The organism is Novosphingobium gossypii, assembly GCF_050433305.1.
Classification (GTDB): domain Bacteria; phylum Pseudomonadota; class Alphaproteobacteria; order Sphingomonadales; family Sphingomonadaceae; genus Novosphingobium; species Novosphingobium gossypii.
On sequence record NZ_JBNPXM010000003.1, the window covers coordinates 226,766 to 281,365 of the forward strand.

Annotated in this window: 56 protein-coding genes and 1 tRNA gene (1 of these 57 running past the window's edge); 34 read left to right on the forward strand and 23 right to left on the reverse strand. The window is 65.2% G+C overall.

The window, feature by feature from the left end:
• Nucleotides 1–17: 17 nt before the first annotated feature.
• The gene (locus GGR40_RS08575; protein ID WP_429275808.1) at nucleotides 18–485 is read right to left on the reverse strand and encodes a DUF3576 domain-containing protein; all 468 of its coding nucleotides are present in this window, start codon (nucleotides 483–485) and stop codon (nucleotides 18–20) included.
• Between the two features lie 243 nt (nucleotides 486–728).
• Between GGR40_RS08575 and GGR40_RS08580 the strand changes: the two genes are divergently transcribed.
• Nucleotides 729–1,505: a hypothetical protein gene (locus tag GGR40_RS08580; protein WP_429275809.1), complete on the forward strand. Its 777-nt coding sequence runs from the start codon at nucleotides 729–731 to the stop codon at nucleotides 1,503–1,505.
• A 129-nt stretch (nucleotides 1,506–1,634) separates the two neighbouring features.
• Complete coding sequence (gene phbB, locus GGR40_RS08585; RefSeq protein ID WP_429275810.1) at nucleotides 1,635–2,357, forward strand: acetoacetyl-CoA reductase; 723 nt, start codon at nucleotides 1,635–1,637, stop codon at nucleotides 2,355–2,357.
• A gap of 208 nt (nucleotides 2,358–2,565) precedes the next feature.
• On the opposite strand, the gene GGR40_RS08590 is transcribed toward phbB, so the two are convergent.
• Together GGR40_RS08590 and GGR40_RS08595 are read right to left on the reverse strand one after the other, a co-directional pair.
• Nucleotides 2,566–2,709 (reverse strand): hypothetical protein, encoded by a 144-nt coding sequence (locus GGR40_RS08590; protein WP_429275811.1) that lies wholly within the window; start codon nucleotides 2,707–2,709, stop codon nucleotides 2,566–2,568.
• Between the two features lie 43 nt (nucleotides 2,710–2,752).
• The gene (locus GGR40_RS08595; RefSeq protein WP_429275812.1) at nucleotides 2,753–3,871 is read right to left on the reverse strand and encodes an NADH:flavin oxidoreductase; all 1,119 of its coding nucleotides are present in this window, start codon (nucleotides 3,869–3,871) and stop codon (nucleotides 2,753–2,755) included.
• A gap of 104 nt (nucleotides 3,872–3,975) precedes the next feature.
• Here GGR40_RS08595 and GGR40_RS08600 point away from each other — a divergent pair, with 104 nt between their 5' ends.
• Nucleotides 3,976–4,341: a winged helix-turn-helix transcriptional regulator gene (locus GGR40_RS08600; protein ID WP_429275813.1), complete on the forward strand. Its 366-nt coding sequence runs from the start codon at nucleotides 3,976–3,978 to the stop codon at nucleotides 4,339–4,341.
• Between the two features lie 198 nt (nucleotides 4,342–4,539).
• Here GGR40_RS08600 and GGR40_RS08605 read toward each other — a convergent pair whose 3' ends face one another.
• From GGR40_RS08605 to GGR40_RS08620, 4 genes are all read right to left on the reverse strand, one after another.
• The gene (locus GGR40_RS08605) at nucleotides 4,540–5,076 is read right to left on the reverse strand and encodes an AAA family ATPase (RefSeq protein WP_429275814.1); all 537 of its coding nucleotides are present in this window, start codon (nucleotides 5,074–5,076) and stop codon (nucleotides 4,540–4,542) included.
• 396 nt (nucleotides 5,077–5,472) lie between these two features.
• Nucleotides 5,473–5,991 (reverse strand): 30S ribosomal protein S9, encoded by a 519-nt coding sequence (gene rpsI / locus GGR40_RS08610; protein ID WP_429275815.1) that lies wholly within the window; start codon nucleotides 5,989–5,991, stop codon nucleotides 5,473–5,475.
• Entirely contained in the window at nucleotides 5,991–6,470 is a 480-nt protein-coding gene (gene rplM, locus GGR40_RS08615; protein ID WP_103099462.1) for a 50S ribosomal protein L13, read from the reverse strand. The genes rpsI and rplM overlap by 1 nt, the downstream gene beginning before the upstream one ends.
• A 141-nt stretch (nucleotides 6,471–6,611) precedes the next feature.
• Entirely contained in the window at nucleotides 6,612–7,682 is a 1,071-nt protein-coding gene (locus tag GGR40_RS08620) for a COX15/CtaA family protein (RefSeq protein ID WP_429275816.1), read from the reverse strand.
• 167 nt (nucleotides 7,683–7,849) lie between these two features.
• Between GGR40_RS08620 and GGR40_RS08625 the strand changes: the two genes are divergently transcribed.
• From GGR40_RS08625 to GGR40_RS08640, 4 genes are all read left to right on the forward strand, one after another.
• Nucleotides 7,850–8,221, forward strand: coding sequence for a MerC domain-containing protein (locus tag GGR40_RS08625; protein ID WP_429275817.1), 372 nt, complete (start codon nucleotides 7,850–7,852; stop codon nucleotides 8,219–8,221).
• Nucleotides 8,222–8,238: 17 nt separating this feature from the next.
• Nucleotides 8,239–8,451, forward strand: a complete 213-nt coding sequence (gene thiS / locus GGR40_RS08630; RefSeq protein WP_429275818.1) for a sulfur carrier protein ThiS — start codon at nucleotides 8,239–8,241, stop codon at nucleotides 8,449–8,451.
• Between the two features lie 52 nt (nucleotides 8,452–8,503).
• Nucleotides 8,504–9,301 carry a thiazole synthase gene (locus GGR40_RS08635; RefSeq protein ID WP_429275819.1) on the forward strand — a complete coding sequence of 266 codons (798 nt, stop codon included), beginning with the start codon at nucleotides 8,504–8,506 and terminating at the stop codon, nucleotides 9,299–9,301.
• 138 nt (nucleotides 9,302–9,439) lie between these two features.
• Nucleotides 9,440–9,967: a hypothetical protein gene (locus GGR40_RS08640; protein WP_429275820.1), complete on the forward strand. Its 528-nt coding sequence runs from the start codon at nucleotides 9,440–9,442 to the stop codon at nucleotides 9,965–9,967.
• A 43-nt stretch (nucleotides 9,968–10,010) separates the two neighbouring features.
• Here the strand turns inward: GGR40_RS08640 and GGR40_RS08645 are convergent, their stop codons facing one another.
• From GGR40_RS08645 to GGR40_RS08655, 3 genes are all read right to left on the reverse strand, one after another.
• Entirely contained in the window at nucleotides 10,011–11,111 is a 1,101-nt protein-coding gene (locus tag GGR40_RS08645; protein WP_429275821.1) for a zinc-binding metallopeptidase family protein, read from the reverse strand.
• A gap of 76 nt (nucleotides 11,112–11,187) precedes the next feature.
• Nucleotides 11,188–13,005: an AMP-dependent synthetase/ligase gene (locus GGR40_RS08650; RefSeq protein WP_429275977.1), complete on the reverse strand. Its 1,818-nt coding sequence runs from the start codon at nucleotides 13,003–13,005 to the stop codon at nucleotides 11,188–11,190.
• A gap of 113 nt (nucleotides 13,006–13,118) precedes the next feature.
• On the reverse strand, nucleotides 13,119–14,165 hold the full coding sequence (locus GGR40_RS08655) for a quinone-dependent dihydroorotate dehydrogenase (protein ID WP_429275822.1): 1,047 nt from the start codon (nucleotides 14,163–14,165) through the stop codon (nucleotides 13,119–13,121).
• 461 nt (nucleotides 14,166–14,626) lie between these two features.
• Here GGR40_RS08655 and GGR40_RS08660 point away from each other — a divergent pair, with 461 nt between their 5' ends.
• The 10 genes from GGR40_RS08660 to GGR40_RS08705 all read left to right on the forward strand — a co-directional run bounded on the left by GGR40_RS08660 (nucleotide 14,627) and on the right by GGR40_RS08705 (nucleotide 21,698).
• Nucleotides 14,627–15,082: an RrF2 family transcriptional regulator gene (locus tag GGR40_RS08660; protein ID WP_429275823.1), complete on the forward strand. Its 456-nt coding sequence runs from the start codon at nucleotides 14,627–14,629 to the stop codon at nucleotides 15,080–15,082.
• Nucleotide 15,083: 1 nt separating this feature from the next.
• A complete protein-coding gene (gene sufB, locus GGR40_RS08665) occupies nucleotides 15,084–16,592 on the forward strand; it encodes a Fe-S cluster assembly protein SufB (RefSeq protein WP_429275824.1) in 1,509 nt (502 codons plus the stop codon).
• Between the two features lie 190 nt (nucleotides 16,593–16,782).
• The gene (locus GGR40_RS08670; RefSeq protein WP_429275825.1) at nucleotides 16,783–17,259 is read left to right on the forward strand and encodes an endonuclease domain-containing protein; all 477 of its coding nucleotides are present in this window, start codon (nucleotides 16,783–16,785) and stop codon (nucleotides 17,257–17,259) included.
• On the forward strand, nucleotides 17,256–17,684 hold the full coding sequence (locus tag GGR40_RS08675; RefSeq protein WP_429275826.1) for a hypothetical protein: 429 nt from the start codon (nucleotides 17,256–17,258) through the stop codon (nucleotides 17,682–17,684). The genes GGR40_RS08670 and GGR40_RS08675 overlap by 4 nt, the downstream gene beginning before the upstream one ends.
• A gap of 2 nt (nucleotides 17,685–17,686) precedes the next feature.
• Nucleotides 17,687–18,439: a Fe-S cluster assembly ATPase SufC gene (sufC, locus tag GGR40_RS08680; RefSeq protein ID WP_429275978.1), complete on the forward strand. Its 753-nt coding sequence runs from the start codon at nucleotides 17,687–17,689 to the stop codon at nucleotides 18,437–18,439.
• Nucleotides 18,436–19,173, forward strand: coding sequence for a SufD family Fe-S cluster assembly protein (locus tag GGR40_RS08685; protein WP_429275827.1), 738 nt, complete (start codon nucleotides 18,436–18,438; stop codon nucleotides 19,171–19,173). The genes sufC and GGR40_RS08685 overlap by 4 nt, the downstream gene beginning before the upstream one ends.
• The gene (locus tag GGR40_RS08690; RefSeq protein ID WP_429275828.1) at nucleotides 19,170–20,369 is read left to right on the forward strand and encodes an aminotransferase class V-fold PLP-dependent enzyme; all 1,200 of its coding nucleotides are present in this window, start codon (nucleotides 19,170–19,172) and stop codon (nucleotides 20,367–20,369) included. Before GGR40_RS08685 ends, GGR40_RS08690 begins: the two co-directional genes overlap by 4 nt.
• Nucleotides 20,366–20,836: an SUF system Fe-S cluster assembly protein gene (locus tag GGR40_RS08695; RefSeq protein ID WP_429275829.1), complete on the forward strand. Its 471-nt coding sequence runs from the start codon at nucleotides 20,366–20,368 to the stop codon at nucleotides 20,834–20,836. Before GGR40_RS08690 ends, GGR40_RS08695 begins: the two co-directional genes overlap by 4 nt.
• The gene (locus GGR40_RS08700) at nucleotides 20,833–21,336 is read left to right on the forward strand and encodes a GNAT family N-acetyltransferase (RefSeq protein ID WP_429275830.1); all 504 of its coding nucleotides are present in this window, start codon (nucleotides 20,833–20,835) and stop codon (nucleotides 21,334–21,336) included. The genes GGR40_RS08695 and GGR40_RS08700 overlap by 4 nt, the downstream gene beginning before the upstream one ends.
• Complete coding sequence (locus GGR40_RS08705; RefSeq protein WP_429275831.1) at nucleotides 21,333–21,698, forward strand: HesB/IscA family protein; 366 nt, start codon at nucleotides 21,333–21,335, stop codon at nucleotides 21,696–21,698. Before GGR40_RS08700 ends, GGR40_RS08705 begins: the two co-directional genes overlap by 4 nt.
• A 38-nt stretch (nucleotides 21,699–21,736) precedes the next feature.
• Here GGR40_RS08705 and GGR40_RS08710 read toward each other — a convergent pair whose 3' ends face one another.
• Nucleotides 21,737–22,882 (reverse strand): serine hydrolase domain-containing protein, encoded by a 1,146-nt coding sequence (locus GGR40_RS08710; RefSeq protein WP_429275979.1) that lies wholly within the window; start codon nucleotides 22,880–22,882, stop codon nucleotides 21,737–21,739.
• A gap of 32 nt (nucleotides 22,883–22,914) precedes the next feature.
• Here GGR40_RS08710 and GGR40_RS08715 point away from each other — a divergent pair, with 32 nt between their 5' ends.
• Complete coding sequence (locus tag GGR40_RS08715) at nucleotides 22,915–23,316, forward strand: hypothetical protein (protein WP_429275832.1); 402 nt, start codon at nucleotides 22,915–22,917, stop codon at nucleotides 23,314–23,316.
• 170 nt (nucleotides 23,317–23,486) lie between these two features.
• Here the strand turns inward: GGR40_RS08715 and GGR40_RS08720 are convergent, their stop codons facing one another.
• The 4 genes from GGR40_RS08720 to GGR40_RS08735 all read right to left on the reverse strand — a co-directional run bounded on the left by GGR40_RS08720 (nucleotide 23,487) and on the right by GGR40_RS08735 (nucleotide 28,394).
• Nucleotides 23,487–24,122, reverse strand: coding sequence for a lytic transglycosylase domain-containing protein (locus tag GGR40_RS08720; protein WP_429275833.1), 636 nt, complete (start codon nucleotides 24,120–24,122; stop codon nucleotides 23,487–23,489).
• Between the two features lie 72 nt (nucleotides 24,123–24,194).
• Entirely contained in the window at nucleotides 24,195–25,334 is a 1,140-nt protein-coding gene (locus tag GGR40_RS08725; RefSeq protein WP_429275834.1) for a phytase, read from the reverse strand.
• On the reverse strand, nucleotides 25,334–28,141 hold the full coding sequence (locus GGR40_RS08730) for a TonB-dependent receptor (protein ID WP_429275835.1): 2,808 nt from the start codon (nucleotides 28,139–28,141) through the stop codon (nucleotides 25,334–25,336). Before GGR40_RS08730 ends, GGR40_RS08725 begins: the two co-directional genes overlap by 1 nt.
• 178 nt (nucleotides 28,142–28,319) lie before the next feature.
• Nucleotides 28,320–28,394, reverse strand: a tRNA-Thr gene (locus GGR40_RS08735).
• Nucleotides 28,395–28,535: 141 nt separating this feature from the next.
• Here GGR40_RS08735 and GGR40_RS08740 point away from each other — a divergent pair.
• The 9 genes from GGR40_RS08740 to GGR40_RS08780 all read left to right on the forward strand — a co-directional run bounded on the left by GGR40_RS08740 (nucleotide 28,536) and on the right by GGR40_RS08780 (nucleotide 36,389).
• Nucleotides 28,536–28,751: a hypothetical protein gene (locus GGR40_RS08740; protein ID WP_429275836.1), complete on the forward strand. Its 216-nt coding sequence runs from the start codon at nucleotides 28,536–28,538 to the stop codon at nucleotides 28,749–28,751.
• A 53-nt stretch (nucleotides 28,752–28,804) separates the two neighbouring features.
• The gene (gpmA, locus tag GGR40_RS08745; RefSeq protein ID WP_429275837.1) at nucleotides 28,805–29,491 is read left to right on the forward strand and encodes a 2,3-diphosphoglycerate-dependent phosphoglycerate mutase; all 687 of its coding nucleotides are present in this window, start codon (nucleotides 28,805–28,807) and stop codon (nucleotides 29,489–29,491) included.
• Nucleotides 29,492–29,518: 27 nt separating this feature from the next.
• On the forward strand, nucleotides 29,519–29,974 hold the full coding sequence (purE, locus tag GGR40_RS08750; protein WP_429275980.1) for a 5-(carboxyamino)imidazole ribonucleotide mutase: 456 nt from the start codon (nucleotides 29,519–29,521) through the stop codon (nucleotides 29,972–29,974).
• Between the two features lie 79 nt (nucleotides 29,975–30,053).
• The gene (locus tag GGR40_RS08755) at nucleotides 30,054–31,112 is read left to right on the forward strand and encodes a 5-(carboxyamino)imidazole ribonucleotide synthase (protein WP_429275838.1); all 1,059 of its coding nucleotides are present in this window, start codon (nucleotides 30,054–30,056) and stop codon (nucleotides 31,110–31,112) included.
• On the forward strand, nucleotides 31,112–31,609 hold the full coding sequence (locus GGR40_RS08760) for a dihydrofolate reductase (RefSeq protein WP_429275839.1): 498 nt from the start codon (nucleotides 31,112–31,114) through the stop codon (nucleotides 31,607–31,609). Before GGR40_RS08755 ends, GGR40_RS08760 begins: the two co-directional genes overlap by 1 nt.
• A gap of 10 nt (nucleotides 31,610–31,619) precedes the next feature.
• On the forward strand, nucleotides 31,620–32,549 hold the full coding sequence (locus tag GGR40_RS08765; RefSeq protein WP_429275840.1) for a bifunctional riboflavin kinase/FAD synthetase: 930 nt from the start codon (nucleotides 31,620–31,622) through the stop codon (nucleotides 32,547–32,549).
• Between the two features lie 45 nt (nucleotides 32,550–32,594).
• Complete coding sequence (gene ileS / locus GGR40_RS08770; RefSeq protein WP_429275841.1) at nucleotides 32,595–35,438, forward strand: isoleucine--tRNA ligase; 2,844 nt, start codon at nucleotides 32,595–32,597, stop codon at nucleotides 35,436–35,438.
• A complete protein-coding gene (gene lspA, locus GGR40_RS08775) occupies nucleotides 35,435–35,956 on the forward strand; it encodes a signal peptidase II (protein WP_429275842.1) in 522 nt (173 codons plus the stop codon). The genes ileS and lspA overlap by 4 nt, the downstream gene beginning before the upstream one ends.
• Before the next feature lie 16 nt (nucleotides 35,957–35,972).
• Nucleotides 35,973–36,389 carry a DUF3035 domain-containing protein gene (locus GGR40_RS08780; RefSeq protein ID WP_429275843.1) on the forward strand — a complete coding sequence of 139 codons (417 nt, stop codon included), beginning with the start codon at nucleotides 35,973–35,975 and terminating at the stop codon, nucleotides 36,387–36,389.
• A 348-nt stretch (nucleotides 36,390–36,737) separates the two neighbouring features.
• Here GGR40_RS08780 and GGR40_RS08785 read toward each other — a convergent pair whose 3' ends face one another.
• A complete protein-coding gene (locus GGR40_RS08785) occupies nucleotides 36,738–38,069 on the reverse strand; it encodes a hemolysin family protein (RefSeq protein ID WP_429275844.1) in 1,332 nt (443 codons plus the stop codon).
• A gap of 252 nt (nucleotides 38,070–38,321) precedes the next feature.
• On the opposite strand from GGR40_RS08785, the gene GGR40_RS08790 reads away from it, so the two are divergent.
• Nucleotides 38,322–38,996, forward strand: coding sequence for an OmpA family protein (locus GGR40_RS08790; protein WP_429275845.1), 675 nt, complete (start codon nucleotides 38,322–38,324; stop codon nucleotides 38,994–38,996).
• Nucleotides 38,997–39,145: 149 nt separating this feature from the next.
• Entirely contained in the window at nucleotides 39,146–40,729 is a 1,584-nt protein-coding gene (locus GGR40_RS08795) for a DUF1570 domain-containing protein (protein WP_429275846.1), read from the forward strand.
• Here GGR40_RS08795 and GGR40_RS08800 read toward each other — a convergent pair.
• A complete protein-coding gene (locus GGR40_RS08800; RefSeq protein ID WP_429275847.1) occupies nucleotides 40,717–41,511 on the reverse strand; it encodes a 3'(2'),5'-bisphosphate nucleotidase CysQ in 795 nt (264 codons plus the stop codon). The genes GGR40_RS08795 and GGR40_RS08800 overlap by 13 nt on opposite strands.
• Nucleotides 41,512–41,699: 188 nt before the next feature.
• Between GGR40_RS08800 and sucC the strand changes: the two genes are divergently transcribed.
• From sucC to GGR40_RS08820, 4 genes are all read left to right on the forward strand, one after another.
• A complete protein-coding gene (gene sucC / locus GGR40_RS08805; protein ID WP_429275848.1) occupies nucleotides 41,700–42,914 on the forward strand; it encodes an ADP-forming succinate--CoA ligase subunit beta in 1,215 nt (404 codons plus the stop codon).
• 231 nt (nucleotides 42,915–43,145) lie between these two features.
• Nucleotides 43,146–43,892 (forward strand): electron transfer flavoprotein subunit beta/FixA family protein, encoded by a 747-nt coding sequence (locus tag GGR40_RS08810; RefSeq protein ID WP_429275849.1) that lies wholly within the window; start codon nucleotides 43,146–43,148, stop codon nucleotides 43,890–43,892.
• On the forward strand, nucleotides 43,892–44,824 hold the full coding sequence (locus GGR40_RS08815) for an electron transfer flavoprotein subunit alpha/FixB family protein (RefSeq protein ID WP_429275850.1): 933 nt from the start codon (nucleotides 43,892–43,894) through the stop codon (nucleotides 44,822–44,824). The genes GGR40_RS08810 and GGR40_RS08815 overlap by 1 nt, the downstream gene beginning before the upstream one ends.
• Nucleotides 44,825–44,944: 120 nt before the next feature.
• Nucleotides 44,945–45,883 carry an energy transducer TonB gene (locus GGR40_RS08820; protein ID WP_429275851.1) on the forward strand — a complete coding sequence of 313 codons (939 nt, stop codon included), beginning with the start codon at nucleotides 44,945–44,947 and terminating at the stop codon, nucleotides 45,881–45,883.
• Here the strand turns inward: GGR40_RS08820 and GGR40_RS08825 are convergent.
• The 6 genes from GGR40_RS08825 to GGR40_RS08850 all read right to left on the reverse strand — a co-directional run bounded on the left by GGR40_RS08825 (nucleotide 45,856) and on the right by GGR40_RS08850 (nucleotide 53,345).
• Entirely contained in the window at nucleotides 45,856–46,404 is a 549-nt protein-coding gene (locus GGR40_RS08825) for a GNAT family N-acetyltransferase (RefSeq protein ID WP_429275852.1), read from the reverse strand. The two genes, GGR40_RS08820 and GGR40_RS08825, sit on opposite strands and share 28 nt — an antisense overlap.
• Nucleotides 46,405–46,414: 10 nt before the next feature.
• On the reverse strand, nucleotides 46,415–47,635 hold the full coding sequence (locus GGR40_RS08830) for a DUF445 domain-containing protein (RefSeq protein WP_429275853.1): 1,221 nt from the start codon (nucleotides 47,633–47,635) through the stop codon (nucleotides 46,415–46,417).
• An 82-nt stretch (nucleotides 47,636–47,717) separates the two neighbouring features.
• A complete protein-coding gene (locus GGR40_RS08835; RefSeq protein WP_429275854.1) occupies nucleotides 47,718–51,137 on the reverse strand; it encodes an efflux RND transporter permease subunit in 3,420 nt (1,139 codons plus the stop codon).
• Nucleotides 51,138–51,153: 16 nt separating this feature from the next.
• On the reverse strand, nucleotides 51,154–52,377 hold the full coding sequence (locus GGR40_RS08840; RefSeq protein ID WP_429275981.1) for an efflux RND transporter periplasmic adaptor subunit: 1,224 nt from the start codon (nucleotides 52,375–52,377) through the stop codon (nucleotides 51,154–51,156).
• A 288-nt stretch (nucleotides 52,378–52,665) separates the two neighbouring features.
• The gene (sciP, locus tag GGR40_RS08845) at nucleotides 52,666–52,965 is read right to left on the reverse strand and encodes a CtrA inhibitor SciP (RefSeq protein WP_429275855.1); all 300 of its coding nucleotides are present in this window, start codon (nucleotides 52,963–52,965) and stop codon (nucleotides 52,666–52,668) included.
• A gap of 2 nt (nucleotides 52,966–52,967) precedes the next feature.
• Entirely contained in the window at nucleotides 52,968–53,345 is a 378-nt protein-coding gene (locus GGR40_RS08850) for a hypothetical protein (RefSeq protein WP_429275856.1), read from the reverse strand.
• Between the two features lie 143 nt (nucleotides 53,346–53,488).
• Here GGR40_RS08850 and mnmA point away from each other — a divergent pair, with 143 nt between their 5' ends.
• On the forward strand, nucleotides 53,489–54,600 hold the 5' portion of the coding sequence (gene mnmA, locus GGR40_RS08855) for a tRNA 2-thiouridine(34) synthase MnmA (protein WP_429275982.1). The gene runs 55 nt beyond the window's last position; only the first 1,112 of its 1,167 coding nucleotides appear in the window; its start codon is at nucleotides 53,489–53,491; its stop codon lies off the right edge, out of view.

Here is a 54,600-nt window from a genome sequence, read left to right on the forward strand (position 1 = left end):
CGGCCGCCCGGTGAATCTTAGCCGCCGATCGAATCGCGACGCAGGTCGCGCGCGCGGGTGAGGATGATGTCCTCAAGCTTCTGCACGGTGGCGGCCTGGACCGGTGCGGCAACCCAGCCGCCGCCCTGCTGCACTTCGCGCACGGCGGTGACGCGCAGGGCGTCGGCGCGCAGGTCCTGGTCGAGGATCGCGATCGACACCTTCACCCGCTCGGTCGGAGTCTTGGGGTTCACGTACCAGTCGGTGATGATGACGCCGCCAGCGCTGTCCGACTGGAGCAGCGGCATGAACGAGACCGAATCGAGGCTGGCGCGCCACAGGTAGCTGTTCACGCCGATGGTGGTGACCTGCGAAGGGGCAAGCTTGGCCTGCTCCTTCTTCCTGCCGCCGCCGCATCCGGCCAGGGCGAGCGCCGCTGCGGCACAGATGCCCGCAGTCGTCAGCGTGCGCACGGTGAAGAGGCCGTTGTCGGTGCTGCCTGTCATGTTCGTTCCCAAATCCGGTGTCAGAAGCTCCAGGTGCGACCCATGCCGAACCTGTCGTCAAAACGCCTCTATACCCGCCGTTTGCGCAGCGGCAAGAGCGCCATTTGCCGAAGCATCGCCCAAGCACGGCCTTGCTGAGCCTGCCGTGAACGCGGGACGATGCTTTCCCACCGGCTCAGCGCATGTTAATCGTGCCCGTCGCAAAACGAAATCCACGCGCAAGACGGACAAGGTCCATTGGAAATGCACAGTGACACCGGCTTGCCCGAACGGGAGGCCGCCGCGAAGGGAAGCATGACGAGCAGCCTGCTGCTTGGCTGCTGCGTGGCCCTGCTGGCACTGCCAAGCGCCGTCCTTGCCTTTTCAGCCGACTATCGTGGCAGGTCCGAAGGTTCGGATGCCGACCGGATCGACGCGCTCACTCCGGAGGCGACGCAGGAAAGCCTTGCCCGCGCCATTTCTCTGCGCTCGCTGACCAAGGGGCAACTCTTCCCGTTCACGCCTGCCGGAACCCCCAGCCAGGGGGATCGCGCCGTTACCGTCGCCGTGCGCGCCGATCCCGAAGCAGCGCAGGCGATCATCGTGCGCGGGCGCGTCCCGCTGGCACAGGCGAACCAGGATCCGGGCCAGCTGCGCATCGCGCCCACCGCCTTCAACCTGGGCGTGTCGCGCGGATACCAGAACTTCTCGCAGAACCTTGTTCCGCAGGCACCCGCCAGACCCATGGCCGAACTGCCCGACCTGAAGCGATTCAGCCTTTCACCGGGCGCGTCAAAACGGGAAGAGTCCCGCTTCACCCCCCGCATCTCGCTGGACGAGAAGAAGCCGTCGGGACGGGCCCCGCGCACGTTCGCGGTCGATGGCAGCGAGGTGGACCTTGGCGGCGCCTACCGCGTCACCGACCACATCGATGTCACTGCGGGCGTGCGCTACTCGCAGGATCGCGAACGGCTGGTGCCGCTGACCGACGGCAAGCAGGACAGCCAGGCGGTCTACGTAGGCACGCAGTTCAAGTTCTGAAACGAGCAATCATGGTTGCGAAATCCGCAACAAAAAATCACGCGTTTTAGTCAATGGTCGGCCTTGCAGCCGTCATATTCCTTCCATAGCCTTGGCGTCGGTGGATGCTCACGAAGAAAGGCTAAATACATGGCGCGCGTTGCAATTGTAACCGGCGGTACCCGCGGTATCGGCGAAGCGGTTTCGCTGGCTCTGAAGGAACGCGGTCATACCGTCGTTGCGAATTATGCAGGCAATGACGAAAAGGCTGCGGCCTTCACCGAACGCACCGGCATCCCCGCCTACAAGTGGGACGTGGGCGATTTCGAAGCGACGCAGGAAAGCTGTAACCGTATCGCCGCCGAAATCGGCGCGATCGACATCGTCATCAACAATGCCGGCATCACGCGCGACGGCGTGCTCCACAAGATGAGCTTCGACGACTGGAACGACGTCATGCGCGTCAACCTCGGCGGCTGCTTCAACACCGCCAAGGCGACGTTCTCCGGCATGCGCGAACGCGGCTGGGGTCGCATCGTCAACATCGGCTCGATCAACGGACAGGCCGGCCAGTACGGACAGGTCAACTACGCCGCCGCGAAGAGCGGCATCCACGGCTTCACCAAGGCACTTGCCCAGGAAGGCGCGAAGTACGGCGTCACCGTCAATGCCATCGCTCCCGGCTACATCGATACCGACATGGTTGCCGCCGTGCCCGCGCCGGTGCTGGAAAAGATCGTCGCCAAGATCCCGGTCGGACGCCTTGGCAACGCATACGAAATCGCCCGCGGCTGCGCATTCCTGTGCTCGGACAATGCCGGCTTCGTCACCGGATCGACGTTGAGCATCAACGGCGGCCAGCACATGTACTGACGCTGGCGGGCGCGGCAGGCAGGTCCTGCCGCGTCCACCTTGAATTTCATGGCCGAAACGCGTAAAAGCTAACGCAGCAAACGACACTGGCCGCCAATCATCCGGCACCTTCATGTCGATCAGACCCCCGCCGCTGCAACGGTGGGGGTTTTTGCTGTCCGGTTGCCGCGTTTGGGGGACACGCTGCAACGCGTCCCCCATCCGTCACCTACTTCCGGCCCTTCACTTCCACCACCTTCAGGATGAGGGTGGCAAAGGCGAACAGGGCCCCAAGGAAGAGGCACAAGTCAGCAAACGACACTGGCTTTTCCTCCATGGGATCGACGGCGCGAATGCCGCCGCCGACTCTCATAAAGGAAAAATCCTACATGTTCCACATTTGTTCTAGCTAAACGTCAGACCAGTTCGCCCAGCGCGGAGGCATCGAAACCCTTGAGGCCATCAGCGTCGCCACTGCGCACCTTGGCCACCCAGTCGGCATCGCTGATCAGCGCTCGACCGACCGCGACAAGGTCGAACTCGTCACGCTCCATGCGCGCCACCAACTGCTCCAGCCCGACGCTGGACGAGCCTTCGCCGCCGAACGCCGCAAGAAACTCGCCCGACAGGCCGACCGAGCCGACGCTGATCGTGGTCGCCCCGGTCAGCTTCTTGGCCCAGCCTGCGAAGTTGAGGCCGTGTTCGCCGTCGATCTCGGGGAATTCAGGCTCCCAGAAGCGGCGCTGCGAACAATGCAGCACGTCCACGCCCGCATCGACCAGCGGCTGGAGCCAGTCGGCCATCAGATCGGGCGTCTCGGCCAGCCGCGCGGCATAGTCCTGCTGCTTCCACTGGCTGACGCGCAGGATCAGCGGGAAGCCGGGGCCAACCGCATCGCGCACGGCCTTCACCACTTCGGCGGCGAAGCGCGAACGCTCGGCGATGGTGGCGCCGCCAAACCGGTCGGTGCGCTGGTTGGTGCCTGCCCAGAAGAACTGGTCGATGAGGTAGCCATGCGCGCCATGCAGTTCGACCACGTCGAAACCCAGGCGCTTCGCATCGGCGGCGGCGCTGGCAAAGGCGGCGACGGTATCGGCAATGGCTTCCTCGCTCATCGCCTCACCACGCGCTTCTCCGGGCGCGTTGTAACCGGACGGGCTTTCGACCGGAGCCTCAGGCTGCCAGCCGTTAGGGCCGTTCCGGGTCGCGCCGGTGTGCCAGATCTGCGGTCCCATGCGGCCACCCGCGGCGTGGACTTCGTCGATCACCTGCTTCCATCCGGCCAGCGCCGGTTCGCCGTGGAAGAACGGGATGCCCGGATCGTTGCGCGACGCCGGGCGGTCGATCACGGTTCCTTCGGACAGGATCAGGCCGACGCCGCCCTCCGCCCGGCGGCGGTAGTACGCCGCCTGCGCCGCGCCCGGTACACCTTCCGCAGCGAAGGCGCGGGTCATCGGCGCCATGACGATGCGGTTGGGCAGGTCGAGCGAACCGATGCGGAACGGGCGGAACAGGACGTCGGGATCGGTGGTCATGCGGCAGGGGCCTTCCTTGCTAGGGGGAGCCGCTTAGGTATATATTGGATACCTGACGTCAATGAGGCACCTTGCGGTGCGCAAGTATATTCAGGGATACCTTGATGCGCGAATGCCAGCATTTCTCCGTCGATTGCCCCAGCCGGCTGCTTTTCGACCAGATCGCCGACAAGTGGTCGATGATGGTTCTGACCGTGCTGGACGCGGGGCCCATGCGCTTCAACGGCATCAAGCGTCATCTGGAAGGCGTGACGCAGAAGGCGCTCACCCAATGCCTGCGCCGGCTGGAACGCAACGGCCTGCTGGAACGCCGGATCATCCCCGTCTCCCCCATCGGCGTCGAGTACGAGATCACCCCGCTGGGCCGCTCGCTGCAGACGCCGTTCAAGGCGCTCTACACATGGACCAGGGTCAACATGGACGAAGTTGAACAGGCACGGGCGGAATACGACAGGCGTGCGGCGGCGTAGGGCATTGCGAGGCATCCACGCAAGGCGGGTGGGGCCGGCAGGAAAGACGACCGTCCTGCAAGTCTGATCCCGTGATTCCGACACAGGCACCAGTTCCCGCTTGCCCGGGAACGATGGTTCAGGGTGGGGAGGCGAAAGGCAGGAACCGGGAACGAGCAAGCGATAGCTGCCGTCTCGAAACGATCGCGAAGCCGGAGTTTAGATAATATGCTCGCGAATGAAGTCTGTCCGTTCCGCAACTGATGCGAGCGGTAGCGTGACAAGCTCGTAGCCCAAGCCCGAATAGGCATCGATCATCGCGTGGAAAGTGGCTTCGGCCTCCGCCAGCGTCTGCTTTCGCTGAGCGTCATTTTCAAAAATTTCCGGCCAAGGCGGAGCAATGAAGACTCGGCTCGAGTACCGCCGCACTTCGGCCGCGCGAAGCGCGGTCGTCGGCACCGGCAACCCGCATAACCTTAAGTAGCCGATCACGTCGGGGATGCCGCGATCAAAAATGATGGGGCCGGGGCTTCTGAAAGCCTCTCGATAAGACCGCATCTCCCATGCCAGCATCAATGCCGCGAACGCTTCACGATCAGCCCAAGGCAAGGCGGTGCCGCCAACATCCACCTGATCTTGAATAATTGCCCGACCGGCTTCCGGCATGTGGTGTATGCCTTCGGCGGCCAAAGCCTCAATCAGGCTTGTCTTCCCTGATCCGGGACCGCCGGTGATGACGTGAAGATGGTCAGCCATGCTCTATCTCGTCCGGTATTTCAATCGCGGCATCCATGTTGTTCTGGTGCTCGAATAGCGCCAGAGTCTGGATGGCCGCAACGGGGGCGTAACCTGCCGTTCAATCGCCTGACGACAGACAGTAGATGAACAATTCGCAGCGCCGGTGGACGTCCCGCGCCAGCACCTGGCGCGCGCTCCCGTGTTCGCTCGGCCCCTCAGGTCAAAGCATCCCAGCGCCATTTTCCTACATCGCCGCCGCACGGTATGTTCGTGCAGGGTCTTTCACATCGTCGATTCGCGCATGGGCATAGAGCATCGTCGCGCATGCACTTCGTCAACAAGCGCGCGTCAGGCACAAAAAAAGGGCCGCGGTTTCCCGCGACCCGTTTTTTGTAGCCGAAGCTCTGAAAGCGATCAGCGCTTCGAGAACTGGAAGCTGCGGCGTGCCTTGGCACGGCCGTACTTCTTACGCTCGACCACGCGGCTGTCGCGGGTGAGGAAGCCGGCAGCCTTGACCGCGCTGCGCAGGGCAGGCTCGTACTTGGCGAGTGCCTGGGCGATGCCGTGCTTCACGGCGCCGGCCTGGCCCGACAGACCACCACCCTTGACGGTGGCGACGACGTCGTACTGATCTTCGCGACCGGCGACCTGGAAGGTCTGGTTGATCACCAGACGCAGGGTCGGACGGGCGAAGTAGACTTCCTGGTCGCGGCCGTTGACGGTGATCTTGCCCGAGCCGGGCTTGATCCACACGCGGGCGACGGCGTCCTTGCGGCGACCGGTGGCGTAAGCGCGGCCCTGCGCGTCGATCTGCTGTTCGCGCAGCGGCGCGTTCGAGACGGGAGCGGCTGCAACGGTTTCGTCAGCAACGGTCACGTTGCCGGCGATCTCGCCCAGGTCGGACAGGCTCTGCACGGTTTCGTTGTCGGACATTATGCGCCCACCTTGTTCTTGCGGTTCATCGAAGCGACGTCGAGCGCTTCGGGCTGGGTGCCACCGTGCGGGTGCTCGGTGCCGGCGTAGACGTGCAGGGCGCGCATCTGGTCACGGCCGAGCGGGCCACGGGGGATCATGCGCTCGACAGCCTTTTCAAGCACGCGCTCGGGGAAGCGACCGGCGAGAACCTTGTCCGCGGTGACTTCCTTGATGCCGCCGGCGTAACCGGTGTGCTTGTAGTAGGTCTGCTGCTTGAGCTTGTTGCCCGTGAAGCGCACCTTTTCCGCGTTGATGACGACGACGTGGTCGCCGCAATCGACGTGCGGGGTGAAGCTGGGCTTGTGCTTGCCGCGCAGCAGGTCGGCGATGATGACGGCCAGACGGCCTACCACCAGGTTTTCGGCATCGATCAGATGCCACTTCTTCTCCACCTCGGCCGGCTTGATCGACCGGGTGACCTTCGTGAGCGCCTTCATGGCTGGTCATTCCCTATAATTCGAGCGCCAGCCACGGGAGCGAATCCCCTGATAGCGCGGAAGGCGGCCAAATCGTCGAAACAGGCCGCCAAGTCAAGCGGAGCGCGGGTTTTAAGAGAGGTAAAATAATACCGCCTAGATTTACCCCCGTCGCCCCAACGTGTGCGCGCCCCATACGGTAGCCGCTACCAGCAGCGCACCGCAGAGCTGGTGCGCCACCGCGATCCACAGTGTCACGCCCGACCAGACCGTCGCGATGCCCAGCAGAACCTGCGCCCCGAATGCGCAGTGGACCGCCACGGCCACCAGCCGCTCATGCCTGGCCTTCAGCTGCCGCGCCATCACGACCAGCACCGCGACGACGGCCCAAGCCCACCAGCGGTGGATGAAGTGCGTCAGGTACGGATCGTTGACCAGCGCAGAGAAGAGCCCGCGCGCCCATTCGACGCCTTCGGGGAAGAACGTGCCCTGCATCAGCGGCCAGGCGTCCCAGCTCCACCAGCCCGCGCCCGCGACGTAGCCGGCGCGCAGGCCTGCCACCATGGCACCCATGAACAGCTGCAGCGTCAGCATGCCCAGCGCCGCCATGCCGATCCCCGTCAGCCGTGCGCGCTGCTCTCCGCGGCCAAGTGCCCGCAGATCAAGCGCGGTCCAGACCAGTCCGCCCAGCGTGAACAGCGCCACCAACAGGTGCGCGGCAAGGCGAAAATGGCTGACGCGGTCCAGCGCTTCTGCGCTGAGGCCCGAGGAGACCATCCACCAGCCGACCACGCCCTGCAGCCCGCCCAGCGCCAGCAGCGCCACCAGCCGGTGCTTGTAGCCGCCGGGGATCGTGCGCCGCAGCCAGAACCACACCAGCGGCAGCGCAAAGACCAGCCCGATGGTCCGCGCCAGCAGGCGGTGGAACCATTCCCAGAAATAGATGAACTTGTACTGCGCCAGCGTCATCCCCGCCGGGCCGTTGACGTCGAGGTACTGCGGGATTTGCTTGTAGCGGTCGAACTCGGCCTGCCACTGCGCGTCCGTCAGCGGCGGGATGGCGCCGGTCAGCGGTTTCCACTGCGTGATGGACAGCCCCGATTCGGTCAGGCGGGTGATGCCGCCCACCGCCACGATCAGGACCACCAGAACCGCTACGATCAGCAGCCATCGCACCATCGGTGCAATATCGTCGCTCGTCCCGATGATCGGGCGGCCGTCGTTCACTCTCATGCCTGTGCTTCTTCCGTCATGGCCGCATTCCCTGCGATTTCATGGCAGTTAACGCAAGAGCAACATCGACGGCCCGTGCCCTGCGGGAGTCCTGAAAAGCAGCAGCGAGACAATTTGTCATATCACAGACCTTGATATATGATACAACGTTACATAATTGGCGTGTCATGCGTACTGCCCTCCTTGCGATTCGTAACCGCCTCGACCGTGCCGGCATCATCCTGAGCGGTCTGTGCGCGGTGCATTGCATCCTCGGCGTGGTGCTGGTCGGCGTGCTGGGCATCGGCGGTGAAGCGTTGCTTTCCCCCAGTATCCACCGCATCGGGCTGGCACTGGCACTGGTGGTGGGCATTGTCTCGCTGGGCTTCGGTGTGCTGCGCCATGGCCGGGTGGCGCCGCTGGCGATCGGCGCTTCTGGCCTCACACTGATGGGCGTGGCGCTGCTGGTCGATCACGGCATCGAAGAGACGGTGCTGACGATTGCGGGCGTCGCCCTTGTCGCCATCGCGCACATTCGGAACTTGCACGGCGCCTGTTGAGCGCTATTTCGCAGCGCATGGCTGCCGAAATCCTGCTTACCGTAAACGGCGAACCGCGCCGCATTGCCGCCGGTTCCAGCATCGCCGACCTTGTCGCGCAGATCGGGCTCGATCCCAAAAAGGTCGCGGTCGAACACAATGCCGAGATCGCGCCGCGCTCCACACTGGCTGCAGTCTTGCTGGCCGAGGGTGACGTTCTGGAGATCGTGCACTTCGTCGGCGGCGGCTGAACTGGCTACGCTACTCGCCCTATCCTGAATTTCGCTCCCGAAAGGACGCGCTTTGACCGATCTTCCTGCCGATACCTGGACCCCGGACACCTGGACCGTAGCTGGCCGCACGTTCACTTCGCGCCTGATCGTGGGCACCGGGAAGTACAAGGACTTCGCGCAGAATGCCGCCGCCGTCGCAGCGTCAGGCGCGGAAATCGTCACGGTGGCGGTGCGCCGGGTCAACGTGTCGGACCCCAAGGCGCCGATGCTGACCGACTTCATCGACCCGAAGAAGATCACCTACCTGCCCAACACCGCCGGCTGCTTCACTGCCGAGGATGCCATCCGCACGCTGCGGCTGGCGCGCGAGGCGGGCGGCTGGGATCTGGTGAAGCTGGAAGTGCTCGGCGAGGCCCGCACCCTTTACCCCGACATGCGTGAGACACTGAAGGCGACAGAAATTCTGGCGAACGAAGGCTTCCTGCCGATGGTCTACTGCGTGGACGATCCTATCGCGGCGAAGCAGCTGGAAGATGCGGGCGCCGTCGCGGTGATGCCGCTGGGCGCGCCGATCGGCTCAGGCCTGGGTATCCAGAACAAGGTGACGGTGCGGCTGATCGTCGAAGGCGCCAAGGTGCCGGTGCTGGTCGATGCGGGCGTAGGCACCGCTTCGGAAGCTGCCGTGGCGATGGAATTGGGCTGCGACGGCGTGCTGATGAACACCGCCATCGCAGAAGCCAAAAATCCGGTGCGCATGGCCCGCGCCATGAAGCTGGCGGTGGAGGGCGGACGCCATGCCTACCTTTCCGGTCGCATGGGCCAGCGCCGCTACGCCGACCCGTCCAGCCCGCTTGCAGGGCTGATCTGAATCAAGCTCAGGCCTTTACCCAAAACCTGCAGGAAACTGCGCATACAAACCTTTGCAACGTAAACCGTCCAGAAAGGATGGATGTGGTTATCTGCGACTCGTGACGGGGATCATCCCGTCACGACAAGGACAACCACGATGGGCCACGCAGGTACGGCTAGTCTGACGATCAACGAGCTTCGCGAATTCGCGAGCTTCACTTCCAGCGAGCAGCGCTACATCCGGCGCAGCCTCGATATCGGGCTCGGTCGCCAGGATGCCTTCAAGCTGTGGGCGCGCGACGAGAACGAGCTGGCATCGATCCGCAGGCAGTACGTTGCGTACCACGATCTGAAGCCGCTGCGCGCCATGCGCCCGGACGATTACGGGTTCGAGGACGTCGATGCCTTCATGGGCAAGCTGGTCCGAATGGCCGCCTTCGACCTTGCTCAGGAAAGGATCGAGAGCTTCTCGGCATTCCGCTTCCTGTACGAACGGCTGCTTGGCGCATGGTCGCGCCCGTGGCTGCCGGGCGCCTTCTGCGGTGCCGCCGCGCTGCCGCAGATCCGCCCGGACCGCCGCCGCACGCTGCTGCATTCGATCAGCGAAGCCGCCGCCACCGCGCCGGCCTGGTCCGACCGCGAACCCAGCTTCTACCCCGAGTTCATCGAGAAGGAAGCGGCGTAACCCATCTTCACCGTCGTCTCGGCCTTGCTCCGGGACGACGATGTCACGCCGGTTCCGCCACCCGGTTCCGGGCCCGCGCCTTCGCTGCCAGATCGTGGACATAGTCCAGCTTGACGACGATCGCGTCGGACAGGTGGAAGGGATATAGGTCCGGCTGCCCCATCGACCGATTGATCGCGTTCATCGCGAACGACAGTGGCCCCATCGCATCTGCCAGCGCGCGGGTGTCGGCAGTGTAGGGGTCGAAGTTCAGTTCCACTTCCAGCCCTGCGCCGTCCCCCGGCAGCGCCGCCAGCGACAGGTCGAAGCCGCCCGCCGTCGCCAGCACATCGACGATGTGCAGGTAATGCGCGAAAGTCTCGGCGAAATCCTCCCATGGGTGCGACGTGGCGTAGAAGCTGACGAAATCGTCGGTCCAGATCTTCGATCCGTCATCGTTGTAGTGCGCCTGAAGCGCCTGCTGGTAGTCGATCCGCTCATCCCCGAACACCGCGCGGAATGCTTCCAATTCCGCCGCGTCCGTCTCCACCAGCCGCGACCAGTAGTGGTGTCCCACTTCATGCCGGAAATGGCCCAGCAGGGTGCGGTAAGGCTCGCCCATCGCATGGCGCATCCGTTCGCGCTCGGCGTCATCGGCCTCGATCAGGTTGAGCGTGATGACGCCGCCATCATGACCGGTGTAGATCTGCGGCGTTCCCGCCTGCTCCGCCGCAGCATCGTAAAGGAAATCGAATGCCAGACCCTGCAGGCCGGGCTGTTCCTCCATCTTCGTTTCCAGCGGCAAGCCCAGCTTCATCAGCGTGTGGAACAGCCGCCGCTTGGCCGCCTCGATCTTGGCCCAGCGCGGCGGCACCGAGGGTTCGGTCAGGTCGGGGATGGTGCGGTTGTGCCGGCAGGCGCGGCACATCGGCGTGGTGTCGTCCTGCTCCACCAGCCAATTGCAGATCTGGTAGTCGTTGTTGTTGGCGCAGACGACGACATCGGCGATCCCGCCCTGCCCGTCCCGCCACACGGTTGCCCCATCAGCCAGAAAGCGGAAGGCGTCGATCTGCGGATCGTAGCCCAGAGTGGCCTGGCAGTTGGGGCAGACGCGGACTTCGAAATGGTTGAGGCGGCGGCAGTTGGGGCACGGAAAGGCACGCATGGCGCACTCGCTGTCGTTGACGTTTGCCCGGTCAACGCGGGAACGGACGGTCTGTTTCCCGGCCGTTTCCTTGCCGTTACGACCGGTACAGCGCGTCCAGCCGCGTTCCGTACCGCTCCTTCAGCTTGTGGCGGCGGATCTTGAGGCTGGGCGTCATCTCCTCGTTCTCGATCGAGAACGGTTCGTCCGCGAAGGCGTACTGGCGCACCTTCTCGATCACCGAAAGGTCGGCGTTGACCCGGTCGATCGCGGCGCGCAGCGTGGTGCGAAAGGCAGGCAGATCCTGTAGCTTGCCGAAATCGAACGTCTCGCCGTTGTCGCGCGCCCATTGCAGCGCCCAGTCGGCATCGGGCACGATCAGGCCGACGATGTAGGGCCTGCGGTCGCCGTAGACCATCGCCTGCGCGATCTCCGGCTGCAGGGTCAGCATCGATTCGACCTTCTGCGGAGAGACGTTGTCGCCCTTGTCATTGACGATCATGTCCTTCTTGCGGTCGGTGATGGCGATGCGTCCGCGTTCGTCGATGTGGCCGATGTCGCCGGTGTGCAGCCAGCCGCCCTTGAGCACGTTGTGCGTCGCCGCCTCGTTCTGCCAGTAGCCCGACATGACCAGTTCGCCGCGCACGAGGATTTCGCCATCATCGGCGATCTTCACCTCGACCCCGCGCATCGGCGGGCCGACGGTGTCGAACTTCACGCCCGCAGCGGGACGGTTGCAACTGATGATGGGACCGGATTCGGTCTGGCCGTAGCCCTGCAGCAGGGTCAGCCCCATCGCATCGAAGAACACGCCGATCTCGGGGTTCAGGGGGGCGCCGCCCGATACCAGCGCCTTCATCCGGCCACCGAAGCGCGCCCGGATCTTGGGCCGCAGTGTGCGCTCGATCACGAGGTCGAGCGGATAGTCCAGCAGCCCACGCCTGCCGTTGAGGCGACGCAGGCCCCCGCCGACCGCCCAATCCATCAGCCGGCTGGCGACTGCGCCCTGCTTCTCGATCTGCTTCATGATGCGCGTGCGCAGCACCTCGAACAGGCGCGGCACCACCACCATCACGGTCGGGCGCACTTCCTCGATATTGGCGGCCAGCTTGTCCAGCCCTTCGGAATAATAGATCTGCCCGCCCAGCCCGATCGGCAACCACTGTCCGCCGGTATGCTCGTAAGCGTGGCTCAGCGGCAGGAACGAGAGGAATATCTCGCGCTTTTCCGGCCCCTTGTCCCAGCCGAAATCCTCGTCGATGATCTGTGCGGCGCCAGCCACGTTGGACAGCAGCATGCCATGATGCTGGCGCACGCCGCGCGGCGCGCCTCCGGTGCCGCTGGTGTAGATGATGCAGGCCAGGTCCGCCCGACCGATCCCGGCGATGCGGGCGGTCACTTCGGTGCGCGCCGCAGCAGGATCGCCCAAGAGCAGATCGTCCCACTTATGCGTTTCATACGTGCCGCCCTGCAGCGGCCCCAGCGCTTCCATGCCCACGACATGCCGGCACATATCGGTCTGCACGATGGCCGGAAGCAGCGCCTTGCCCAGCTTTGCGCTGGAGACGACCGCTGCCCGCGCGCCCGAGTTTTCCAGAATGTGGATGTGGTCGCGCGTGGTGTTGGTGGTGTAGGTAGGCACGGTGACGCAGCCCGCAGCCATGATGGCAAGGTCCGCCAGGCACCATTCGGGGCGGTTTTCCGAGACGATCAGCACCCGTTCGCCATCGCGCAGCCCCATGCGGCGCAGCGATGCGGCGATCAGGCACACCCGGCGCGCCGCTTCAGCCCAGCTGATCGCGTGCCACTGCCCGTCGCGCTTGGCCCAGAGCATCGGCGCCTCACCCAACGCATCGGCACGGGACAGGAACAGCGCAACCATGTTGGCGGCGCGGTCGAAATCGGCAATCTGCATGGCGGCCACCGGTATCCCCTAAGTCTTCATGTCGTGCTGAAACGTGTAGGTATGCAGGCCGGTTGCCACAAGCGTGCTGCGGGAGCGCGGCACTCCGGCTCCATTTATTAGCCTCAGGCCGTGCCGACAGCCTCCGCGATGGATGAAAAGCCGTCGCGCCGCATCCGCAGCAGCAGGCCGCGGTTGATGGCCTTGGCGATGCCCGGCCCTTCGTAGACCATGGCGCTGTAAAGCTGCACCAGGCTGGCCCCTGCGCGAATGCGGGCCCAGGCGTCCTGCGCATCGGCGATGCCGCCTACGCCCACCAGCGGCACCGCGCCGCCGGTCGCCTTGCGAAAATCGCGCAGGCGCTGCTGCGCCAGATCACGCAGCGGCGCGCCGGACAGGCCACCCGTCTCGTCGCGATAACGCGAGGCCAGCGACGGACGCGAGATGGTGGTGTTGGACACGATCAGCGCACCCAGCCGCTTGTCGATGGCGATGCGGGAAATGGCGTCGATGTCCGCCGTTTCCAGATCGGGCGCCACCTTGAGGAACACCGGCGGGCGGCGGCCTTCGCCGCATGCCGCGTCACGCGCCTCGATCACCGCGTCCAGCAGGCCGGTGAGCGCCGATTCGTCCTGCAACGCGCGCAGGCCCGGCGTGTTGGGGCTGGAGATGTTCACCGCCAGATAGCCCGCCAGCGGCGCCATCCGTCGCGCCATGACCGCATAGTCGGCAACGCGGTCGGCGGAATCCTTGTTGGCACCGATGTTGATGCCGACGACCCCAAGCCGGGCGACTCGGGCTTGCAGCCGCGCGTGGGCAGCGTCGGCACCGCCGTTGTTGAAGCCCATGCGGTTAATCACCGCGCGATCCTCCACCAGCCGGAACAGGCGCGGGCGCGGATTGCCCGCCTGTGGCAGCGGCGTGATGGAGCCGACTTCCGCAAAACCGAAGCCCAGACCCAACAGCGCGTCGGGCACCTCGCCATCCTTGTCGAAGCCTGCGGCCATCCCCACCGGGCCGGGAAATGCCATTCCGGCAACGGTCGTGGCCAAGGCCGGATCGATGTCACGCGGCGGACGATTGCCGGAAAGCCGCAACGCCGTCAGCGCAAGGCCATGAGCCTTCTCGGCTTCGATTCGGAAAAGGGCGGGTCGGATCAGGGAATAGAGCACAAGTCCGCATAACGCCGTGGGAGGTGTTGCTCAAACGCTTCTTATTGCTGCAATGCGAGATGAAATCGACAATTGGGTACCGCACTAGCTGGCACCGACCTGCGAACGTGTCGCGTTTATACAATAAATGACGCCGTACCGCGCATACACCCGGCCTGCGACCCGAAGGGCTCGTAGCCGATTGCGCTCGAGTTCTTTATAAACTTAATGGCGGTTCCTGATTGCGATCGGGGACCGCCTTTTTTCTCTGCGTGATCGCATTGGTCCCATACAGGACGAATTGCGCAAGAAAATTTCCATCGCTTGTGAAAGTTTTGCGACGAGCTATGGACCCGCAGCGATGAATCGCTCGTACACGCGAAAAGGGCTGAACACGGGCATTGAATCCCGGCGCGCCCTGCACTAGGTGCAAATCGGAATAAATTGATCCGATTTAAACACAGGAATCCGAAAGCCCGCTCATGCGCCTGTCCAGCATGACAGATTATGCTGTTGTCATAATGTCCGCTGCGGCGCGACATTGCGGCACGTGCTCGCTCATAGAGCAGGCGGGCGGCCCGTATTCCGGCAATAGCCGGGCGCGCGTGTCCGCCAGCCAGCTGGCCGAAGAAACCGGACTGCCTGCGCCGACGGTGCAGAAGCTGGTGAGCAAGCTGTCCGCAGCCGGACTGATGCGCTCGTCGCGCGGCGTCGGTGGGGGCTTGCGACTCGCACGTCCCCCGGCGACGATCTCGCTGGCGGACATCGTCGAAGCGGTGGAAGGGCCGATTGCGCTCACCACATGCGTCGATCGCAGCAAAAGCGACTGCACGCTGGATTCCTGCTGCAACGTCAAAGGCCACTGGCCGCAAGTGAATGCGGCCGTGCGCGGAGCGCTCGCCCAGGTGGCGCTGACCCAGCTCGTCGAGGAAGTTTGAGATGACCGAAGAAACCCTCCCCCTCGCGCCAGAACGCGAAGTTCCCGAGCGCGATCAGGCCGCACGCGAGGCAGCTGCCCGCGTCGCCGAGTATGAGCACGGCTGGTCGTCTGACATCGAGCAGGAATACGGCCCCAAGGGCCTGTCCGAAGACACCATCCGCTTCATCTCGGCCAAGAAGGACGAGCCGGAATGGATGCTCGACTGGCGCCTGAAGGCTTATGCCAGGTGGCTGGAGATGACTCCGCCGGACTGGGCCAAGCTGGACGTGCCGCCTATCGACTACCAGGAAGCCTACTACTGGGCCGCACCCAAGAAGAAGGACGCGCTTGGCAGCCTTGACGAAGTCGATCCCGAAATCCTGCGCGTCTATGAAAAGCTGGGCATTCCGCTGGAGGAGCAGAAAGTGCTCGCCGGCGTCGAAGGCGCGCGCAAGGTCGCGGTGGACGCGGTGTTCGATTCGGTTTCGGTCGCCACCACCTTCCGTAAGGAGCTGGAGCAGGCGGGCGTCATCTTCCGCTCCATCTCCGAAGCGATCCGCGAATTTCCCGATCTGGTGAAGAAGTGGCTGGGCCGCGTGGTGCCGGTCCATGACAACTACTTCGCAGCGCTGAACTGTGCGGTCTTCTCGGACGGCACCTTCGTCTACATCCCCGAAGGCGTCCGCTGCCCGATGGAACTGAGCACCTATTTCCGCATCAACGCGGAAAACACCGGACAGTTCGAACGCACGCTGATCGTCGCAGAAAAGGGCAGCTACGTCTCCTACCTTGAGGGCTGCACCGCCCCCATGCGCGACGAGAACCAGCTTCACGCTGCGGTCGTCGAACTGGTCGCGATGGACGATGCGGAGATCAAGTATTCCACCGTCCAGAACTGGTATCCCGGCGATGCCAACGGGAAGGGCGGCATCTACAACTTCGTCACCAAGCGCGGGTTGTGCCAGGGCGCGCGGTCGAAGATCAGCTGGACTCAGGTGGAAACCGGCTCTGCGGTGACGTGGAAGTACCCCAGCTGCGTCCTCAACGGCGAGGATTCGGTGGGCGAGTTCTACTCGGTGGCCGTCACCAACAACTACCAGCAGGCCGATACCGGCACCAAGATGATCCACAACGGCAAAGGCAGCCGCTCCACGATCATCTCGAAGGGCATTTCTGCGGGCAAGAGCAACAACACCTATCGCGGCCTCGTGCGCGTGGGCGCCAATGCCGACGGTGTGCGCAACTTTACCCAATGCGATTCGCTGCTGCTCGGCAAGGAGTGCGGCGCGCATACGGTGCCCTACATCGAAGTGCGCAATCCCAGCGCCCAGATCGAGCATGAGGCGACCACCAGCAAGATCAGCGACGACCAGCTGTTCTACGCCATGCAGCGCGGCCTCGACACCGAGCAGGCGGTGGCGCTGATCGTCAACGGCTTTGCCAAGGAAGTGCTGCAACAGCTGCCGATGGAGTTCGCGGTTGAGGCGCAGAAACTGCTGGGGATCTCGCTTGAAGGTTCGGTGGGATAGTGCCAGCCCGCCCCTTTTGCCCCCGTCACTCTGAACTCGTTTCAGGGTCCATCGGGCAGCGTAGGCCGACGGTTGGCTTCACCAGCCGCCCGGTCGGCTCGCTGCGGCAGGCCACCGCGCAAGAGGCACAATGGACCCTGAAACAAGTTCAGGGTGACAAGAAAAACGTAAAGATACGAAGGACTACACCATGACCGCCGCCCGCAAGACCCTGGGCATCAGTCGCGCGACAAGCGCGCCCAAGGATGCCAAGGCCAGCTTCGCCCTCACCGGTGCGCGGCTGGATACGCTGAAGGAACGCGCGCGCGACCAGCGCCGCAATCCCACCGAAGCGCAAAAGGCGCTGTGGACGCAGCTTTCCGGCTCGAAGCTGGGCGGCGTGAAGTTCATCCGCCAGTCGGTGGTCGGCTCGACGATCGTCGATTTCGCCTGCCCTTCGCGCTGGATCGTGGTCCAGATCAGCGCCGAGGATTCAAACGCCGACGTCAACGAGCTGCAGGACCGCAAGCTGATCGAAGTCGGCATTCGCGTGCTGCGCTTCTCGGAAGAGGAAGTGATCGGCAACGTCGATACCGTCGTCCGCGAGATCAACACCGAAATCAACGTACCGTTCGACAAGCGCTCGGCACGCCGCAAGGCTAAGTTTGCTAATGGAGAAACGGCATGAACCTCTCCTCAGCGGCAAAATGCCTCATCCTTTTCACAGCGGTCACTTGCGCCGGAACATCTGTTTACGCCGCCTCTCAGGCTAATGCCGGAGTGAAAAAAACCGTAGAAATCAATATGGCGAGCGACGGGCCGCCGGTGCTGGAAAAAGCAATAATGCCTTATGCAAAATGCCTCGATACCTGGGCATTCAAGGCCGTTGGCGCTTTTGAGACGCTGGCTCCAAAGATGGATTTCCGGAATGGGCCAGTAGATTGCACTGCCGAACGCGCCCAAGTCGTAGCAGACGGCATGCTCGCGCTAGCTGAAACAGTTCCGGATGAAACCGAACGCAAAAAGCTTGTGCGGGATGAACTGTTGTCCCTCGATACGATCACTCTCTCCGCCTTGGTGTGGGCATCTAAAGACCTAGTGGTGAACCAATGACTATGCTCAAGATCGATAACCTCCAGGCCAACGTCGCCGACAAGCCGATCCTGAAAGGTCTGTCGCTCACCATCAACCCCGGCGAGATCCACGCGATCATGGGGCCGAACGGCGCGGGCAAATCGACGCTAGGCTACACGCTGGGCGGTCGTCCTGGCTATGAGGTGACCGGCGGCTCGGTGGACTTCGCAGGCGTCGATCTGCTCGAACTCGAACCGCATGAACGTGCCGCTGCGGGCCTGTTCCTGGGTTTCCAGTACCCGGTCGAGATCCCCGGCGTCTCCTTCGTTCAGTTCCTGCGCGAAGCGGCCAACGCCCAGCGCAAGGGCCGGGGAGAGGAACCGCTGTCGGGCGGCGAATTCCTGAAGCTCGCGAAGGAAAAGGCCGGCCTGCTGCGCATGGACATGGACATGCTCAAGCGTCCGGTGAACGTCGGCTTCTCGGGCGGCGAAAAGAAGCGCGCCGAGATGGTGCAGATGGGCATCCTCAACCCCAAGCTGGCGATCCTCGACGAAACCGACTCGGGCCTCGACATCGACGCGCTCCGCATCTGCGGCGAAGGCATCAACGCGATCATGCGCGCGCCCGACAAGGCCGTGCTGCTTATCACGCACTATCAGCGCCTGCTGGATTACGTGAAGCCAGACTTCGTCCACGTCCTCGCCGCCGGGCGCATCGTCAAGTCGGGCGGTCCCGACCTTGCCCTGCGCCTTGAGGAAGAGGGCTACGAAGCGGTGGTGCAGGAAGCGGCATGAACGTCGAACTGGCCCTCCCCTCACGTAGGCATGAGGATTTCCGCTACTCCGACATCGCGGCGCTGGAGACCGTCTGGCCGATCGTGACCGAGGAAATCGCGGTTGCCGATGGCGCGGAAGACTCGCTCCAGATCGTCGAAACCGGTGCCGACCCCGTCGCCCGCCATATCTCCATCACGCTCGGCAAGGGCGCGAAGTTCGACTTGCGGGTGCTGACCGCCGGCCCGGCTTATGGCCGCATTGCGGTGGACGTGCGGCTGGGCGAAGGGGCTGACTTCACGCTGGGCGCAGCGCAGCTTGCCACTGGCGAGGAGACGCTGGAAATCGTCACCGAAGTCACGCACGCGGGGCTGAACGCCACGTCCGAGCAGATCGTGCGCACCGTGCTGGCCGGCAAGTCGGTCGGCACGTACCTCGGCCGCATCGCGGTGGAGCGCGGCGCTGACGGCACCGACGCCGAGCAATCCGTGCGCGCCATGCTGCTGGAGCGCACGGCCACCGCCAATGCGCGCCCGGAACTGGAAATCTACGCCGACGACGTCAAGGCCGCGCACGGCTGCGCCGTCGGCGAACTGGACGCGCAGGGCCTGTTCTACCTGATGAGCCGCGGCCTTACCCCGCCGCAGGCCAAGCGCCTGATGCTCCAGGCCTTCATCGCCGAAGCCTTCACCGGCGCCCCCGGCGAGGAAGAACTGAGTACGGCAGCGCTGGCCCGACTGGAGGCGATCCTGTGACACTGGATACCGCAGAACTCGTCCTGAAAGACCAGTTTCCCGGTCTGGCGGGCGACTGGCACTACCTCGACACCGCCGCCACCTCGCAGAAGCCGCAGGTCGTGATCGACGCAACCGTCGCGGCGATGGGCGAGAAGTACGCGACCGTGCATCGCGGCGTCTATGCCCGCTCCGCCGACATGACGCTGGCGTTCGAGGCGGCCCGCCGCCGCGTTGCCGCTTTCATGAACGCGGACGAGGACGAAATCGTCTTCACCCGCGGGGCGACCGAATCGATCAACCTCGTCGCGCAGAGCTGGGCCGCCAACACGCTCAAGCCCGGCGACCGCATCCTTGTCTCGATGCTGGAGCACCACTCCAACATCGTGCCCTGGCAGCTGCTGCGCAATGGCGTCGAAATCGACGTCTGCCCGCTGACCGCCGATGGCCGCATCGACCTCGACGCCGCCGAACGCATCCTGACGCCCGCGCACAAGTTGGTCGCTTTCGCTCACGTATCCAATGTGCTGGGCAGTGTGCTCCACGTGGAACATGCGGCGAAGCTGGCCCATGCAGTCGGCGCCAAGCTGCTGATCGACGGGTGTCAGGCCGCGCCGCGCCTTGCGCTGGATATGACGGCGTTCGGCTGCGATTTCTACGCGTTCTCCGCTCACAAGCTCTATGGCCCAACCGGGATCGGCGTGCTGTGGGCGCGCAAAGAAATTCTCGATACGATGCCGCCGTGGCAGGGGGGCGGCTCGATGATCGACAAAGTCAGCTTCGAAGGCACCACTTACGCCCCCGCACCGCAGCGGTTCGAGGCAGGCACGCCCAACATCGTCGAAGCCATCGGCATGGCAGCGGCGATGGACTGGCTGTCCGACATCGGCCTCGACCGCGCCGAAAAGCATGAGCGCGATCTGGCCACCCGGCTGCGTACCGAACTGCGCAAGCGCAACGACGTGACCCTGTTCGGCCCGGACGATTCGCTGGGCATCGTCAGTTTTGCGCTCGACGGGGTGCATCCGCATGACCTCGGCACCATATTGGACGAAGAAGGCGTGGCGATCCGTGCCGGGCATCACTGCGCACAGCCGCTGATGGAGCATCTTGGCGTACCGGCGACGGCGCGCGCCAGCTTTGGCCTCTACAGCGACGAAAGCGATATCGAGGCGCTCCTGAAAGGGATCGAGCGCACCAGGAGAATTTTTGGATGAGCGATCAGAAGCAGACCTTCACGGTCGAGGAAGTCGAAGCGGCCCCCCCCGCTCCGCGCGCCCGCGTGGACGATGCCGCTCCGCCTGCGGAAGAGCGCAAGCGTGACTATCTCGACGGGTTCCTTGCCGAAAAGCCCAAGGATCAGGATCCGACCGGCCCGGGTGGCGATCTCTACGAAGGCGTGATCGATGCGCTGAAGGAGATCTTCGACCCGGAAATCCCGGTCAACATCTACGATCTGGGCCTGATCTACGGCGTCGATGTTTCTCCCGAAGCGTCGGTGGCGGTGACGATGACGCTGACCACCCCGCATTGCCCGGTTGCCGAATCGATGCCGGGCGAAGTGGAACTGCGCGTGGCTTCGGTTCCCGGCGTGCGCGATTGCGAAGTCAGCCTCGTCTGGGATCCGCCGTGGGACATGGCCAAGATGTCCGACGAGGCGAAGCTGGAACTGGGGATGCTGTGAGCCAGACCCTCTCCCCTGCCCTGTCGATTGCAAAGGCCGACTTCGCCGATCCTGCCGACGCGGCGGCGATCGTGGCGATGCTCGACATCTATGCGCGCGATCCGATGGGCGGGGGTGAGCCGCTCTCCGATGACGTGCGCCAGCGACTGGTGCCGGCGCTTTCGCAAGTGCCCGGCGCCTTCGTCGTGCTTGCGCGCATCGACGGCGAGGCGGTGGGCATCGCCAACTGCTTCACCGGCTTTTCGACATTCGCCGCCCGCCCGCTGGTCAACATCCATGACATGGCCGTGGCCCCTGCCCATCGCGGCAAGGGTATCGCCCGCGCCCTGTTCGCCGCGATTGAAGCCGAAGCGCGCATGCTTGGCGCCTGCAAGATCACGCTCGAAGTGCTGAGCGGCAACGAACGCGCCAAGGCGCTTTATGCGTCGTTGGGCTACGGCGACTACCAGCTCGACCCCGAGGCCGGACACGCGCTGTTCTGGCAGAAGAGGCTCTCATGACCGACATCACTACCAAGACCCGTCCGGCCCGCCCCGCCGCCGTCATCCTGACGCCGAATGCGGAGGCCCGCATCGCCAGGCTGATGGCCGAAGCGCCTGAAAACGCCATCGGGGTGAAGCTCTCCACCCCGCGGCGCGGCTGTTCGGGCCTCGCCTACTCGGTCGATTACGTCACCGAAGAAGCCAGGTTCGACGAGAAGATCGAGACGCCCGGCGGCCTGTTCTACATCGACAGCGCTTCGGTGCTTTATCTGGTGGGCAGCACGATGGACTGGGTGGAAGACGATTTCACCGCCGGTTTCGTGTTCAACAACCCCAACGCCAAGGGCGCGTGCGGGTGCGGGGAAAGCTTCACGGTCTGATGTGCTGGTCGTCCCGGACTCGATCCGGGGCGACACGCTCAATTCTTCGGGAACAGCGCCAGCAGTTCGCCCAGCTGATCGTGCGCCTCACGCTCCTGCGCCGGGTCGCTGTGGCCGATGCGCACGACGGTGAGCAACTGGTCCGGCGATCCGATCACGAACTGGCCGTAATCGCCAAGGCATGCGAAGACGTTCTTCCCCGCCGATCCCGGCCAGAGCCGCGCGCCGTCGCCAGCCTCGCCGCGGTTGAGCCATACCCCCGCGCCATAGCCCGGTTCTCGTGGCGAGGATTCCAGCATGAACTGCACCCAGCGGCGCGGCAGGATCTGTGCGCCGCCGACGGAGCCGGTGTGGCGCAGGAATTCGCCCAGATTGCCCCATTCGCGCGCGGTCATGGCAATCATGCCCGAGCCGATCATAGTCCCGGCCCGGTCGTAGCCGACGATGGCCGATCCCAAGCCGATGGGCGCCAGCACGCGGTTGCGCAGGTATTCGTTGACCGCAACCTGCCGCCGCATCGGATCGCGGTCGGGGGACAACACGCGCGCCGCCAGGTCAGACAGGATCACCGCGCTGGCCGACGAATGCTCGAACACCTTGCCTGCCGGGGCTTCCAGCGGCTGCGCTTCGGCGTAGGAGGCCATGTCGTCCCGGCCGTCGAGGAACAGCATCCGCATGCGGTCCGATTCGCCTTCGACGGTGCCGGCCCCCGCCCCCGTCATTTCGACGTGGCGCAGGCCCGAGCGCATCTGGAGCAACTGCTTGAGGGTGATGACCCCGCGCGGGTCGCCGGGGCGCTGCCATTCTGGGACGGGGACGGATTCGCCCAGCCGCAGGCGACCGTCGCTGACCAGTTGGCCGATCATCAGCGCGGTCACGCACTGGCCTGCGCTCCAGCCGGGCAGGCGCGATTCGCGTTTTATCCCGGCGCCATAGCGTTCGACGATGACCGAGCCGCGCTTGAACACCACCAGAGCATCGGTCTTGCCGACCTTCTCCTCGTCGAACAGGCGATCGACGGTGCGCGCCAGCGATTCGCGCGGAGCGCCGCCGCCGTTGCGGATGGCTGCCTGCGCCTCTGCGCTGGGCGGCGGGGGTCCGTCCGACGTGCCCGAACCGCAGCCTGCGAGCAGGGGTAGCGGGGCAAGCATGGCGAGGATAAGGGGAAGGCGGCGCACCGACATGGTGCCGCAGGTCATGTGCGAGGCGTTGGAGAATGGCAATATCCGGGCAATCCGGACCGGGGGACAATGGCGCAACGGGCGCCGTCTATCCCACCCGGCAACCCTCTCGCTGGAAACGCAACCTGATCCTGCTGCTGGTGGTGGCGCTTGTGTTGTGGCTGGGGTGGATGTGGCGATCGCTGCGTGAAGAGGCGCTCGTGGGCGCGGCATTCGGTGCGCGCGTGGGCTGCGTGTGCCGGTTCGTATCGCAGCGTTCGCTGGGCACATGCACAGGCGATCTGAAAGTGGCCGGGCTGACCGGGGCGGCGCGCTGGGTGTCGCTTTCGGAGGATGCGGAGAGGCACGCCATCCGCGCCTCGGTGCCGTTGCTGGCGCAGCAGAGCGCCGATTTCGACCCGCGCCGGGGTTGCCGGCTGGAGCCGTGGCCGAACTGAGGACGCCCTCGGCTCGGCGCGGAACGGCACCAAGTTGATGACATACATGCGCGGGGGCCGTTTCCATGAAGGACACGGCGCGGCGGATTTCGACGATGTGAAAGACCCGTCACGAAGGTAGCAGGCCGCGCGCTTGTAGGAAAATCGAACCGCGCCGGCGAAGCGGCTGCTTACTGCCGGACCGGGTCGGTCAGCCGCGCCATGATGGCCGCCACGTAGGCCTTCGTTTCGCGGATGTTGGGAATGCCGCCCGCCTTCAGCACGCGCGCGGGACCGGCGTTGTAGGCCGCCAGCGCCTTTTCGATGTTGCCGCCGAACGCGTCCAGCTGCATGCGCAGATAGCGCGCGCCGCCTTCGAGGTTGGCGGTTGGATCGGCCGGGTTCACCCCCATCTGCGCCGCCGTGCCGGGCATCAGCTGCGCCAGTCCCCGCGCGCCCACGGGCGACACGGCCCGTTCGTTCCAGCGGCTTTCCTGCCAGACCACCGCTTCGAGCAGGGCCGGGCTGATGTCGTACTTTGCAGCAAGCACCGCCACCCGATCGCGCCAGCGGGTGGGCCCGGCAGCGTCGAGCGCCTGGGTGATCGACTGAGGGTGCAGGCCGGCATCGACCTCCAGCGGAGCGTCCTCGACCTGCCCGGGCACGTCCGAAATCGGCGGGACTGCCGCAACCGGCCCCCCCGCGATCCATTCATGGCCACCGGCGCCGATCTGCATGACATCCGCCCGCGCCGTACCCGGCAGGACCATGCCGACGAACAGAGCGCAAAGCGCCAGAACCCGCATCGATTCGATGTCCCTCACCATGGGGCGCTCCTACCGCATCGCCGCTTGCGAGTCACACACGGCCCTCATCCCCGGCAATGCGGCAGGCGCAGGTCACTTGGTGCCCAGCGCCGTGCGGATGGCGCGCCAGGACAGCAGCTTGAAGTTTTGCGCCTTGGGGGCGTTGTTGCCGTCCTGCGCGACGAAAAGACCCTCGGGATACTGCGGACCGAAATCGCCCAGGATCACCTCGATGCCGTCGGTGTCGCTGGTGCCGCCGATCGCGCCGCCATCGACGCGGAAGCGGCCCGCGGACCTGCCGGTGGCAAGGTCGAACAGCACGTAGGCATTGTCGCCCTGACTGGACGCGACCAGCCACGAGCGGCCATCGGCGTGGGCCACGGCAAGCCCTTCGATGTCGTCGACCAGACCGTCCGCCTCGCCCACGCGGGCAAAGGACTGCGCGGTCAGCGCGGTGCCCGAAAGCGGCACCTTCCAGATCGCCACGTCCTCTTCGGCGACGTAGAGCGTGCGGGTGGCGTCATCGACCACGCAGCCTTCGGACTGGGTGGCGAACTTCACGTCGCGCAGGTGTTCGGGGACGATCCTGCCCGCCTTTTCCACCAGCCTGCTTTCCGCGACGGTCCCGTCCTTGAGCACGACATAGGCGCGCGCCAGTTCGCCTGCTGCAAGCGGTGCGCCCATGCAGAAGCCATAGGCCTCGGCAGGGGCATGGCCGCGCGGCAGGAACGTCTCGGTGCCCAGCACCGTCAGCTTGCCGGCGGTGCCGTCGAGGCTGAACAGCGCGATGCGCGGCTCTGCCCTGTCGGTGCGGTCGCTGGCGCCTACCAGAATCCGGCTGGCCCCGCCGGCAAGGCGCACTTCGCGCAGGTCTGCGTTATTGAGCGCACCGGCGGGAGAGAAATCCTTCACGCTGCCATCAAGCGCGTAGACGTAGAGGCCCGCCTTCTTGTCCGTGCCCAGGATCAGGCTGGCGGCGGGATTGGCGGCATTGCGCCAGATCGCCGGATCGTCCGCCGCATCGGCGTTGCCGGTGCCCACCGGGGTCGTCTCTCCCTGTGCCGGGATCGCGACTGCGGGGTAATAGGGGCGCGGCGGCGCTGGCGGAGTGGAACCGGCGGTCGTTCCAGCAGTGGCGCAGGCGGAAAGCAGGAAGGCCGGGAGCAATGCTCCCGACCCCAGCTTCACGGCGTCGGCCCTGATCCGGGCTGCGGTCGTGACGATGCGCTTCATCAGAAGCTCATCCTTGCGCCGAACTTCACGGTCGAGCCGTATTCCTCGTACTGCAGCAGGCGCTGGGCGCCGGCAAAGTTCTGATAGGCGTAAAACTTCGCGTTGTTGACGTTCACCCAGTCCGCAAAGAGGCGGATGTTCTCGGTCAGCTTGTACTTGGCCGAGAGGTCCAGCTGGAAGTGCCGGTTGACGATGCGGTCGGTTTCGGGCGCATCGCCCAGCTCGTCGAGGTACTTGTCGCGGAAGGTGCCGGCGGCGCGCAGGCTGATCGGACCCTTCTCGTAGCCGAGCACCACGTTGAAGGTGTTCTTCGACGCATTGGGCAGGTTGAAGCGGCGGGCCACGCCGTCATCGTCCAGCGCCGTGCCGCGCGCGTAAGTGTAGGTGTAGTTCAACTGGGTCAGCAGGCCATCGAAGGGCGAAGGCAGCATCGAGAAGACCTGGCTGTAGCTGACTTCGACGCCCGCGATTTCCGCCTTGTCGCCATTCATCGGCATGCGCAATTCGGTGTATTCCACGCCGTTGAAAACGCCTTCCTCAGTGGAGAACGCCGAGTAGGTGTAATCCTTCACCGACTTGTAGAAACCGCCGACGGTGAATGCGCCGTTTTTCGCAAAGTAGTATTCGAACCCGGCGTCGAAGTTCCACGCCTGATAGGGCTTCAACTCGGGGTTGCCGAACTCGGCCTCGCCGTCCTCGTTGATGGAATAGCGCGGCGCCAGCTGGCCCAGCTTGGGGCGCACCACCGTCTTGTACCCGGCAAAGCGCGCAACAAGGTTCTGCTGCGGGCTGTAGCGCAGCGTCAGGCTTGGCAGCCAGTTGGTGTAGCTGCGCTTGTAGGTGACCGGCGACACGTCGATCACGGTATCGCCATCATCGTTCTCGGACACGGCGACGAGGTTGCCCTCCATCCTGTTGCGCGTGTGCTCCATGCGCACGCCGCCGATCACGCGCAGGGTGGCCGAATCCCAGCGACCCAGCAGGTAGGCGGCGGTGATGTCTTCCTTGACCTGATAGTCCGTGGTCGAGCTGTCGAGCAGGCTGTTCTCGGGGTCGATCTCGAAGCCGTCACGGTCGGCCAGATAGAAATCGGCCGGGCCGCGCTTGCTTGCCACCGGCCCCATGTCGAGCAGGCGATAGGTCTGCTTGCCCGGCACGTCGGCCAGCGTCAGGTCGCCGTCGTAGTCGTTGAAGCGGCTCATGTTGAAGTCGTAGGACTTGGTGCGCCAGCGGGCCTTGGCACCGGCCTGAACGGTGAAGTCGCCGTTGTCGCCCGCGAACGTGCGCGCCAGATCGGCCTTCGCCGCCCATTCCTCGTCCTGGCTGTCGGACAGAGTGGTCAGTTCAAGCCGGTCGAAGACATAGTTCGAGGCATCGTTCAGCACGCTGCCGCCGCGCGAAGCGGAGTAGGTGGGGAAGTAGCGCCCGCTGTTGTCGACGTTGACGGCGACGCCCGAATCGTTCTCGAACTCTCCGGTGAAGCGCATCGGGTCGAGCGAGAAGGTCTCCTTCTCCGTCGACTTGGCATAGCTGGCCTGCCAGTTGAACTTCCACACGCCGGTGTCGGTATCGCTGCCGATCGAGACCGAGCGGATGCGCTGGCGCTCGAAACGGTCCTTGTGGTCGCGCTCCACGGTCAGCTTGTCGCCGTCGTCGAGGTCGGCGGTGTCGAAGCCGACGGTCGATCCATCCGCGGTCGCCAGATCGCCGAAATCGCTGAAGTCGAAGGTCGTGCGGCGGCGATATTCATGGTCGTCGAACTGCGACCAGTTGCCACGGACATAGGCCTTGGTCGTGTCCGACACGCGCCAGTCGAACGACAGCGCCGCGTTGATGCGGGTGCGTTCCACGTCGTAGTCGCGGTATTCCAGCGTCTCGCCATAGACCGCGCCCTGGTCGTTCTCGGTCCAGTCGGCCATCTCGACGTTGTCGGTCTCGAACTTGCGCTTGTAGTAGCTGACCGAGCCGGCGACGCCGAAATCGTCGCCGATCTTCTGCGTGAAGTCGAACGAACCCTTGGGCGTCAGCTTGTTGGAATAGTCGTTCCAGCTGCCCTCGGCGCTGATGTTGTAGCGGTTCTTCTTGCTGTCGAACGCGCTGGTGGTGTGGATTTCCACCGAGGCGCCGATGAAGTCGCCGTCCATGTCGGGGGTGAAGCTCTTCTTCACCTCGATCGATTCGATGGTGTCGGAGGAGATGACGTCCAGCGCGACCGAGCGGCTTTCCGATTCCGGCGCGGGCAGGCGCACGCCGTTCACCGAAGTGCCGTTGAGGTCCGGGTCGAGGCCGCGCACCGAAACGTAGCGGCCTTCGCCCTGGTCGTTGAGGATGTTGAGGCCGGGCAGGCGGCGCAGCGATTCGGCCACGTTCTGGTCGGGGAACTGGCCGACCGCGTCGCGGGTCAGCACCGATTCGACGCCGTCCGCGGCCTTCTGGCGCGACAGGGCGCTGGTCAGGTTCGCGGTCTGGCCGGTGACGAGGATGTCGCCGCCGCCGATCGCGGGCAGGTCGAAGCTGCCGTCGATCCGGCCCGTCGCGGGCACGGTCACCGACTGCGTGGTCACTTCCGCGCCGACATAGCGGGCTTCGAGCGTGTAAGTGCCCGCCGGAACATCGCCGAAGACATACGAACCGGCGCGGTCCGTCTCGACCTCGCGGTTCAGTTCGACGATGCGCACGGTCGCCGACTGCAGAGCGCGGGTGCCGGTGGCATCATTGACGTGACCGGCGACTTCGCCAGCGTGAGCGAGCGTGGCGAACGAAGCCGAGGCAAGCAGCCCGGCGACGCACTTGAGCGAGCGGTTCATGAGTGAATATGATCCCTGTTAAGACGTTATGTGTCCTCAGGGGCGCCCCTAGGGCGGTTACATGACGATCGCGTGATAAAGCGAAGACAGTTTTATGACGCTCGCTGCGACGCAGCAAAGCGGGACGGCAAGCGCTGCGGCCCGTTCATCGATATGTCTGAAAAAGGAAAAAGGGGAATGGTGCTGCTAGGGAGGATTGAACTCCCGACCTCGTCATTACCAATGACGCGCTCTACCACTGAGCTACAGCAGCACATATTCCGTTCCCCGTCTGGCGGGGCATCCGTCGGCAGGGACATAAGCCCCCGGGACAGGGGGGCGCTATTGTCCGCGCGGCGTTCGATTGTCAAGCGCCTCTTGTGCTTTCTTTTCGGCAGCGGCAATTCAGCAGGCGATGAACGAGCCGAAATCGCCCCTGAAATCCGCAACACCCACCAAGGAAGAGCGGCTTGCCGCCAAGCTGCGCGAAAATCTGCGCCGTCGAAAGGCGCAGGCGCGGGCCGTTGCGGGGCTTCACGAACCGGGGGCCGATGGCCCTGATGATGGCGCTCTCGGTGGCGAATCGCCGATGGACAAACCGCCACTGGCCAAATCGCCCCTGGAAAGCTAGGGGCTGCGGCAAGACCGCATCCGTCCGGTCCCTGACAGTATAGGGAGCTTACAGTGCCTCGCCTGATCCTGCTTCGCCACGGCCAGAGCCAGTGGAACCTCGAAAACCGCTTCACCGGATGGTGGGACGTGGACGTCACCGAAAAGGGTGAGGCCGAGGCCCGCGCCGCCGGGGCGCTGCTGAAGGCAAAGGGCCTGCTGCCCGACGTGGCGTTCACCTCGCTGCAGACCCGCGCGATCAAGACGCTGCATCTGGCGCTGGAAGAAGCCGGCATCCTGTGGATTCCCGAAACCAAGGACTGGCGCCTGAACGAGCGGCACTATGGCGGCCTCACCGGGCTGGACAAGGCCGAGACGGCAGCGAAGCACGGCGACGATCAGGTCAAGATCTGGCGCCGCAGCTTCGACATTCCGCCCCCGGTGATGGACAAGGGCACCGAGTTCGACCTGTCGGCAGACCCGCGCTATGCCGGGATCGACGTGCCGATGACCGAAAGCCTCAAGGACACCATCGCGCGCGTCCTGCCCTACTACGAAGGCTCGATCGTGCCGCACCTGCATGCCGGATCGACCGTGCTGGTCGCCGCTCACGGCAATTCGCTGCGCGCGCTGGAAAAGCACCTCTCGGGCATTTCCGACGAAGAGATCACCGGGCTTGAAATCCCCACCGGCCAGCCGATCGTCTACGAACTGGACGCCGACCTGAAGGTGCTCGACCGCTACTACCTCTCGGAGCGCTGATCGGTGACGGCTCCTGTCGCGATCGTCATGGGCAGCCAGTCCGACTGGCCGACCATGGTCAAGGCCGCCGAGATGCTCGACACGCTGGGCGTTGCTTATGACGCCCGCATCGTCTCGGCCCATCGCACGCCGCAGCGGCTGGTGGATTTCGCACATGGCGCGGAAGGCGAGGGCTTCAAGGTGATCGTCGCCGGAGCGGGGGGCGCTGCCCACCTGCCCGGCATGATCGCTGCGATGACTCACCTGCCGGTGCTGGGCGTGCCCGTGCAGAGCAAGGCGCTGTCGGGGCAGGACAGCCTGCTCTCCATCGTGCAGATGCCCGCCGGCATCCCGGTCGGCACGCTGGCCATCGGCGAAGCGGGCGCGGCCAACGCGGGCCTGCTGGCCGCCGCCATCCTGGCGACGTCCGATGCGGCGCTGGCAGAGCGGCTCAAGGAATTCCGCAAGGCGCAGACGGACGGCGTGGCACAAAAGCCGGTCTGACGGCCAGATTTCAACTCCACGTCGGCGCACCTTCGGCTTGTCGGAGGGGCCGGCGCAGGCATACGACGCAGGCAAAGCAATGATCCCTCCCGGCGAGACCATCGGCATCCTTGGCGGCGGCCAGCTTGGGCGGATGATCGCCATGGCCGCGGCGCAGCTGGGCTATCGCTGCCACGTCTATGCGCCGGAAGCCGATTCGATAGCAGCCGAAGTCTGCGCCGCGTTCACCTGCGCACCCTGGGACGATGCCGAGGCGATGTCGCGGTTCGCCGCCGATTGCGCGGTGGTGACGTACGAGTTCGAGAACGTACCGGTCGCTCCGCTGGCCGCGCTGGGTGGTACGCCGCTGCTGGCCGGCCCGCTGGCGCTGGAAACTGCACAGGACCGCCTGAACGAGAAGCGCTTCGTCACGGAGCTTGGCGGCACCCCTGCCCCCTTCGCGCCGGTCGACAGCGCGCAGGATCTGGCCGATGCCATCGCCGCGATCGGCGCGCCCGGCATCCTCAAGACCCGCCGCGACGGGTACGACGGCAAGGGCCAGTGGCGCATCATGACGCCGCAGGACGCCGCATCGCTGGACCTGCCGGCAACCCCGCTGATCTACGAGGGCTTCGTCACCTTCTTCGCCGAGTTCTCGGTGATCCTGTGCCGCGGCGCGGACGGCGAGGTGCGCTTCTTCGACAGCGCCCACAACGTCCACGAAAGCGGCATCCTGGCGCTCAGCACCGTGCCTGCCCCGGCGGAATTGCTGGAGCAGGTGCCCGCCGCCCGTGCGCTGGCGGCCAAGGTCGCGGACGCGCTGGGCTATGTCGGCGTGCTGACGCTGGAATTCTTCGCCACGAAGGACGGCCCCGTCTTCAACGAGATGGCCCCGCGCGTCCACAATTCCGGGCACTGGACCATCGAGGGCGCCGTCACCAGCCAGTTCGAGAACCACGTCCGCGCCATCTGCGGCCTGCCGCTGGGTGACACCGGCCTTGCCGCAAAGGGCGTGGAAATGCGCAACCTGATCGGCGACGAGGCGGACGACTGGGCGACGATCCTGGCCGATCCGGCCAATCATCTGCACCTCTACGGCAAGGGCGCGGCACGTCCGGGCCGCAAGATGGGCCATGTGACGCGGCTGATCCTGGACTGATGGCGCAGACCGTCTTCCTCATCTACGCGCGCGCCGCCAACGGCGTGATCGGTCGCGACGGCGACCTGCCCTGGCGCCTGCCCGCCGACCTGAAACGGTTCAAGGCGCTGACCATGGGCAAGCCGATGGTGATGGGCCGCAAGACCTTCGACAGCTTCCCCAGCCCTCTACCGGGTCGCCGCCACATCGTCCTGACCCGCGACACCGGCTGGAGCGCGCCGGGGGCCGAAGTGGCGCATTCGGTGGAAGAGGCGCTCATCCTTGCCGGAAATGGTGAGAGTGAGGGCGAGGTCGCGGTGATCGGCGGGGCCGAGATCAACGCGCTGTTCCTGCCGCTGGCCACCCGCATTGAACTGACCCAGATCGCAGGAAGCTACGAAGGCGATACCGTGATGCCCCCGCCCGGCCCCGAATGGCACGAAACCGCGCGTGAAGAGCACCCGGCGCAAGGGGCATACCCGGCACACGCTTTCGTGACTCTTACGCGCGCCCTATAGCCGAACATCCATGATTCGCCTCGACAACCGCCAACCCGTTCCCGATGCCTTTCGCGGCGCCGTGCTGGCGCTGGGCAACTTCGACGGGTTCCATCAGGGCCATCAGGCGGTGGTCGGCGAAGCGATCCGCTGGGCGCGCGAACTGGGCCGCCCCGCCATCGTCGCCACGTTCGACCCGCATCCCGTCCGCCACTTCAAGCCCGATGCGCAGCCCTTCCGCCTGACCACGCTGGACCAGCGGCAGGAACTGTTCGGCGCGGCTGGCGCGGACGCAATGCTGGTGCTGCATTTCGATTCGGCGATGGCGGCGATGCCCGCCGTGCAGTGGGTGGAGGAAATGCTGGTGCGCCACATGGGCGCGGTCGGCGTCGTCACCGGAGAGGATTTCACTTTCGGGCGCACCAAGGGCGGCAATCCGCAGATGCTGCGCGAAGTCGGCGCCGCGCACGGATTGCAGGGACGCACCGTCGGCCCGGTCTGCGACGCGGGCGGCACCGTATCGTCCAGCCGCATCCGCGATGCGCTGCAATCGGGCGACTGCCAGCTCGCCGCGCGCCTGCTGACGCGCCCGTTCTCCATCCGCGGACGGGTGCAGCATGGCGACAAGCTGGGCCGCACCATCGGCTTTCCCACCGCCAACCTCGACATGGCGGGCTACCTGCGCCCGCTTTACGGCATCTACGCGGTGACGGGCCGCATGCCCGACGGGCGCGTGGTGAAGGGCGCAGCGAACATCGGCATCCGCCCCACCTTCGACCCGCCCAAGGAACTGCTGGAACCGCACTTCTTCGACTTCGCGGGCGACCTTTACGATCAGGAGATCGAGGTCGCGTTCCACCACTTCCTGCGGCCAGAGGCGAAGTACGATTCGCTCGACGCCCTGATGGCGCAGATCGACGCCGACTGCGTGAAGGCGCGTGAACTGCTGGCCGACCTCTGACGCCTACTTCCAACGACCCCGCAATTGTTCTAGTGCGCGTGCCGTATGACTGACCAGCAGCGCCCCGAAACCGGGAACCAACCCGTGGACTATCGCTCCACCGTCTTCCTCCCGAAGACCGATTTCCCCATGAAGGCCGGCCTCCCCCAGAAGGAGCCGGGCATTCTCGCGCGCTGGCAGGCGGAAAAGATTTACGAGAAGACGCGGCAAAGCCGCCGGGGCCGCGAGCAGTTCGTGCTGCATGACGGCCCGCCCTATGCCAACGGCGACATGCACATCGGCCACGCGCTGAATCATATCCTGAAGGACATGGTCGTCCGCACCCAGACCCTGCTGGGCAAGGACGCGCCGTACGTTCCCGGCTGGGACTGCCACGGCCTGCCCATCGAGTGGAAGGTCGAGGAAGAGTACCGCAAGAAGAAGAAGAACAAGGACGAGGTTCCGGCGGAGGAATTCCGCGCCGAATGCCGCGCCTACGCCCAGAACTGGGTGAACGTGCAGCGCGAGCAGCTGAAGCGGCTGGGCATCAACGGCGACTGGGACAACCCGTACCTGACGATGGACTTCCAGGCGGAGGCCACCATCGTCGGTGAACTGCTGAAGTTCGCCGAGAACGGCATGCTCTATCGCGGCGCCAAGCCGGTGATGTGGTCGCCGGTGGAAAAGACCGCGCTGGCCGAAGCCGAGGTGGAGTACGAGGACATCACCTCGACCCAGATCGACGTCGCGTTCGAGATCGTTGAATCGGCGGTGCCGGAACTGGTCGGCGCCCATGCGGTGATCTGGACGACGACGCCGTGGACGATTCCGGTGAACCAGGCTTTGGCTTACGGGCCTGAGGTCGAGTACCACCACTATCGCGCGCATGACGGGCGGCGCTTCGTGGTGGCGGCGGCCCTGCTCGAAGCGTTCTTCGCGCGCACGGGACTTGGCCCGGTTGCCGAAAACATGATCGGCGACGCAGACTTTTCCGAATACGCGCTGGGCACCTTCAAAGGCTCCGACCTTGCCGGCACCGTCGCCCGGCACCCGATGCACGCGCTGGGCGGCTTCTTCGCAGAGCCGCGTCCGCTGCTGGCGGGCGATTTCGTCACCACCGACAGCGGCACCGGGCTCGTCCACATGGCGCCCGATCATGGCGAGGACGACTTCGAACTGTGCAAGGCCCACGGCATCAATCCCAAGTTCGTGGTCGAGGCTGACGGCAAGTACCGCGAGGACTGGCTGTGGCTGGCGGGTCAGGGCTCGGTCATCAACCCCAAGTTCAACGCGCCCGACGGCCCGATCTGCGCCGACCTGCGCGAAGCGGGCGGGCTGCTGGCGGCCTCGGCGGACTACAAGCATTCGTACCCGCATTCATGGCGGTCCAAGGCCAAGGTCATCTACCGCTGCACGCCGCAGTGGTTCGTGCCGATGGACAAGCCCATGGACTATCAGGGCAAGGGCAGCTTGCGCGAAGTGGCGCTCAAGGCCATCGCCGACACGCGCTTCGTCCCTGACAAGGGCCGCAACCGCATCGGCGCGATGGTGGAAGGGCGGCCCGACTGGGTGCTTTCGCGCCAGCGCGCGTGGGGCGTGCCGATCACGCTGTTCGTGAACCGCAAGACCGGCGAATACCTCGTAGATCCGGCGGTGAACGAACGCATCAAGGCCGCCATTCTGGCCAAGGGTGTGGACGGCTGGTCTGACGACGCTGCGCAAGACCTGCTCGGCCCCGATTACGACGCCGCCGATTACGAGCGCGTGGCCGACATTCTCGACGTCTGGTTCGATTCCGGCTCGACCCACGCCTTCGTGCTGGAATCGGGCCGCTGGCCGGACCTGCTGCGGCCCGAAGGCTACACCGGCCCCAAGGCGGACCTCTATCTCGAAGGGTCGGACCAGCATCGTGGCTGGTTCCAGTCCTCGCTGCTGGAAGCCTGCGCCACGCGCGGCAATGCGCCTTACAAGGCGGTGCTGACTCACGGCTTCACGATGGACGCCAAGGGCATGAAGATGTCCAAGTCGCTGGGCAACACGATCAGCCCGCTGAAGGTCATGGAAACCAACGGCGCGGACATCATCCGCCTGTGGGCGCTGTCGGTGGACTTCACCGAGGACCACCGCATCGGCGACGAGATCCTCAAGGGCGTGGCCGACCAGTACCGCAAGCTACGCAATACCCTGCGCTACCTGCTGGGCGCGCTGGACGGGTTCGATGAAGCCGAGCGCGTCGGCGTGGAGGCCATGCCCGAACTGGAGCGCTACGTGCTCTCGCTGCTGGGCGGGCTGGACGCGACGCTGCGCGAAGCGGTCGGTGCCTTCGACTTCAACACCTATGTCCGTTCGCTGCTGGACTTCTGCAACGAAGACCTTTCGGCGTTCTTCTTCGACATCCGCAAGGACTGCCTCTACTGCGATGCGCCGACGGACCCCAAGCGCCGCGCCTATCGCACGGTGCTGGACACCCTGTTCCACGCGCTCATCCGCTATGCCGCGCCGGTGATCGTCTTCACCGCCGAGGAAACCTGGGCCAGCCGCTATCCGGATGCGGACAGCGTGCACCTGCTCGAATGGCCGGCGGTGCCTGCGGTCGAGGCGGACGCTGCCAAGTGGGCGGACCTGCGCGCCCTGCGCGCCACCGTCACCGAAGCAATCGAACCGCTGCGCCGCGAAAAGGTCATCGGCTCGAGCCTTGCCGCGGTCGTCACCGTTCCCGCCTCCGCTCCCGACGCGGATCTTGCCGAGCTGTTCATCACCGGGACAGTCACGCGCGGTCAGGCAGAGGGCGTGAGCGTCACCCCCTCCACAGACCACAAGTGCGGCCGCTGCTGGCGCCACCTGCCCGAAGTCTCCGAAGACGGCGCCCTGTGCGGCCGCTGCGAAGACGTGGTGGAGCCCTCTGCATGAATCCCTGGGTAAAGCGCCTGACGGGTCTGGCGGTGGCACTGGTGATCTTCGCGATCGACCAGGTCATCAAGAACTGGGTCGTCCATGGTCTGGGCCTCGATCAGGTCGGCGAATCGCGCTACGTCCTGCCGTTCTACAACTTCACCTTCACGCAGAACTTCGGCGTGTCGCTGGGGCTGTTCACGGCGGGTTCGCCAGAAGGCCGCTGGGCGCTGGTGGCCATGACCAGCGCGATTGCGCTGTTCGTGTTCGCGTGGATGCTGCGCGAGCGCAAGCTGCCCGAGATCGCCGCGCTGGGCCTTGTTCTGGGCGGCGCGCTGGGCAACATCCGCGACCGGTTCGGCGTCGGCTACGTCATCGATTATGCCGACCTGCACTTCGGCGGCTGGCGTCCGTTCCTGATCTTCAACCTTGCCGACGCCGCCATCACCATCGGCGTCCTGATTATCCTTGCCCGTTCCCTGTTTTCGCGCGACAAGCCCGAGACAGAGGCGCAACCCGCCCCGACAGTCGATTAAACGCGAGTTGAATTTGATGCGCATGAAGAAAACCGGTGCCCTCCTCCTCGTCGCGACGGGCGCCGTCATGCTGTCCGCTTGCGGCAGCACCGGCCTGTTCAACCGCGCCCGCCCGGACGAATTCGCCGTCCAGCGCCAGACCCCGCTGGTGGTCCCGCCCGACTTCTCGCTCAGCCCGCCGAAGCAGGGCCAGCCTCGCCCCACTGACGATTCGCTGCAGCAGCAGACGCTGGACGCCCTGTTCGGCGGCCCGCAGGCCCGCAGCGACATCGAGAAGACGACGCTGAACCTCGCCGGCACCTCCGACCCGTCGATCCGCTCCACCGTGGGCGATCCGGGCACCTACACCGTCGCCAAGGGCCAGACCACCCGCGCCATCCTCGCCGCCCCCGAAGGCGACGGGCGCGATGCGCAGACCTCGGTCGGCAGCTGATCTTTCAGTACAGGAACGACGAAGAGGCCGGGCGAAAGTCCGGCCTTTTTCGTTAGCGCCGGCGTGGGGTGGCGCAGCCGCACCTATCCTCCATACACCTCGTCACCCTGAACTTGTTTCAGGGTCCATCCGGCGGTTGATGCCGGAGCGAGGTGTCGCCAGCGGCCCTGTCGGCGTGCTGCCCCAAACCCAGGCTTGGCGGCATGATGGACCCTGAAACAAGTTCAGGGTGACGGCGTGCTATAGGCAAGGGCCGCCCGCGCCACCGGCCTTCGTGACAAACAAAAGGGCACGCGATCGCCCGCGTGCCCTTCCTGCATCTCTGGATGGTTCACGGTCCCGGAAGGATCACCCCTCCCCGCTTACACCGTCGTCTTCGTCCTCGATGTGCTCGACCAGAATCTTGTCGATCTTCAGGCCATCCATATCGACGACCTCGAAGCGCCAGCCTTGCTCGGTGAAGTGTTCGCCTTCCTGCGGCACCTTGCGCAGGACGTGCAGGACGAAGCCCGCCAGCGTCGCAAAATCGCGGTCTTCGGGCAGGGTGATGGCCAGACGGTCCGCCAGCGCGTCGGCAGGCATCGCGCCCGAAACCAGCAGCGATCCGTTCTCGCGCTCGACCACCATCGGCTCGTCGCCCTCGTCCTGGTGCGAGACGAAGTTGCCCGCCAGCGCCGAGAGCACGTCGGAAGGCGTGACCACGCCTTCGAGGTGGCCGTATTCGTCATGGACCACCGCCATCGAGACTTCGGCGGTCTGCAGCTTGCGCAGCGCGTCCATGGCATCGAGCCTGTCGGGAATGACTTCGGCCTTGCGCATCATCGCGCGCACATCGACCGCGTGGCCTTCCACCAGCGCGGCCAGCGCTTCCTTGACCTTGAGGATGCCCACCACGTTGTCCGGCGCGCCTTCTCCGGCAACGACGGGCAGCAGCGAATGTGGCGACGCGGCGATCTGGGCGCGCAGGGCGGATCCGTCGGCGTCGGCGTCGATCCAGTCGATCTGGTTGCGCGGCGTCATCAGCTCGCGCACCGGGCGCTCGGCCAGGCGCATCACGCCGGTCATCATCGCGCGCTCCTCCTCCTCGATCACGCCGGTGCGCGTTGCCTCGGCGAAGATCATGTGGAGTTCCTCGGCGGTCAGGCGCTCGGCATCGCCGCTGCGGATGGAGAACAGGCGCAGGATCAAGCCCGAGGACTTGTCCAGCAGCCAGACGAACGGACCCATGATCCGGGCCAGGATGCTCATTGGCCGGGCCATGATCAGCGCCACCGGCTCTGCCATGCGCAGTGCCAGCTGCTTGGGCACCAGTTCGCCCACGACGACGCTCAGATACGTGGTCGCGATGATGACGAGCGCAAAGCCCACCTCGCCGGCGAAGCGCACCGGCACGCCCATCAGCGCCAGCCGGTCGCCCACCGGCTGCCCAAGGCTGGCGCCCGAATAGGCACCGGCGATGATGCCGATCAGGGTGATGCCGATCTGCACGGTCGACAGGAAGCGCCCGGGGTCTGCCGCAAGGTCCATGGCCGTCTGCGCGGCCCCGCTGCCCTTGTCGGCAGAGACCTTGAGACGCGGCGTGCGCGCGGAGACGATGGCCAGTTCGGACATCGAGAACAGGCCGTTCAGCAGAATCAGCCCGATGATGATGAGGACGTCGGTCCAGGGAAAGGGTGTCACAGTGCTTCCACCGCTAGCAGAGATTGCCGCATGCGCGAAGAACCTGTGTGCACCAGTCTGGATCCGGCAATATTTTGCAATTCCTGACCCTTGCCGATCCACGAAAGTCCGGGAACCCGGGACGGCCCGGCGGGTTGAACGCGGCACAAGCCATTTTGCATTCATGTTCAGTATTGCACATAACCGTCGTTACCTCCGGACGGCGCACAGATGTCCGGTACAAGGGCACATCAAAAGGAAGGGACACCCAAGATGAAGAAGTCGCGCATCGTCACTTCGGCCGCCGCGGTTCTCGCGCTGGTCACGGTATCCGCCTGCGTCACCGATCCCAACACCGGTGAGCGCAAGGTTTCGCGTACGGCCATCGGCGGCGCCGGCGGTGCGGGCCTCGGCTATCTGCTGGGCAGCGTCATCGGCGGCAAGACCGCGCGCATCGTCGGCGCCGGCATCGGCGGCGTGGCGGGCGGCGTCGTCGGCTACCAGATGGACAAGCAGATCAAGGAACTGAAGGAACAGACCGCCGGTTCGGGCATCGACGTCAGCCAGCAGGGCGACGGCATCCTGGTGAACCTGCCCGACGTCACCTTCGCCGTCGATTCGACCGTCATCAGCCCCTCGTTCCAGGCCTCGCTGGACAAGGTGGCGCAGTCGATGGTGCAGTATCCCAACAGCCTCGTCGATGTTTACGGCCACACCGATTCGACCGGTTCGGCCGCGTACAACCAGGATCTGTCCAAGCGCCGCGCCGATTCGGTGGCGCGTTACCTGATCAGCCGCGGCGTCTCGTCCTCGCGCATCCAGACGCAGGGCATGGGCAAGGACTATCCGGTGGCGGACAACAACACGCCCGAAGGCCGCGCGCTCAACCGCCGCGTCGAAATCAAGATCACTCCAGTCACCACCGACGACGCGAACAGCGCACGGTAAACGATCTTCCGCTGGAAGCGGGATCGGGGAAGGGGCCGGTGCAGCGATGCACCGGCCCCTTCTTCCTGAGTAGTTTTCCTGATTTTCAAGATGATAACTTGTAAGGCCGCGCCCTTGCGTTAGCGTGCCCGGGCACTTCGGGGGGAAACATGTTGCGACTGGGATTTGTGGCGGCGGCGCTGGCCGCATGGGCATGGGGTGCCCCTGCGCAGGCGGCATGGCTTGAGGCGTCGAGCGAGCACTTCGTCATCTACGCCAACGATTCCGAGAAGGACATCAACCGCTTCGCCCAGCAGTTGGAGCGGTACCACGCCGGCATGGCCTTCGTGCTCGATTCCAAGGTGCCCAGGCCCAGTCCGTCCAATCGGGTCACCGTCTACGTCGTGAAGAACACCCAGGAAGTTCGCGAACTGCATGGGGGCGACAACAAGTTCATCGGCGGTTTCTATGTGCCCAGTGCCGGGGGATCGCTGGCAATCGTTCCTGCGGTGCAGGCCGGCAACGGACCGGTGACGTGGTCGATGGTGGTGCTGCTTCACGAATATGCCCACCACTTCCTGATCTCCGCCAACGCTTCCGCAATGCCGCGCTGGCTGTCAGAAGGTTCCGCGGAGTTCTTCGCTTCGGCCCGGTTCGAGGCGGACGGCGGGCTGTGGCTTGGCCGTCCCGCCAATCACCGCGCGGGCGAACTGCTCTACGCGCAGGATGTGAAGGCGGCGGACCTGCTGGACCCCACCGAATACGACAAACGCAAGCACACCGTACACGATGCCTTCTACGGCAAGAGCTGGCTGCTCTATCACTACCTGACTTTCGCGCCCGAACGCAAAGGGCAGTTCACGCGGTATCTCGGCCTTCTGGCCAAGGGCACGCCGCTGCGCGAAGCGGGCACGCAGGCATTCGGCGATTTCGACGCGCTCGAAAAGGATCTCGACCGCTACCTGCGCCAGCGACGGATGACGGCGATCACGCTGAAGCCTGAACACCTTGCCATCGGCGCCATCTCGGTGCGTCCGCTGTCCGCCGGAGAGGCGGAGATGATGCCCGTGCGCATCCGTTCGCGCCGGGGCATCTCGCGCGAGGATGCCGGTTCCCTGCTGGTGGAGGCCCGGCGCATCGCGGCGAAGTATCCCGAAGACCCCGCAGTGCTGACCGCGCTGGCCGAATGCGAATACGACGCCGGTCACGATGCCGAAGCGCTCGCCGCCGCCGACGGTGCCATCAAGCGCGATCCGGCGCAGGTCAACGCCTACATCCAGAAGGGGCTGACCCTGTTCCGCCGCGCCGAGGACGCGGACGACAAGCCTGCCGCCTACAAGGCCACCCGCGCGCCGTTCATCGCGCTGAACCGGATGGAGAACGATCATCCGCTGCCGCTGATCTACTTCTACCGCAGCTTCGCGGAGCAGGGGATGGAGCCATCGCCGATGGCGGTGAACGGCCTGATCCGCGCGATGGAACTGGCACCGTTCGACTTCGGCCTGCGCATGACGCTGGGCACAACGCTGCTCCGGCTGGGCCGCTCTCCCGAGGCGCGCATCGTCCTGGCGCCGGTTGCCAACAACCCGCACGGCGGTGGCGGCAGCACCTTTGCGCGCCGGCTGATCGAACGCATGGAGAAGGATCCGTCCTGGAAGGGCGAGAACATGGACGGCGAAGTGCCGGACGATGCGCAGGACGGCGACGCCGAACCCGCTGCTCCCTCAACCCCGGCGATCGCTCACGCCGAATAGCGACGCGCGCGTTCCGCCAGCCGCTCCACGGCGGCGGCATGGATCCCGCTCGACGATACCAGCACGCCGAAGGCGCGCGGATCGCGCTTGTTGTAGTTGAGCGGAGCGCCGAACGCGTCCGTCACGGTCGCGCCCGCCTCCCGCGCGATCAGCCCGGCGGCTGCGATGTCCCACTCATAACCCCAGCGCAGGGTCGCCAGCAGGTCCGCGTCGTCCGCCGCCACCATGGCCATGCGCAATGCGATGGAGTTGGGCTGGTGGACGAGCGTCAGGTCCGCGTCCTCCACCGCCAGCTTGTGCGCCGGAACCCGCGATCCCGGCAGCTGCGCGCGGTGGCTGGCATTCAGCCGCCGGCCGTTCAGCCAGGCCCCCCGCCCCGCTTCCGCCGACCAGAACTCTCCCCCCTCCTCACGCCTGCGCACGGGCGCGAACAGGTAGCCCAGAAGCGGACGGCGCATGCTCACCAGCGCCACCGAAATGGCCCAGCCGGTACGGCCATGGATATAGTCGCGCGTGCCGTCGATCGGGTCCACCAGCCAGACCAGTTCATGGTCCTGCCGTTCCGCCGTGTCGGCCGTCTCTTCCGAAAGCCACCCCGCCGCAGGAAGCAGTGCGCCGAGTTCGCGCTTGAGATAGGAATCGACGGCAAGATCGGCGGTGCAGACCGGGCTTCCGGGTGTCTTCTCCCACGATTTGAGCGCGTGACCGTCTCCGGGCCAGTCGGCCAGCGCGATCTGCCCGGCCTTGCGGACAATGGTTCCCAGTCTCTCTCGATCGATCATCGGCCCAGCTCAGACTTTAATTGATATTGCGAACTGTTATCATTTAAACATCACCATTTTCGCTTCGACTATGCATTTGCGCAGCCCACAGCCCTTTTCAAGGGCGTCCGGATGTGCTTAGGCGAGCATCGAAACATATTGGCTACGGCGCCTTCCCCGGGAACCTCCAGCAGAAAGCGATTTGAGCGATGAACATTCACGAATATCAGGGCAAGGAACTCCTCGCGAAGTATGGCGTGGGCATTCCCGCCGGCATCGCCGCCCTCACCGTTGAAGAGGCAGTCGCCGCTGCCAAGCAGCTTCCCGGACCGCTCTACGTCGTCAAGGCGCAGATCCACGCCGGTGGCCGCGGCAAGGGCAAGTTCAAGGAACTCCCGGCCGACGCCAAGGGCGGCGTGCGCCTTGCCAAGTCGATCGACGAAGTCGAAGCCTTCGCCAAGGAAATGCTCGGCAACACCCTCGTCACCATCCAGACCGGTGAAGCGGGCAAGCAGGTCAACCGCCTCTACGTGACCGACGGCGTCGACATCGACAAGGAATACTACCTGTCGATGCTGGTGGACCGCAAGACCGGCCGCGTCGCCATGATCGTGTCGACCGAAGGCGGCATGGACATCGAGGAAGTCGCCCACAACACGCCCGAGAAGATCGCCACGATCACCATCGACCCGGCGGAAGGCTTCCAGGCCCACCACGGCCGTGCCGTCGCCTTCGCACTCAAGCTCTCGGGTGATCTGAACAAGCAGGCGCAGAAGATCGCCAAGCAGCTCTACACCGCGTTCATCGACCTTGACTGCGACATGGTCGAGATCAACCCGCTGGTGCAGTCGAAGGCCAGTGACTCGACTCCCGCACAGCTGCTCGTCCTCGACACCAAGATGAGCTTCGACTCGAACGCCCTTGCCCGTCACCCCGACGTCTTCGCCCTGCGCGACGAGACCGAGGAAGACCCGGCGGAAATCGAAGCCTCGAAGTACGACCTCGCCTACATCAAGCTCGATGGCGACATCGGCTGCATGGTCAACGGCGCTGGCCTTGCCATGGCGACGATGGACATCATCAAGCTGAACGGCAGCTTCCCCGCCAACTTCCTCGACGTGGGCGGCGGCGCCAACAAGGAAAAGGTGACCGCGGCGTTCAAGATCATCCTGCGCGATCCGAACGTGAAGGGCATCCTCGTCAACATCTTCGGCGGCATCATGAAGTGCGACATCATCGCTGACGGCATCGTCGCCGCCGCGAAGGAAGTGAACCTCTCGGTTCCGCTCGTCGTCCGCCTCGAAGGCACCAACGTCCAGCAGGGCAAGGACATCCTGGCCAACTCCGGCCTGCCAATCGTCCCCGCCAACGACCTGGGCGATGCGGCGAAGAAGATCGTCGCCGAAGTCCAGGCCGTCGCCTGACGGCTTCGTCTTCGCGCTGAACGCGAGGACATGCTGAAAACTGGAACGGCGGGGGTTTCGCGACCCCCGCCGTTTCTGCATGAAGAGCATCCGCGAAGTTTCTCTATGTCCCGTCCAAGGTCTTAGCGCTTTAGCGAGGGTTGACGGCGGGGCAGAGGAACGCGATAGGTCGCACCAGAGTTTAATCGTGCGGTTAAATTTGCCGTCCCAGCAGTGAGAGGACAGATCGCAATGAAGATCATCGTGCCCGTGAAGCGGGTCATCGATTACAACGTCAAGCCGCGGGTCAAGGCCGACGGCACCGGCGTGGACCTTGCCAACGTCAAGATGAGCATGAACCCCTTCGACGAAATCGCCGTCGAGGAAGCCATCCGCCTCAAGGAAGCGGGCAAGGCCGAAGAGGTCATCGCCGTGTCCGTCGGGCCGACCAAGGCACAGGAAACGCTGCGCACCGCCCTTGCGATGGGTGCCGACCGCGCGATCCTGATTGAAACCGATGCAGAGGTCGAGCCGCTCGCCGTCGCCAAGATCCTCAAGGCCATCGTGGCTGAGGAGAACCCCGGCCTGGTGATCCTGGGCAAGCAGGCGATCGACGACGATTCCAACCAGACCGGCCAGATGCTCGCCGCGCTGCTGGGCCGTCCGCAGGGCACTTTCGCCAGCAAGGTCGAGATCGACGGCGACCATGTCGCGGTAACCCGCGAAGTCGATGGCGGCCTGGAAACGGTGAAGCTCGCCCTGCCCGCCATCGTCACCACCGACCTGCGCCTCAACGAGCCGCGCTACGCTTCGCTGCCCAACATCATGAAGGCGAAGAAGAAGCAGCTCGATGTGAAGTCGCCTGCCGACTTCGGCGTAGACATCGCCCCGCGCCTCAAGACCCTCAAGGTCTCCGAGCCGCCTGTCCGTTCGGCAGGTGTGAAGGTCGCTGATGTCGATAGTCTTGTCGCCAAGCTCAAGGAACTGGGAGTAGCCTGATGTCCAAGACGCTCGTTTGGGTCGAACACGACAACGCCTCCGTCAAGGACGCTACCCTCTCCGCCGTCACCGCTGCTGCAAAGCTGGGTGAAGTCCACCTCCTCGTCGCCGGTTCCGGCGCGCGCGCCGTGGCGGATGCCGCCGCGCAGATCGCCGGGGTGGGCAAGGTCCACTACGCCGACAACGCGGCCTACGAACACGCGCTGGCCGAGAACGTCGCGCCGCTGATCGTGGACCTCATGGGCCATCACGACGTCTTCGTTGCGCCGGCCACCACCACCGGCAAGAACGTCGCCCCGCGCGTCGCTGCTCTGCTGGACGTGGCGCAGATCTCGGACATCCTTTCGGTCGAGGGCGAGAAGACCTTCACCCGTCCGATCTATGCCGGCAACGCCATCGCCACTGTCGAATCCAGCGACGCCAAGCTGGTCGTCACCGTGCGCGGCACCGCCTTCGCCAAGGCCGAGGCCACCGGCGGCTCAGGCGTAGTCGAGGAAGTCTCCGGAGCCGGTGACGCAGGCCTGTCCAGCTTCGTGGGCGCGGAAATCGCCAAGTCGGAGCGTCCGGAGCTGACCAGCGCCAAGATCATCGTCTCAGGCGGTCGCGCACTGAAGGATTCCGAAACCTTCGAAGCCACCATCCTGCCGCTGGCCGACAAGCTGGGCGCCGCCGTCGGCGCATCGCGCGCCGCCGTCGATGCGGGCTACGTCCCCAATGACTACCAGGTCGGCCAGACGGGCAAGATCGTCGCCCCCGAAGTCTACATCGCCGTGGGCATCTCGGGCGCGATCCAGCACCTTGCGGGCATGAAGGACTCCAAGACCATCATCGCCATCAACAAGGACGAGGACGCTCCGATCTTCCAGGTCGCCGACGTCGGCCTGGTCGCGGACCTGTTCACCGCCGTGCCGGAGCTTACCGGCAAGTTGTGATCGATTTCACGGCCTGAAGCACTGGAAAGCCCCGGCTTGCGACAGCCGGGGCTTTTGCTTGTCACCGGTCGTCAGGCGTGTCTAAGCTGCGGCGAACATTTGCTTATTGGGGTTATGGCGATGGCTTCGCATCTCGTGAAATTGTGTACGATTGCTCCGTTGGTCGCCATTGCCGCCCTGCCCGCTGCGGCTCACGCGGAGACCAGGGTGATGCGATCAACGTCGCCCTGGAAGATGGACTACGGCGCGAACTCTTGCCAGTTACAGCGTGGCTTCGGGACTCCCGAAGATCCTATGCTGCTGCAGATCCAGCAGTTTGCGCCGGGTAACCGCATCTTCGTCACCGTTGCCGGCAAGGCGTTCGACGGCATCCATGACGATTTCAACGTCGAACTGAGCACTGGCCCGGAAACGCGGGATCCGATCAGCACCATCTTTACCTTGGGCGACATGAAGACCGCCGACGGAAAGGCGCTGACGACGCTTATCTTTGCCGGAACCACGCTCAACGGCTTCACCCGCAAGGGGGTCGCGCCCGCGCCGGTGACCTCGGAACGTGAACAGGCGATCACCTCGTTCATCGTTTCCTGGGGCGATGAAGCCGTCCAGATCGGCACCGGGCCCTTGGCCAAGTCGATGGAAGCCATGCGCACGTGTACCGATGCACTGGTCAAGTCGTGGGGGCTGGACCCGGAGCAGCAGGCCAGCTTGTCACAACCGGCAAAATCGCTGACGCCGCCCTCAAGCTGGTTCACGTCCGGCAACTACCCCATGGATCTCGCGGCCTCGGGTCGACAGGCCCTGGTGGAAGTACGCATGATGATCGATGCGGCGGGCGCGCTGACCGATTGCAAGGTGATCCAGGGTTACAACGAACCGCGCTTTGAAAAGGCCACCTGCGACCAGATTGTGAAGCGCGCCCACTTCAAACCTGCGCTGGACAGGGCGGGAAGCCCTACGGCATCGTATTATGTGACGCGGGTGCGCTGGATGGTGGACCGCAAGCCACGCGTCATCCGTCGCGGCAATCGTCAGGATGGCCGCGCCAACCACTGGTAAAGATTAATGCGAACTGGCGGAGATACATCCTCCGCCATATGGCTGCCATAACGCACGAAGCCCAGCCGGGCCGCGAGGCGTTCGGAGGCGGTGTTGCCTTCCTCGATCATGCAGGCGATGCGGCGGGGGCCGTGTTCGCGGTCGAACCATGCCAGCGCCGCCTGCATGACTTCGCCTGCGACGCCTTGTCCCCACCAGTCGCGGCGCACGATCCAGCCGGCTTCGGGCACGTCGTCCATGCCCGATTCAGGGCCAAAGCCGCGCCAGGAATGAAATACGCCGCAGGATGCGACAATGCCGTCTTCCCCGTGCGGGCGCACCATGAACATGCCGTAGCCGTAGAGCGCCCAGGAGCCGGCGTTGCGCATCAACCGGTCGAACTGCGGCTGCTTTTCCGCCGAGGCAGGCCCCAGATAGCGGCGGGTTTCCTCGTCGTCGATCAGGGCACAGAGGTGCGTCAGGTCGGCGGCCGCGGGGCGCGACAGGGTGAACCGCTCGGTGGTCAGCACGGGCCCGGTCATATAGGCCCGGTCACAGCAGGCGATCGATGGCGTGGATGCACACGCCGAACAGGCCGCCCACCAGCGTGCCGTTGATGCGGATGAACTGCAGGTCGCGTCCTACGGCGCCTTCCAGGCGGTTGCTGATCGTGCTTGCGTCCCACCGCTTGACCGTGCCCGAAACGAGGCCGACGATTTCCTCCCCATAGCGCGCGGTCACGCCCACCAGCGTGCGGCGGGCGAACCGGTTGATCTGCGCCTGCAATCGCGGATCGTCCTGCAGAGCCGTGCCAAGTTCGCCCAGCATCGTCGTCAGCTGCCCGGCGAGCACCGCGTCGGGGTTACGGGCGGCATCGACCAGCTTGCGGCGCAGGCGCTCCCATACCGACTGCCACCATTGCCCGACGGCGGGATTGGCGATGAGGTCGCGCTTGGCGTTCTCCACCCGCGCGCGCGTTTCGGGATCGTTGACCAGCCGTTCCGCCAGCCCTTCCAGCATCTGTTCGACCTTCAGCTTGAGCGGATGGTCGGGCTGGACGATCATCTCGGCCAGCAGCTTGTAGAGGCCGTCCAGAACCGAGCTGGCGATGCGGCTGTCAAGGCCGGTAAGGCGCAGCAGGCTGTGCGCGCGTTCGCGGATCATGGCGCGCACCATGTCCTCGTTGGCCTCAAGCGCCTCGCCCGCCCAGCGCACCGCCCCTTCCACCAGCGGCAGGTGGCGGCGGTCGGCGATCATGGCGCTGAGCATCTGGCCGAGGAGAGGCGCGACTTCCACCCGCTCCAGCTGCCGGGCCAGGCCGGCGCGGACCTGATTGCCAAGGCGGTCGGGGTCGAGCGATTCGAGCACGTCGGCAATGAGGTTTGCGGCGCCGGCGCGGATGCGGGACTGCCCGACCCGGCCGGGATCGGACAGGAAGCCGCCCGCCGCCGCCGCGAAGTTGAAGGCGTTGATCCGCCGCGCCACCACCTGCGGCGTCAGGAAATTCTCCCGCAGGAATGTCGCCATGGAATCGGCGATGCGGTCCTTGTTCTCGGGAATGATGGCGGTGTGCGGGATCGGCAGGCCCAGCGGGCGGCGGAACAGCGCAGTCACCGCGAACCAGTCCGCCAGTCCGCCCACCATCGCCGCTTCGGTGAAGGCTATCGCCCAATCCAGCGCGGGCGCCCACGCCGGATGCAAACCCGCCAGCTTGCGCAGGGCGACGAAGGCCACCGCCATCGCCAGCAGCAGGCCGGTGGCGAACATCCGCATCCGGCGCCCTCGATCAAGGGTCAGGCCTGCGAGTGCTGTATTCGGATTACGGCGCCCTGTCGGCGGCAAGCTGGCCCCTTTCCTACTCGGCTGGGTGCGCCCGCAGCGGCGCACCATCGTGGTCCTTGTCTGGATCGTACGTCAGCAGCGACTTGCGCAGTCTGGGCCCGACCCTCTTTTCGAAACCATCGGCAAGGCTGAAGGCTGCAGGCACGATCACCAGGGTCAGCAAAGTGGAAAGCACCAGGCCGCCGATAACCGTCCAGCCCATCGGCTGGCGAAACGCGCCATCGCCCGAGAACGACAGCGCCGTGGGGATCATGCCCGCCGTCATCGCCACGGTGGTCATGACGATCGGCTGCGCGCGCTTGTGCCCGGCGTCCATGATCGCGGTCAGCTTGTCGACACCCTTGGCCATCTCCTCGATCGCGAAATCGATCAGCAGGATGGAGTTCTTGGCGACGATGCCCAGCAGCATCAGGATGCCGATGTAGACCGGCATGGAGATCGGCTGCCCGATGGCGGTGAGGAACAGCAGCCCGCCCAGCGGCGCCAGCAGCAGCGAGGCCATGTTCACCAGCGGCGATACGAAGCGCTTGTAGAGCAGCACCAGCACCGCAAACACCAGGAAGATGCCCGAGATGACGGCGGTGACGAAGTTGGTGATCATCTCAGCCTGCCACTTGTCCTCCCCCACGGGCGCGTTCGACACGCCCAGCGGCAGCTTCTTCATGATCGGCAGGTTCTGGATCGCGGCCATGACCGGACCCTTTACCTGACCCGCACCCAGATCGGCGCCGACGAAGATGCGGCGGGACTGGTTGTAGCGCTGAATCTGCGTGGGACCGGCGCCGAACCGGATTTCGGCAACGCGCTTGAGGGGGACAGTGCCGCCGCTGACGGTGGACACCGGCAGGTTCTCGATCGTCGAGAAATCGCGGCGCGACGTGCGGTCGAGGATGACGCGGATCGGCACCTGACGATCGCTGAGCGAGAACTTGGCGGCGTTCTGGTCGATCTCGCCCAGGGTCGCGATGCGGATCGTCTGGCTGAGCGCAGCAGTGGTGACGCCCAACTGCGCGGCCAGATCCGGGCGCGGCACGATCAGCAGTTCGGGGCGCTGGAGATCGGCGGCGATACGCGGCGCGATCACGCCGGGAACCGTGCGCATCTGCTCCGCCAGGGTCTGCGCCGTTCGGTTCAGCAGTTCGGAATCGCTGCCCGAAAGCATGATCGACAAATCGCGGCCCGAACCGAACCCGCCCGACTGCGAGGCGAAAGTTACACGCGCGTCGGCGATGTCCTGCAACTGCGGGGCCAGACGACGCTCGAACTCGATGCTGGTGGCATCGCGCTGGTTGGCAGGCTTGAGCGCGACGTAGAGGTTGCCGGAGCCTTCGCCGGCGAATTGCAGCACACGCTCCACCTCGGGCTGCTTTTCCAGAAGCCGGGACACACGCGCGCCGATCATCTCCGACTGTTCGAGCGTGGTGCCGGGCACCATCTCGATCTTGACCTCGCTGGTGTCGTTGTTGGTGCTGGGCTGGAACTGCTGCGGCAGCCCCCCCAGCAGCGCGAACGTGACGACCAGCGCGTAGAGCGAGGCGCAGAAAGCGTAGAAGCGGTGGTCATGCATGCGGGCGATCACGCGATCGGTGAAATACCGATACCAGCGCCCGAACGCACCCATGCCGCTGGCAATGAGGCGAAACAGCTTGCCCAGCAGCCAGATCGCCACCGGGATGCCCAGCGGCGACAGAACTGCCGCCAGCACGAAGGCGGCCTTGGCCAGACCCGCTTTGGTGATCCCGGTCTGCAACGCCGTGAACAGCAGACCCGCTGCCGCCAGACCTGCGCCGATCAGAACGATGAAGGCGACGGTGGCGAGCAGTGCATAGGCGGGGTGGAAAGGCTGGCGCACGATGGCGGCCTTGCGACGGTGCGCTTCACTGCTGTCCAGCGTCCAGGCGAGGATCTTCATGTAGACGTCCATCGCCTTGCCGCCGCCGTGCTCCGCATGGCCGTGCGCCTTCAGGAAATAGGCGGCGACCATCGGCGTGATGATGCGCGCCACGGCAAGGCTCATCAGCACCGCGACCACCACGGTAAGGCCGAACGCCTTGAAGAACTGCCCCGGAATTCCGGGCATCAGGCCTACCGGCAGGAACACCGCGACGATCGAGAACGTGGTGGCGACGACCGCCAACCCGATCTCGTCGGCGGCGTCGATCGAGGCCTGATAGGCGCTCTTGCCCATGCGCATGTGGCGCACGATGTTCTCGATCTCGACGATGGCGTCGTCCACCAGAACGCCCGCGACCAGACTGAGCGCCAGCAGCGAAAGGAAGTTCAGGGTGAAGCCCAGCAGGTCCATGAACCAGAAGGTCGGGATCGCGGACAGGGGGATCGCCAGCGCCGAGATCATCGTCGCGCGCCAGTCCCGCAGGAACAGGAAGACGATGACGATCGCCAGCACCGCGCCTTCGACCAGCGCCTCCATCGACGAGGTATACTGCCCGCGCGTGTAGTCCACCTGCGAGAACAGGCGGGTGATGTGGATCTGCGGATTGTCCTTCTCGATCTGCTTGAGCTTCTCCATCGCCGCGTCATAGACCGCGACGTCGGAGGCACCGCGCGCACGTTCGAAACCGAATGTCACGACCTCGCGCCCATCCACGCGGGCGATGTCGGTGCGTTCGGAATAGCCGTCGTAGACATTCGCCACGTCGGCCAGCTTGACCGAGCGACCGTTGCCAAGGTTGATGCGTTTTTGAGACAGGTCGTAGGCGCTGCCGGCATTGCCCAGCACGCGCACCGACTGGCGCGATCCGGCAATTTCCGCCTGACCGCCCGCCGCATCGGTGTTGACCTGCCGCAGGACGTTGTTGAGGGCTTCGGCGCTGACGCCCAGCGCCTGCATGCGCTGCGGGTCCACCACTACGCGGATTTCCCGCGTCACGCCGCCGTCGCGATCGACCGTAGCCATGCCCTGTACGCCAAGCAGGGTCTTGGCGATGGTATCGTCCACGAACCAGCTGAGCTGCTCGATCGTCATGTCGTCCGCACGCACGGAGAAATAGGCCAGCGAGCCGCCGCCGCCCGCCTCGATCTTCTGGACCTGAGGCTCAAGGATGCCGTCGGGCAGCTGGCCGCGCACCTGATCGACGGCGTTCTTCACCTGCTGGGTCGCGACGTCGACGTTGGTGCCGACGGAGAAGAACACCATCGTCGTCGATCGGCCTTCCGACGCGGTGGACTGGATTTCCTCCACCCCGGGGATCGAGCGGACTGAACCTTCGACGATCTGCGTGATCTGCGTCTCGATCTCGGTCGGCGCGGCGCCGGGTTGCGAGATGCCGATGTGGACGCCGGGAAATTCGACGTCCGGCATGTTGTTCACGTCCATCCGGTTGAACGAGACGATGCCGGCGATCATCAGGCCGATGAAGAAGACGATCGGGATGATCGGATTGCGGATCGACCAGGCCGATATGTTGCGCATGGCTACAGGCCGTCCGTTACTTGGCCGAAGCCGCGGCGGATGCCGGGCGTGCCTTGACCTTGTCCCCGTCGTTGAGGAAGCCGCCGGCGCGCATCACCACCTTCTCGTCGCCGTTGAGGCCCGAGGTGATGGTGATGCCGGTTGCCGTCACAAGGCCGGTCTTCACCGCACGGCGATGGGCGCGGCCATCGTTGCCGACGACATAGACGAACGATCCCCTGGCATCGTTCTGGATCGCCGATTCCGGCAGCATCGGGGCCACCACCGTGCCGCTGGCGATCACGGCAGTGGCAAAGCCACCCGGACGCAGCGCCGGATCGTACTTGAGCGCGATGCGCGCAGTGCCCTGACGGCTGGTGGCATCGATGGTGGGCGAAATCTGCCAGACCTGACCGGTGAAGGACTTGCCCGAGCCTACAGGCGTCACCTTCGCCTCGGTGCCGACCGCCAGCTTGGCAAGGTCGTCCTCGGACAGCAGCGCAAGCAGTTCCATCTCGCCGCCCTTGGCGAGGCGGAACAGCACCCCGGTGCCGCCGCCGACAACCTGGCCGAGTTCGACGTTGCGTTCCAGCACCAGCCCTGCAGCGGGCGCGACGATGTTGAGCCGCGCGTTCTGCGCCTGCAACTGGCCGAGGCTGGCGCGGGCCACGCTCACGCGGGCGACGGCGGCATCGCGCGTGGCGGTCAGCTGATCGATGTCGGCCTTGGAGATGAACCCTCGATCGACCAGCTTCAAGCCGCGATCGAGGTTGGACTGCGCTATGCGCGCGTCGGCTTCGGCGACGCGGACCTGCGCGGCCTGGCTGGCGGCGGACTGGACCTGCACCGAACGGTCAATCACCGCCAGCACCTGCCCCTGTTCCACCCAGTCGCCGGCATCGACGCGCACTTCGCGAACTTCGCCGCCTTCGCCGACCGACCCGACCGGCATCGCCCGACGCGCGCCGAGCGATCCGTTGGCCGTGATCTCTCCGACGACGCTGGAGCGGCCCGGCACCACCACCGAGACGACCGGAACCTGCGCATTGCCGCCGGCGGCAGCATCGGCACCTTCGTCCTTGTGCAGGACGAACCACAGCGCGACCGCCAGCAGCATCACTGTGACAACGACGAGCAGGACGACGCGGCGCGAACGGCGATCCAGCCCATCGTCGCGGTCGAGCACAGTGCCCGTCGCGTCGAAGGCGTGCCCTCCGACAGCCTGCCCATGGCCGGATTCAATCTTGCCGTCGTAATTCATCTGTTCCACCGCACGCCTGCACGCACCCCCGGGCAGCGTGCGCTCCCGCCCCAAGTGGATCCGCTCGCACATCGAAACGGGCCGCAAATGTGGCTTAAATCGCTGGATTCATATACTCGCGGGAACAGGGTGGCAACGCGAACTCTGTTTGCGGCCGACAGCCATCGACGAACGACTTCATTGCGCAGAAGCGTTCAAATAGCAGGGTTTGTTTCACCAAAGCATGAAAAACGCCCGCGAAGTTGCTTCGCGAGCGTCCGATTTCAATCCTGTAATCGCTGCAGGCGCTCAGAACTTCTGCTGGCGCTCGTACAGATCGCGATAGTGTTGGATTCGCGTCACACGCAGCCCCTGCATGCCGGAGCGGTCGACCGCACGCTGCCAGCCGGCAAATTCTTCCAGCGTCAGGCTGTAGCGGCTGCACACTTCGTCGATCGTCAGCAGGCCGCCGTTGACGGCTGCGACGACTTCGGCCTTGCGGCGCACGACCCAGCGGGTGGTGTTGGCGGGCGGCAGATCGTCGATCGTCAGCGGCTCGCCGAGCGGGCCGATCACTTGTGCCGGGCGGATTTTCTGGTTCTCGATCATCTTTACCCTCGTTCGCCGCTACCGTTGACGTCGGCGACCGGATTATCCTTGCCCTGAACGGGCTTGCCATTGCTTGAAGCATCAAGGTTAATGGGCCTTGAGGATTCTTCGTAAGCATGAAGCGCCGATGCTGCGCAGCCATCGAAGCTGCCGCGCAGCCGCAGGCGCGACGTCGCGGCATCCTCGCCCAGTACGCCCAGCCTGTCGTGCGTGGCGAACAGGCGCGAGCGCAGCGCATGCCAGTCGATCACCGGCGGATCGATCGCAAGAGGATCAGCAAAGGGGGGCAGGCCCGGCATGCCGTCATAGGACAGCCCGTCACCCGCGCGACCCGGCGCATCCCCTGTTTGCGGGGCTATATGGTTCCGTGCGACATTCATGACGCCCCTATACCCCGGCGATAGTCAAAGGATCGTAAAAGCCGGTTTTACCCTTTCTTCAGGATGCGCCGGGCCGGTCCCAGCAGCGTGAATCCCGCAAAGGATAGGAATCGCGCGCCCGACATTGTATGGGCCGCCCCACCATGACCGCTTTTGCCGACCTTCTTTCCGGGCTGGACGCCGCCGAACTTTTCCAGCTGCCCCAGCCGCTTTCCGCCCGCTGCATCGTCGTCGCCATGTCGGGCGGGGTGGACAGTTCCGTCGTCGCCGCGCTGGCCGCCGCCAGCGGTGCTGAAGTGATCGGCGTGACGCTGCAGCTTTACGATTACGGCGCCGCGACCGGACGCAAGGGTGCCTGCTGCGCGGGCGACGACATCCGCGACGCCCGCGCCGTGGCGGACCGACTCGGCATCGCGCACTACGTCTACGACCACGAAAGCGCCTTTCGCGAGGAAGTGGTGGAGCGATTCGCCGACGATTATCTTGCCGGCCGCACTCCCATCCCCTGCATCCGCTGCAACATGGGGCCCAAGTTCACCGACCTGCTGACGATGGCGCGCGAACTGGGCGCGGACTGTCTGGCGACCGGGCACTACGTGCGCCGGGTGGAAGGCGCGGGCGGTTCCGAACTGCACCGCGCGCTCGATCCGGCGCGGGACCAGAGCTATTTCCTTTACGGCACCACGGAAGACCAGCTGGACTTCCTGCGCTTTCCGTTGGGTGGCCTGCCCAAGACCGAGACGCGGCGACTGGCGGAGGCTGCGGGCCTGCGCGTAGCCGCCAAGCCGGACAGCCAGGACATCTGCTTCGTGCCGGACGGCGACTATGCCAAAATCGTGCGCTCGGTACGCCCCGAAGGCGAAGCGCCCGGAGAGATCGTCCATGCCGAAACCGGGGCGGTGCTGGGCGTCCATCGCGGCGTGATCCACTACACCGTGGGCCAGCGCCGTGGCCTCGACATCGGCGGCCAGCCCGAGCCGCTTTATGTCACGGGGATAGAGGCGGAAACCCGCCGGGTGCGCGTCGGCCCGCGCCGTCTGCTGGCAACAGCCGCCGCACGGATCGTGGAGACCAACCGCATCGGGCCGATCCCGGCAGGCGTCACGCTGACGGCCAAGGTCCGGTCGCTGGCCAAGCCGGTGCCCGTCGAACTCGACGGCCCGCTGGGCGAAGGTGCGGCCACGACGATCCGCTTCGCCCAGCCCGAATACGGCGTTGCGCCGGGACAGGCGGCAGTGATCTATGCGGATGACCG

What these genes read in the sequence shown, in the direction of transcription:
- GGR40_RS08575 (WP_429275808.1), bottom strand. Translation starts at nt 485, where the DNA reads ATGACAGGCAGCACCGACAACGGCCTCTTCACCGTGCGCACGCTGACG.
- GGR40_RS08580 (WP_429275809.1), top strand. Translation starts at nt 729, where the DNA reads ATGCACAGTGACACCGGCTTGCCCGAACGGGAGGCCGCCGCGAAGGGA.
- phbB (WP_429275810.1), top strand. Translation starts at nt 1,635, where the DNA reads ATGGCGCGCGTTGCAATTGTAACCGGCGGTACCCGCGGTATCGGCGAA.
- GGR40_RS08590 (WP_429275811.1), bottom strand. Translation starts at nt 2,709, where the DNA reads ATGAGAGTCGGCGGCGGCATTCGCGCCGTCGATCCCATGGAGGAAAAG.
- GGR40_RS08595 (WP_429275812.1), bottom strand. Translation starts at nt 3,871, where the DNA reads ATGACCACCGATCCCGACGTCCTGTTCCGCCCGTTCCGCATCGGTTCG.
- GGR40_RS08600 (WP_429275813.1), top strand. Translation starts at nt 3,976, where the DNA reads ATGCGCGAATGCCAGCATTTCTCCGTCGATTGCCCCAGCCGGCTGCTT.
- GGR40_RS08605 (WP_429275814.1), bottom strand. Translation starts at nt 5,076, where the DNA reads ATGGCTGACCATCTTCACGTCATCACCGGCGGTCCCGGATCAGGGAAG.
- rpsI (WP_429275815.1), bottom strand. Translation starts at nt 5,991, where the DNA reads ATGTCCGACAACGAAACCGTGCAGAGCCTGTCCGACCTGGGCGAGATC.
- rplM (WP_103099462.1), bottom strand. Translation starts at nt 6,470, where the DNA reads ATGAAGGCGCTCACGAAGGTCACCCGGTCGATCAAGCCGGCCGAGGTG.
- GGR40_RS08620 (WP_429275816.1), bottom strand. Translation starts at nt 7,682, where the DNA reads ATGAGAGTGAACGACGGCCGCCCGATCATCGGGACGAGCGACGATATT.
- GGR40_RS08625 (WP_429275817.1), top strand. Translation starts at nt 7,850, where the DNA reads ATGCGTACTGCCCTCCTTGCGATTCGTAACCGCCTCGACCGTGCCGGC.
- thiS (WP_429275818.1), top strand. Translation starts at nt 8,239, where the DNA reads ATGGCTGCCGAAATCCTGCTTACCGTAAACGGCGAACCGCGCCGCATT.
- GGR40_RS08640 (WP_429275820.1), top strand. Translation starts at nt 9,440, where the DNA reads ATGGGCCACGCAGGTACGGCTAGTCTGACGATCAACGAGCTTCGCGAA.
- GGR40_RS08645 (WP_429275821.1), bottom strand. Translation starts at nt 11,111, where the DNA reads ATGCGTGCCTTTCCGTGCCCCAACTGCCGCCGCCTCAACCATTTCGAA.
- GGR40_RS08650 (WP_429275977.1), bottom strand. Translation starts at nt 13,005, where the DNA reads ATGCAGATTGCCGATTTCGACCGCGCCGCCAACATGGTTGCGCTGTTC.
- GGR40_RS08660 (WP_429275823.1), top strand. Translation starts at nt 14,627, where the DNA reads ATGCGCCTGTCCAGCATGACAGATTATGCTGTTGTCATAATGTCCGCT.
- sufB (WP_429275824.1), top strand. Translation starts at nt 15,084, where the DNA reads ATGACCGAAGAAACCCTCCCCCTCGCGCCAGAACGCGAAGTTCCCGAG.
- GGR40_RS08670 (WP_429275825.1), top strand. Translation starts at nt 16,783, where the DNA reads ATGACCGCCGCCCGCAAGACCCTGGGCATCAGTCGCGCGACAAGCGCG.
- GGR40_RS08675 (WP_429275826.1), top strand. Translation starts at nt 17,256, where the DNA reads ATGAACCTCTCCTCAGCGGCAAAATGCCTCATCCTTTTCACAGCGGTC.
- sufC (WP_429275978.1), top strand. Translation starts at nt 17,687, where the DNA reads ATGCTCAAGATCGATAACCTCCAGGCCAACGTCGCCGACAAGCCGATC.
- GGR40_RS08685 (WP_429275827.1), top strand. Translation starts at nt 18,436, where the DNA reads ATGAACGTCGAACTGGCCCTCCCCTCACGTAGGCATGAGGATTTCCGC.
- GGR40_RS08695 (WP_429275829.1), top strand. Translation starts at nt 20,366, where the DNA reads ATGAGCGATCAGAAGCAGACCTTCACGGTCGAGGAAGTCGAAGCGGCC.
- GGR40_RS08705 (WP_429275831.1), top strand. Translation starts at nt 21,333, where the DNA reads ATGACCGACATCACTACCAAGACCCGTCCGGCCCGCCCCGCCGCCGTC.
- GGR40_RS08710 (WP_429275979.1), bottom strand. Translation starts at nt 22,882, where the DNA reads ATGTCGGTGCGCCGCCTTCCCCTTATCCTCGCCATGCTTGCCCCGCTA.
- GGR40_RS08715 (WP_429275832.1), top strand. Translation starts at nt 22,915, where the DNA reads ATGGCAATATCCGGGCAATCCGGACCGGGGGACAATGGCGCAACGGGC.
- GGR40_RS08720 (WP_429275833.1), bottom strand. Translation starts at nt 24,122, where the DNA reads ATGGTGAGGGACATCGAATCGATGCGGGTTCTGGCGCTTTGCGCTCTG.
- GGR40_RS08725 (WP_429275834.1), bottom strand. Translation starts at nt 25,334, where the DNA reads ATGAAGCGCATCGTCACGACCGCAGCCCGGATCAGGGCCGACGCCGTG.
- GGR40_RS08730 (WP_429275835.1), bottom strand. Translation starts at nt 28,141, where the DNA reads ATGAACCGCTCGCTCAAGTGCGTCGCCGGGCTGCTTGCCTCGGCTTCG.
- GGR40_RS08740 (WP_429275836.1), top strand. Translation starts at nt 28,536, where the DNA reads ATGAACGAGCCGAAATCGCCCCTGAAATCCGCAACACCCACCAAGGAA.
- purE (WP_429275980.1), top strand. Translation starts at nt 29,519, where the DNA reads ATGGGCAGCCAGTCCGACTGGCCGACCATGGTCAAGGCCGCCGAGATG.
- GGR40_RS08755 (WP_429275838.1), top strand. Translation starts at nt 30,054, where the DNA reads ATGATCCCTCCCGGCGAGACCATCGGCATCCTTGGCGGCGGCCAGCTT.
- GGR40_RS08760 (WP_429275839.1), top strand. Translation starts at nt 31,112, where the DNA reads ATGGCGCAGACCGTCTTCCTCATCTACGCGCGCGCCGCCAACGGCGTG.
- GGR40_RS08765 (WP_429275840.1), top strand. Translation starts at nt 31,620, where the DNA reads ATGATTCGCCTCGACAACCGCCAACCCGTTCCCGATGCCTTTCGCGGC.
- ileS (WP_429275841.1), top strand. Translation starts at nt 32,595, where the DNA reads ATGACTGACCAGCAGCGCCCCGAAACCGGGAACCAACCCGTGGACTAT.
- lspA (WP_429275842.1), top strand. Translation starts at nt 35,435, where the DNA reads ATGAATCCCTGGGTAAAGCGCCTGACGGGTCTGGCGGTGGCACTGGTG.
- GGR40_RS08780 (WP_429275843.1), top strand. Translation starts at nt 35,973, where the DNA reads ATGCGCATGAAGAAAACCGGTGCCCTCCTCCTCGTCGCGACGGGCGCC.
- GGR40_RS08790 (WP_429275845.1), top strand. Translation starts at nt 38,322, where the DNA reads ATGAAGAAGTCGCGCATCGTCACTTCGGCCGCCGCGGTTCTCGCGCTG.
- GGR40_RS08795 (WP_429275846.1), top strand. Translation starts at nt 39,146, where the DNA reads ATGTTGCGACTGGGATTTGTGGCGGCGGCGCTGGCCGCATGGGCATGG.
- GGR40_RS08800 (WP_429275847.1), bottom strand. Translation starts at nt 41,511, where the DNA reads ATGATCGATCGAGAGAGACTGGGAACCATTGTCCGCAAGGCCGGGCAG.
- sucC (WP_429275848.1), top strand. Translation starts at nt 41,700, where the DNA reads ATGAACATTCACGAATATCAGGGCAAGGAACTCCTCGCGAAGTATGGC.
- GGR40_RS08810 (WP_429275849.1), top strand. Translation starts at nt 43,146, where the DNA reads ATGAAGATCATCGTGCCCGTGAAGCGGGTCATCGATTACAACGTCAAG.
- GGR40_RS08815 (WP_429275850.1), top strand. Translation starts at nt 43,892, where the DNA reads ATGTCCAAGACGCTCGTTTGGGTCGAACACGACAACGCCTCCGTCAAG.
- GGR40_RS08820 (WP_429275851.1), top strand. Translation starts at nt 44,945, where the DNA reads ATGGCTTCGCATCTCGTGAAATTGTGTACGATTGCTCCGTTGGTCGCC.
- GGR40_RS08825 (WP_429275852.1), bottom strand. Translation starts at nt 46,404, where the DNA reads ATGACCGGGCCCGTGCTGACCACCGAGCGGTTCACCCTGTCGCGCCCC.
- GGR40_RS08830 (WP_429275853.1), bottom strand. Translation starts at nt 47,635, where the DNA reads ATGCGGATGTTCGCCACCGGCCTGCTGCTGGCGATGGCGGTGGCCTTC.
- GGR40_RS08835 (WP_429275854.1), bottom strand. Translation starts at nt 51,137, where the DNA reads ATGCGCAACATATCGGCCTGGTCGATCCGCAATCCGATCATCCCGATC.
- GGR40_RS08840 (WP_429275981.1), bottom strand. Translation starts at nt 52,377, where the DNA reads ATGAATTACGACGGCAAGATTGAATCCGGCCATGGGCAGGCTGTCGGA.
- sciP (WP_429275855.1), bottom strand. Translation starts at nt 52,965, where the DNA reads ATGATCGAGAACCAGAAAATCCGCCCGGCACAAGTGATCGGCCCGCTC.
- GGR40_RS08850 (WP_429275856.1), bottom strand. Translation starts at nt 53,345, where the DNA reads ATGAATGTCGCACGGAACCATATAGCCCCGCAAACAGGGGATGCGCCG.